This is a genomic window from Streptococcus sp. IsoGale021 (assembly GCF_031142795.1).
Classification (GTDB): domain Bacteria; phylum Bacillota; class Bacilli; order Lactobacillales; family Streptococcaceae; genus Streptococcus; species Streptococcus hominis.
Window position 1 is genome coordinate 57672 of sequence record NZ_JAKZJH010000005.1, and the last position, 57671, is coordinate 115342.

A 57671-nucleotide genomic window follows, 5' to 3' on the forward strand; every position below is an offset into this window, starting at 1 on the left:
CACGCGATTGGTAGAATTTATGCAGGATGAAGGCAAAATCTATGAGGGAGAAGTTACTTTAGGTTTTTCGACAACGACAGAGGATGCCAGTGGAGAACAGGTGGCTTTCAGCCCTGTGACAGAAGCGCTAGATGAAAAATTAGTGGATCAAGTCATTGCCAGTATGGTTGGAGAACAGACCCAAGTGCCACCTATGTACTCGGCTGTCAAGGTCAATGGACGAAAACTCTATGAGTATGCTCGAACTGGGGAGGTAGTAGAGCGACCAAAGCGTCAGGTAATAATTTACAACTTTGAGCGGACAGGAGCTATTGTCTATGAAAGTGACTTGGCACGTTTTCCGTTTCGAGTTAAATGCAGCAAGGGGACCTATGTGCGAACATTGGCAGTTGATTTAGGAGCGAAGTTGGGTTATGATTCCCACATGTCTAAACTGACTCGCACTGCTGCGGCTGGTATGGATTTGGAAGAAGCTTTGACTTTAGCAGAAATTGACGAGAAAATGAACAAAGGAGATTTTTCATTTTTGCAACCCATTGAATTCGGCATAGGAGATTTACCTAAGGTAAACCTTACGGAAGAGCAGGTTGAAGAAGTGCGATTTGGACGCTTTATTCATATAGATACCAAGGCAGGACAGGTGGCTGGTTTTTATCAAGGGAAATTACAAGCCATTTTAGAAAAGCGCGACAAAGAATATAAACCTAGAAAAGTATTTCTTTAAAATTTTGTGATAAAATAGTTAAGTGATGAAAACGATTAGAATAAAAAATGAAAAAGACATTCAGCAAATTGAACACACAGTATTAGTGCTAGGGTATTTTGACGGACTGCATAAAGGACATCAAGCCTTGTTTGCTGAAGCGAGAAAAATGGCAGCAGAGAAGCATCTGAAGATTGCAGTGCTGACATTTCCAGAATCTCCCAAATTAGCTTTTGTACGCTACCAGCCTTCATTGATGCTTCATTTGACTAGTCCAGAAGATCGCTTGCAGCAAATGGAAAATCTTGGTGTAGACTACCTTTATTTGATTGATTTTACCAGTCAGTTTGCTCGTAATACTGCGGAACAATTTTTTGAAAAATACATCTCGCGTTTGAAAGCAAAAGTTGTCATTGCGGGATTTGATTACCATTTTGGTTCAGATCGAGGCAATGCAGAGGATTTGGAGAAACTATTTGACGGACAAGTTATCATAGTTCCTTCTGTAAATTTCAATGGAGAAAAAGTTAGTTCAACTCGTATTCGAGAAACGGTACTAGCAGGAAATGTAGCCGAAAGCAATCAATTGCTAGGCTACTCGTTATCTACTAGAGGAATTGTCGTTCATGGCAATGCAAGAGGACGAACGATTGGCTATCCAACGGCAAATCTTGCTCCGCTGGATCGGGTTATTTTACCAGCAGATGGTGTCTATGTGGTCGATGTAGAGCATGACGGACAGATGTATCGCGGAATGGCTAGCGTCGGCAAAAATGTCACTTTTGAAGGAGATGAACTTCGTTTTGAAGCCAATATTTTTGAGTTTTCACAAGATATTTACGGTGATACTATTCGCATTTTTTGGTTGGATAAAATCCGAGATATGGTAAAATTCGATAATGTGGACAAACTAGTCAAACAACTGCAGGCTGATGAGGAAATCGCAAGATATTGGACACCTAAAAACGCAAACCACTAAATCATGTAGTAAGCTTCTTATTTTTCCTAAAAAAATAGGAGAAAATTTGTAAAAATACCTAGTAATCTTACATAAAATTTAGTATAATGATAACAGTTACAAATAATAAGAAGAGAAATGCATGGTTACACTATTTTTATCACCGAGTTGTACAAGTTGTCGCAAGGCGCGTGCATGGCTATCCAATCATGAAGTTCCTTTTGAGGAGCACAATATCATGACGAGCCCTTTATCTGCACCCGAATTACAACATATTCTTTCTCTGACGGAGAATGGAACAGACGACATTATTTCAACTCGTTCAAAAATTTTTCAAAAATTAAATTTGGATGTTGAAAATTTATCAATTTCTGAATTGCTTCGTTTAATTGAGGAAAATCCAAGCCTTTTGCGTCGCCCGATTATTCTGGAAGACAAGCGAATGCAAATTGGATTTAACGAAGATGAAATCCGTGCGTTTTTGCCTCGCGGATATCGAAAACAGGAATTGCGCGATGCAACTCTAAGAGCTGAGATTGAATAATATGAATAAAAACTATCGTTACCCACTAGACATATCGTGGAGCACTGAAGAGCTTGCTTCAGTGCTTTCTTTTTTGAATGATGTTGAGCAGGCTTATGAAGAAAAAATAACAGCAGAAGAAATACTGTCATCTTACAAACTCTTCAAAAAAATTGTTCCAAGCAAAGCTGAAGAAAAGCGGATTGGACGTGAATTTGAAATAGCAAGTGGCTATTCCTTATATCGAGCTGTTCAAGCTGCAAAACAAAAGGAGAAAGGAATGTTTTCTCTTGGAAAAGAAATTTAATTTTGCCAAACAAATTGTACTGAATGCGGCTTCTTATATCAAAGAGCATTTGAATGATCAGTTGCAAATTGAGACCAAGTCCAGTCCGACTGATTTAGTAACTCAAATGGACAAAGAAGTTCAAGATAATTTAGTAACCTGGATTTTAGAAGCTTATCCTGCGGATCACATTTTAGCTGAGGAGAATGGTTTACGACATTCTATTTCAGATGGCAATGTTTGGGTCATTGATCCTATTGACGGCACGAATAATTTTGTGGCACAAAAAGCAGATTTTGCTGTTGTTCTGGCTTATTTTGAAAATGGCATTGGTCAATTTGGTGTCATTTATGATGTGATAGGAGATAAGTTGTACCACGGTGGTGGGCAATTTGATGTCTATTGCAATGAGCAGAAATTGCCTCCTTACCAAGATCGCCCTTTAAATCAATTTTTAATAGCTTCAAATGCTGGGATTTTTGAGCGCAATGATTGGGGAATTGCTGATTTGGCGAAAGAAACTTTAGGAGTTCGAGTGTATGGAAGTGCTGCAATCAGCTTTAGTAAGGTTTTGTCGGGTCAACTATTGACTTATATTTCCTATATTTGGCCTTGGGATTATGCTGCTGCTTCCATTATGGGAGACAAGCTAGGATACACGACGCTAACATTTGAGGGTGAAGAGCCTGATTTTGAAAGTCATCAGGGGATTATGATGATTCCAACTATGAAATTAGATGAAATTAAAACATACATATATCGAAAGCGAGAGGGATTAGATGCATTTTCCAAAAGGATTTAAAGAAAAATATAACAATCTTTTGGGAGAGGAAGCTCCCTCTTTTTTTCTAACTTTCGATGAGGAGCCAGTTTCCGCTTTCCGGGTCAATCCATTAAAAGAGCAGCAAAAAACTTTTTCAAATCCTATTCCTGATACGAACTGGGGTTATTATGGCAAAGTTTCTGGAAAATCAATAGAGCATGTCACAGGATTAGTCTATTCACAAGAACCTGCTGCACAAATGGTTGCCCAAGCTGCAGCGCCACAACAGAATATGAAAGTACTTGATTTGGCAGCAGCGCCGGGTGGAAAATCCACTCACCTATTGTCATACTTGAATAATACAGGTATTCTTGTTTCCAATGAAATCAATCCAAAACGTTCTAAAGTGTTAGTAGAAAATATTGAGCGTTTTGGAGCGAGAAATATTGTGGTGACGAATGAATCGGCTGACAGATTAAGCCAGATCTTTCAGGGCTATTTTGATATGATTGTCTTAGATGCACCATGTTCTGGTGAAGGAATGTTTAGAAAGCAGCCAGAAGCAACGGAGTATTGGAGCGAGACTTATCCTGCTCAATGTGCACAGCTTCAACGTGAGATACTAGCGGATGCTTTGAAAATGTTGACAACTGGTGGTGAACTGATTTACTCTACTTGCACTTGGGCACCAGAAGAAAACGAGGAAATCGTTGACTGGTTGTTAGAAAATTATCCGCTTGAATTAGTCGAAATTCCTAAAATCAATGGGATGATTGCAGGTATTAACTTTCCAGAAACTGCACGTATGTATCCTCACCATTTCAAAGGTGAAGGTCAATTTGTTGCAAAATTTCGCCTTTGTAGTAAGCAGTCAGCAAAAAAATTAAAAGTAAAAAAGAGCTATCTGACATCTGAGCAGAAGATGTTGTGGCAGAAGTTTCAAAGAGAACATCTAGCTATAGATCTGACTGGAGAATTACAGACTTTTGGAGATCATTTATATCTATTGCCACTAGGTCTTCCAGATCTATCGAAACTCAAAATTGCCAGAAATGGCTTGCACCTAGGTGTTTTTAAGAAAAAACGATTTGAACCGAGTTTTGCTTTGGGACTGGCTTTAAAACCAAGTGAAGTAAAGCACATAATTGAAATTGATGAAGAGCAGTTTAAAAAGTACGTTGCTGGGGAGACAGTCAATCTCAATCAGAACCCTGCAAATGGTTGGTATCAAGTTGTTGTCCAAGGTAATGGTTTAGGGTTTGCAAAAGTGACTGGAAATATTCTGAAAAATTATTTTCCAAAAGGCCTGAGATTTCAATAAAGAATCTTTCCAAATATCTAAAGATATGTTATAGTGAGATTAGATGTGAAAAGAGTAGGGAAATCTTAGAATGAAAATGCTTTCACATCTGAAAAGGAGTTTCATGTGATTAAACACAAAAAAATACTTTGGGCAGTCACTCTCGTGATTTGCAGCATCGGTCTTTCAGCTTGTTCTTCCTGGATTAACCGCGGTGAGGCGATAACAGCAGTTGGCTCAACAGCTCTACAACCGTTGGTTGAAGCAGTCGTGGACAAATACACCGAAGAAAATCCGAAAAAAATTGTAAATGTGCAAGGTGGAGGATCGGGAACAGGATTATCACAAGTCCAATCTGGTGCAGTAGATATTGGAAATAGCGATTTATTTGCAGAAGAAAAAGACGGAATCAAGGCGAAAACTTTGGTGGATCACCAAGTTGCTGTAGCGGGTACTGCGATTATTGCAAATAAAGGTATTAAAGTAAACAACTTAACCACAGAGCAGCTACGTAAAATTTTTACTGGTGAATATACTAACTGGAAGCAAGTTGGTGGTCAAGATTTGGAAATTACCATCATCAACCGTGCCGTTGGTTCTGGTAGTCGAGCAGTTTTTGATAGTGTTATTATGAATGGCAAAGAAGCTAAGCAAGCGCAAGAGCAAGATTCTAACGGAATGGTCAAAACGATTGTTTCGCAAACTCCAGGTGCCATTTCTTATTTAGCTTTTTCTTATGTTGATACTAGTGTAAAAAGATTAAACTTGAATGGTTATAAGCCAACGAAGAAGAATGTGACGACGAACAACTGGCCTATTTGGTCTTATGAGCACATGTATACTAAGGGAGAACCTAACAAATTAGCTAAAAAATTTCTAGAGTACATGATGACAGCAGAAGTCCAAAATAATATTGTTGGTAAAATGGGCTACATTCCGATTAACGATATGAAGGTTACTCGTAGTCTTGACGAAACTATCAGCTCAAAGTAAAAGAAAGAATTTAGGAATAACATGAACGAAGTAGCAAAAAAAATGCTGACAAAGTCAAAAAACTCTCGTTTAGAAACATTTGGAAAAACCATTACTTTTCTTTGCATGAGTTTAATTGTTTTTGTCGTCGCAATGATTTTATTATTTGTAGCGGAGAAAGGACTTTCGACTTTTTTTGTTAATAAAGTAAATATCTTCAGTTTTCTTTTTGGAACAAGGTGGAATCCATCCGGTAAGGAATTCGGTGCTTTACCAATGATTCTGGGCTCTTTCCTCGTAACTCTCCTATCAGCTTTATTGGCAACACCATTTGCAATTGGAGCAGCTGTTTTTATGACGGAGGTTTCCCCTAAAGGCTCAAAAATTCTGCAACCAGCTATTGAACTTCTAGTCGGAATTCCATCAGTTGTGTATGGATTTATTGGATTACAGGTAGTTGTTCCCTTTGTTCGCAGTATCTTTGGTGGAACAGGTTTTGGAATCTTGTCAGGGATTTTTGTTCTCTTTGTCATGATTTTACCAACGGTGACCTTTATGACAACAGATAGCCTGCGTGCTGTACCGCGGCATTATCGAGAAGCTAGTATGGCAATGGGAGCGACTCGTTGGCAAACGATTTGGCGTGTGACGCTAAAAGCAGCTCGCTCAGGTATTTTTACAGCTATTGTCTTTGGAATGGCTCGTGCCTTTGGTGAAGCTTTGGCGATTCAAATGGTTGTCGGAAATTCAGCGGTTATCCCAACTTCTCTGACAACACCTGCTGCAACCTTGACTTCTATTTTAACAATGGGAATTGGAAATACCGTTATGGGAACTGTTAATAATAACGTTCTGTGGTCGCTTGCTCTGGTTCTGCTTTTGATGAGTTTAGCCTTCAATACTGTGATTAAATTGATTACAAAGGAAAGAGGTAAGAAGAACTATGCACGCTAAAAAAATGGATAAATTAGCAACAGGCGTCCTCTATACCATTGCAGGAATCATTGTTGCTATTCTTGCTTCCTTGATTTTGTATATCTTAGTAAGGGGGTTACCTCATGTTTCGTGGAAATTCTTGACTGGTCAATCGTCTTCGTATCAAGCGGGTGGTGGAATTGGGATTCAGCTTTATAACTCATTGTTTTTGTTAGTTATTACCTTGATTATTTCCATTCCTTTATCAATGGGAGCAGGAATTTACTTATCTGAATATGCGAAGAAAGGCCTGGTAACAGATTTTGTCAGAACTTGTATTGAAATTTTATCATCTTTGCCTTCCGTTGTTGTCGGTCTCTTTGGATATTTGATTTTTGTTATTCAATTCCAATATGGTTTTTCAATCATTTCTGGTGCTCTGGCTTTAACTGTATTTAATTTGCCACAGATGACACGTAGTGTAGAAGATAGCTTACAGCATGTGCATCACACACAGCGTGAAGCTGGACTTGCTCTTGGCATTTCTCGCTGGGAAACGATTGTCCATGTCGTCGTTCCAGAAGCATTACCAAGTATTGTGACGGGGATTGTCCTAGCTTCTGGTCGTATTTTTGGGGAAGCTGCTGCGCTTATCTATACAGCAGGTCAGTCTGCCCCAGCACTTGACTGGTCAAATTGGAATATTTTCAGTGTAACTAGTCCAATTTCTGTTTTTCGTCAAGCTGAAACTTTGGCTGTTCATATTTGGAAAGTCAATAGTGAAGGAACGATTCCCGATGCAGTAGAAGTGTCAGCTGGGTCAGCAGCAGTGCTTCTTATCTTTATTTTAATCTTTAACCTTGGAGCTCGTAAGCTCGGAAGTTACCTGCATAAGAAATTAACATCTGCCTAAAAGGAGAAGAAATGACAGAATATAACTGGAATGAAAAACATATTGTTACTTTTCCTGAGGAAGAGGTTGTTTTATCAACGAAGGATTTGCACGTTTACTATGGTAAAAACGAATCTATTAAAGGGGTTGATATGCAGTTCAAGAAAAATAAAATTACAGCTCTTATCGGGCCTTCAGGTTCTGGTAAGTCAACCTATCTTCGCAGCTTGAATCGGATGAATGATACGATTGACATTGCTAAGGTTACTGGTGAGATCTGGTATGAAGGTATTGACATTAACCGCCCAGATATCAATGTCTATGAAATGCGGAAGCATATCGGAATGGTCTTTCAAAGACCAAATCCTTTTGCCAAATCTGTTTACCGCAACATCACCTTTGCGCATGAACGTGCCGGTGTTAAGGATAAGAAAATCTTAGATGAAATTGTAGAAACATCTCTAAAACAAGCGGCTCTGTGGGAACAAGTAAAGGATGACCTTCATAAATCTGCTTTGATGTTATCAGGCGGTCAGCAGCAACGTCTCTGCATTGCCAGAGCCATTTCCGTGAAGCCAGAAATACTTCTAATGGATGAACCTGCTTCTGCGCTTGATCCAATTGCAACCGCGCAGTTAGAAGAAACGATGTTAGAGTTGAAGAAGAACTATACGATTATCATCGTGACCCACAGCATGCAGCAGGCGGCACGTGCTAGTGACTATACCGGTTTCTTCTATCTTGGTGATTTAATTGAATATGATAAAACAGCCAATGTTTTCCAAAATGCTAAGTTGCAGTCTACGAATGACTATGTTTCTGGTCATTTTGGCTAAGAAAATTGCTGATTAATTAGAATTTATTAAAGGACTATCAGAATGACAGAACCTATTTTACAAATCAAGGACTTGTCGGTTTATTATAATAAAAAGAAAGCTCTCAATAGTGTATCATTAGATATACTACCGCAGGAGATTACCGCTTTGATTGGTCCTTCTGGATCAGGAAAATCAACCCTTTTAAAGGCAATCAATCGCATGGGAGATTTAAATCCAGAGGTGACAACGACAGGCACTGTAATTTATAACGGGCACAATATTTACAGCCCACGGACAGATACGGTGGAGCTTCGCAAAGAAATTGGAATGGTTTTTCAACAGCCCAATCCATTTCCAATGACGATTTATGAAAATGTTGTTTATGGTTTGCGGATCAATGGTGTCAAGGACAAAGAAGTGTTAGATGAAGTTGTTGAAACTTCACTAAAGGGAGCATCCATTTGGGATGAAGTAAAAGATCGTTTACATGATTCAGCGATTGGCTTGTCAGGCGGTCAGCAACAACGTGTTTGTGTGGCTCGCGTTTTAGCAACGAGTCCGAAAATCATTCTTTTAGATGAGCCAACGTCGGCACTTGATCCCATTTCTGCAGGAAAAATTGAAGAAACACTTCATGGACTGAAAGATCAATATACAATGTTACTCGTGACCCGCTCAATGCAACAGGCTAGTCGTATTTCAGACAAGACTGCTTTCTTCCTAAATGGCGATTTGATTGAGTTTAATGCCACGAAAGAGATGTTCCTCAGTCCGATTCATAAGGAAACGGAAGATTATATCACAGGCAAGTTTGGTTAGAGATTGTAATTGGTCACTACAATATTATGGCTATTCCAATGTTTTGGCGACTACTAATTCTCTATATATTTATATATAAAATGCACATATACTTGTAGACAAGAATTATGTAAAAAGATGGATTTTCGTATAAAATTCTTTAGATCTTAGGAAAGGAAAATTTATGCTTAGAGTACAATTTGAAGAAGACTTAGCAAAACTTCATAACCAATTTTATGCAATGGGAAATGAAGTTTTGTCACAGATTAATCGCACAGTTCGTGCATTTGTGACCCACGATCGTGAATTAGCAAAAGAGGTTATCGAAGAAGACGCAGAAGTAAATGAATATGAAGTAAAGTTGGAGAAAAAATCTTTAGAAATCATTGCTTTGCAGCAGCCAGTTTCACAAGACTTACGAACCGTTATTACAGTTTTGAAGGCAAGTAGTGATGTGGAAAGGATGGGGGATCATGCCGTTTCCATTGCACAAGCGACGATCCGCATGAAAGGAGAAGTTCGCATCCAGTCTGTTGAGGAAGAAATCAGCAAAATGGGGCGTGATGTTAAGAACTTTGTGGAAGCAGCGCTTGATCTTTACCTTAATGGCGACGTGGATAAGGCCTATGAAGTAGCTGCTATGGATGAGAAAATCAATCAGTATTTTGATGATATTCGCGATTTAGCTACACAAGAAATTAAGGCAAATCCAGATTTAATTGTTACAGGCCGTGATTACTTCCAAGTTATTTCGTACTTAGAACGTATTGGTGATTACGCCAAAAATATCTGTGAATGGGTTGTTTACTTTGAAACAGGTAAAATTGTTGAAATGTAAATACTAACTTAAAAAATTTGAGAATCATTTCTCAGATTTTTTATTTTCCTCTTCTTTTTCCGAATAAGGATATGAGGAGGTTTTTTATGTATAGTATTTCATTTCAGGAAGATTCTTTGTTGCCAAGGGAACGTTTAGTTGCAGAAGGTGCAGAACAATTGAGCAATCAAGAATTGTTATCCATTCTTATCCGCACAGGAAATAAAAAAGAAACTGTTTTTCAAGTTTCTCAACGAATTTTATCAACTATTTCTAGTTTGAATGATTTGCGCAATATGACGCTACAAGAATTGCAATCAATCTCTGGAATTGGTCGTATCAAGGCTATTGAATTACAAGCTATGATTGAATTAGGCCAGCGAGTCAGTAAGGCAGAATTGATTACGCAAGAGCAAATTTTAGGTAGTCAAAAGCTGGCGAAAAAAATGCAACAAGAATTGGGGCATAAGAAGCAGGAACACCTTGTAGCTTTATATCTGAATACTCAAAACAAAATCATTCATCAGCAGACGATTTTTATCGGTAGTGTGTCACGCAGTATTGCAGAGCCACGAGAAATCCTGCATTATGCTGTAAAACACATGGCGACATCCATTATTTTGGTGCACAATCATCCGTCAGGAGCTGTACTGCCAAGCAAAAATGACGATGAAGTGACCAAACATGTAAAAGAAGCGTGTGAATTAATGGGCTTCATCTTACTGGATCATCTCATCGTCGCAGAGAAAGATTATTATAGTTATCGCGAAGAAACAGACTTGATTTAAAGTCTATTGACAACATAGTCAAATAACATTCGATCTTTAGGACGTGTTTCAAATAAGAATTCTGGATGCCACTGGACTCCCAGATAAGCGATTTCATCAGTTGTTGTAATCGCTTCAATGGTGTTGTCTTTCGGATCACGGGCAATGACTTCGACATTTTCTGCTAAATCTTTGATACTCTGATGATGGAAAGAGTTGATATGAGATACTTCGCCGTAAATTTTTTCCAAAACAGAACCGGATTTAGTGACTAGTTTTTGAGTAGTATATTCAGCAGAACTGTCTTGCCAATGGTGCTCAATATCTTGATAAAGAGTTCCACCCATTGCAACATTAAACAATTGCGTACCGCGGCAAACGGTAAAAATTGGTTTTTGTTGCTGGATAGCTTCATGGATTAAGGCTAATTCAAACAAATCACGCTCCAAATGGTAATCATCGCTGTCAATTGTTTTTTCTTCGCCATAGAATTGTGGTGATACATTTTGCCCACCCGTTAGGATAAGTTTATCAATCATCTGGATGTAGCGCTGTGCCATATCTGCATCTCCAATCGGCAATATGATAGGAGTTCCACCAACTTCTTTTACGCCTTCCACAAATCCTTTAGCAGCATAACTCATGATGGCAAATTCGTCTTCAGGGTTTGGTCTTTCATTTCCAGTAATGCCGATAATAGGTTTCTTCATAAATAAATGTCTGCTCTTTCTAATTGCTTAATGCTCTTTTTTCATAAAATAAAGGAGTGTTTGTAGCTCACTTGTCAAATCAACATATTGAACGACAACATCTTTTGGAACGGTTAAGTGAACAGGAGAAAAACTGAGAATACCTTTTACACCAGCTTCCACAAGCACGGTTGCAACCTCTTGAGCTTTTGCACTAGGAACTGTTAAAATAGCTGTTTTAACATCCACACCTTTTAATTTGTTATTGATTTGTGAAATGCCATAAATAGGAATCCCGTCATTTGTAGTAGTCCCAACTTCAGGATGATCATCTGTATCAAATGCCATAACAATCTTCATTTTGTTCCGTTCGTGGAAACGGTAGTGGAGCAAAGCATGTCCCATGTTACCGATACCAACTAACATCACATTGGTAATGGAATTGTCATGAAGTAAGTCAGCAAAAAAATTCATGAGTTTTTTTACATCATAACCATATCCACGACGACCTAATTCGCCAAAATAAGAAAAATCTCGACGGACAGTTGCAGAATCAATCCCGATCGCATCTGCGATTTGTTTTGAATTGGCTTTGTCAATTTTTTCGGAATTAAATCGTTTGAAAATCCGATAATACAGAGAGAGCCTTTTAGCAGTTGCGCGTGGAATGGTTGTATTATTTTCAGATTTCACAAAATCACATCCTTTCAAAGACTATTTTATAGAAAGTTTGTGAAAAAATCAACTTATTTGATAAAAATAGAAAAGGAGTAGGACAAAATCAAGAAAATCAAAGATTTTTGGCTTGTTTCCTACTCTTTATTGTTTTACTGATGATTTAAAAATGAGTTTTTAAGCTATTTGTTTATTGTTCTTGTTTAGTGAAAATACCACGTTCTACCAAGCTATCCATTAAGAAATAAAACTTTTCTTGAATGATGTGATTGTCTTCTGATTTAAAAATATTCACTAATCGAAGGCCAGATTTGTCTGTGATATTGATTTTCACACCTGAAAGGTCTTTATTGATAATGATTTTCAACAAAAAGCCGTCTCCACTATTGGGAACATTTTCTAATAAGCGTGTTAATTCGTAATTTCCGACTTTTGTTTCGGCAAATGTGTTATCACGCAAAGTAAATTTTTTTACATTTTCTCCAAGAGAGTAACTGTAGGGGCAGTCTTTTAAGTGAATAGTGGTCTGAAAAGCCATCTATTTTATCCTCCTAAAATTTCTTTTAATGTTGTAGTAAATTGTCGAACTTCTTCTGAAGTATTTTGCTCCGAGAAACTAATGCGAATAGATTCCCTTAAGCGTTCTGAATCGCTACCATAAAAAGCTTTAAGTACATGACTTGGCTCAACCGTTCCGGCCGTACAAGCAGAGCCAGTTGAGATAGAGATTCCAGCCAAGTCTAAACGCATGAGCAATAAATCGTTAGCCTGATTTAGAAAGCCAAGATTTACAACATAGGGAAGTAGATGTGAATCATTATTTATATAGTAATGGATTCCGTCAAGTTCAGAAAGAAGTTGCTGTTTCAAACTTTCAACATGTTCCATGTTTTCTTGGTAGCAATTGAGGCTCTCTTTTAGAGCCGCAACCATACCGGCAATAGCCGCTAAATTCTCAGTTCCTGCACGCCTTTTATCCTCTTGATCTCCACCATGTAAAAATTTGTCAAATTTTACATGATTGAAGTACAAGAAGCCGATGCCTTTTGGACCATGAAATTTATGAGCTGATGCACTCATAAAGTCAATTCCTAGCTCGTCAGGATAGACAGGTAATTTGCCTATAACTTGCACAGCATCCACATGATAAGTAGCGGGATGATGTTTCACAACGTCAGCAATTTCTTTGACTGGAAGCATATAGCCTGTTTCATTATTGGCATACATGGTTGAGACAAGTATTGTATCTTCTCGAAGGGCTTCTTTTATCTGTTGAGCCGTAATCTCTCCATTTTTAGGTTGGATATAAGTAGCTTCAAAGCCAAATTTATCCACCAGATATTCAATCGTTTCAAGAACCGAATGATGCTCAATAGCAGTAGTAATAATGTGTTTTCCTTGATCTTGATGGGCTAAGGCATACCCTTTTATGGCTGTATTGTTACTTTCTGTCCCACCAGATGTAAAGATGATATGTTGACTATTAGTATGAAGCAGTTCAGCAAGCTCTTGTCGGGCTTCGCGAAGAATTTTGCTAGCAACTCTTCCGTGACTATGAATGCTAGATGGATTGCCGAAGGTATTTTCCATAACCTGTGTCATAGCAGTAATAGCAGCTTTTGACATGGGAGTTGTTGCTGCATTATCGAAATAAATCAAGATTTCTCCTTATTTCTTTTTATTGTAAGCAAAGAGAGGACTAACTGGTTTTCTTTTATGAATACGAACAATTGCATCTCCGATTAGCTCACTTGCAGTAATGTATTGAACATTTTTCGGAGTTTTTTCTTTGGTTGCAACTGAGTCGGTTACTAGAATTTCTTTGATTGGGGCATTGTCTAACTTTTCAGCAGCTCCCTCAACAAATAAACCATGACTAGAAACTGCATAAATCTCTGTTGCACCTTCACGTTCAACGATTTTTGAAGCTTCCGCAAAGGTACGTCCGGTATTTAAAATATCATCAATGAGAATAGCTTTTTTGCCAGCAACATCTCCGATAATGTAGCCTTCGTTACGATGAGAATCGTCTTGTGCATAGTCAATAATCGCAATTGGAGCATCTAAATGTTCTGCTAAGCTTCTAGCACGTTTAACACCAGAGTTTTTGGGACTGACCACAACTACGTCCTCGCCAGACAAGCCTTTTTCGCAGTAATGTTTGGCAAAAAGAGGAACGGTGTAAAGGTTATCAACAGGGATATCAAAGAAGCCTTGAACTTGGACAGCATGCAAATCTAGGGTTAGAACACGATCAACTCCTGCCTTTACTAGCATGTTCGCTACGAGCTTGGCTGTAATTGGTTCGCGAGGAGCGGCTGTACGGTCTTGACGAGCATAGCCAAAATATGGCATCACAACATTGACAGAATTAGCGCTGGCGCGATTGCAAGCATCCACCATGATGAGAAGTTCCATCAAATGATTATTGACAGGAAAACTTGTTGATTGAATGATAAATACATCAAAGCCACGCACACTTTCCTCGATGTTTACTTGAATTTCTCCGTCCGAAAATTGACGTGATGAAAGTTTGCCAAGAGGCACACCAGCAGCTTTAGCGATTTTTTCGGCAATATCGTGATTGGAATTTAGTGCAAACAACTTCATCTGTGCTTTATCCGTCAGTATATCCATGATAACTTATTAAGACTCCTTTTGATTTCTACACTCCATTTTATCAAAAAATAAGTAAAATTTCAGCTTTTTATTCATAAGTTTTGAGCAAATCTTGCAACTTTAGGTTTTGCATATTTATAATGGATATGATGAGCTTGTAAAAAGTAGTCAAATTGTTCTTTACCCATTTCAGCATCTGTCGCTTCTAGCTCTAATTCGTAGTCTGTTTTGTCAAAATAATGATTCTCATCAAGTGCCATTAAGCCAATAGTGGTTTCTTTTTCATAGCGAATAGTTGTTAAGCTCCCCAGCACCTTTAGTTCATCGAGATTGATAGCAGCGTGAGTCAGCAGTATGCGTATTTCTCCTTCAGGTAGCACACATGTATTGATGAGTGTGTGACACTCTTCTAAAGTGAGAGATTGATTGTATTCCATATTACCGACCTGCTGCGGAATTTTTAAAGTTAATTCGGCACGATTTTCAAAAGCACGGACGCGTAGTGCCATTTTTGCATCTCGGATCGAAAAGTCTGCTGTGTCAATATAGTAGTTTGTCTGTTTGGTAGCTGTTATATCTGAAAACAGCGGTAACAGCTGTTGGTACTCATTTTTTGTCAGAAGTGTTTTGTATTCAATTTCCAGGTGATTCATTTCCCAATCCTTTTCTTTTGTTTGAAAGCGATTTATGTTATAATAAGTATTGTGTTTATTTTATAAAAAAATAAGTAAAATGACAAGGTGATAGTATGGAAGTAGAATGGGAAGAGTTCCTGGATCCTTATATTCAAGCGGTTGGTGAGTTGAAAATCAAACTGCGCGGGATTCGCAAACAATACCGAAAACAAAAACAGCATTCTCCGATTGAATTTGTAACGGGGCGTGTAAAACCAATAGAAAGCATCAAAGAAAAAATGGCTTTGCGTGGGATTAAAGAAGAAAATCTGGCGCAAGATATGCAAGATATAGCTGGTTTGCGCGTAATGGTCCAATTTGTGGATGATGTAGAAGAAGTTTTGGATGTTTTGCGAAAACGTCATGATATGCGGATTATTCAAGAGAGAGACTATATTAAAAATCGTAAAGCTAGTGGTTATCGCAGTTACCATGTTATTATTGAATACCCCGTTGATACCATCAATGGGAGCAAAACGATTTTAGCAGAAATTCAAATTCGTACTCTGTCCATGAATTTTTGGGCAACAATTGAACATTCGCTGAATTATAAATACAAAGGTGAGTTTCCAGATGAAATTAAGAAACGTTTGGAGATTACAGCAAAAATCGCCTATCAATTAGACGAAGAAATGGGAAAAATTCGCGATGATATTCAAGAGGCACAAGCTTTATTTGACCCAATTAGTCGTAAATTAAATGATGGCGTAGGAAATAGTGACGATACAGATGAAGAATACAGGTAAAAGAATAGGGATTATCAGTAATCGCAGACGGCAAAGTCAAGAAATTTGTCGCCAATTGAAACAGAAACTAAAACAAAATCACTTTATTTTGAATGATAATAATCCTGATATTGTCATTTCCATTGGTGGCGATGGGATGCTTTTGTCAGCATTTCACAAATATGAAGATCAGCTAGACAAAGTTCGCTTTGTTGGCGTTCACACAGGACATTTGGGCTTTTATACAGATTATCGAGATTTTGAGTTGGACAAACTAATCGATAATTTAAAATTAGACACAGGCGCAAAGGTGTCTTATCCGATTTTGAATGTGAAAATTTTCCATGGGAATAATGAAGTTTGTATAAAACGTGCATTGAACGAGGCGACAGTCAAGCGTTCTGGACGAACAATGGTCGCTGATATCATTATCAATCAGGTGCATTTTGAGCGCTTTCGTGGTGACGGCATTTCAGTATCAACTCCGACAGGAAGCACAGCTTACAATAAATCGTTGGGTGGAGCTGTTCTGCACCCAACCATCGAAGCTCTTCAGATTGCAGAAGTTGCAAGCTTGAACAATCGTGTGTTTCGGACTTTGGGCTCCTCAATTATCGTCCCTAAGAAAGATAAAATTGAAATTGTGCCGACTTGGAATGATCGACATGCGATTTCGATTGACAATCAAAATTTTATGATAAATAATATTTCTAAAATTGAATTTCAAATTGATCAACATAAGATTAACTTTCTTGCTACACCGAGTCATACGAGCTTCTGGAATCGTGTCAAAGATGCCTTTATTGGCGAGGTGGAGGAATGAGGTTTGAATTTATCGCAGATGAGCATGTGAAAGTCAAAACATTTCTAAAAAAACATGAAATTTCCAAAAGTTTGCTTGCAAAAATAAAGTTTTCTGGTGGGGATATTCAGGTAAACGGTAAAAAGCAAAATGCCATTTATTTGTTAGATATTGGCGACAAAGTTGCCGTCGATATTCCTGCAGAAGAAGGTTTTGGAAGTTTGCAAGCTGTAGAGAAAGATTTAGAAATTGTCTACGAAGATGAACATTTTCTGATTTTGAACAAGCCGGCAGGCGTAGCCAGTATTCCTAGCGTGAATCATTCCAATACAATGGCTAATTTTGTGAAGGCTTATTACATTGCGAATCATTATGAAAATCAGCAGATTCATATTGTGACTCGTTTAGACCGTGATACGAGTGGTCTGATGTTGTTTGCAAAGCACGGTTATGCTCATGCAAGATTGGACAAGCAGTTGCAAAAGAAAGTCATTGAGAAGCATTATTATGCTTTGGTCAAGGGTTCGGCACCGCTAAAGCCAGAAGGAGATATTATTGCTCCCATAGCGCGTGAAGATAGTAGTATCATTACTCGGTGTGTGGCAAGAAATGGAAAATATGCTCATACGAGTTATAAAGTTTTAGCGCAGTATGATGACATTTATCTCGTGGATATTCACCTTCATACAGGACGGACACACCAGATTAGGGTTCATTTTTCTTATATTGGTTTTCCGCTCTTGGGAGATGATTTATATGGTGGGAGCATGACTGACGGAATAACGCGGCAAGCACTTCATTGTCATTCATTGCGTTTTTACAATCCATTCCATGAGGAAGTTGTGAATAAATCAAGTCCTCTTCCGAAAGATTTTCAAACAGTCATTCAAAAATTAAGCAATAAGTAAGGAGTAAAACATGAAAATTTTTGAAACAATTCGTGAAACATTGCAAGGCAAAGAAGTGAAGATTGTCTTACCAGAAGGTGAAGAACCACGTATTCTTCAAGCTACTAAACGTTTGGTAAGGGAAACAAGTATCACACCTGTTTTATTGGGGAATCCTGAAAAAATTCGTATTTATCTTGAAATTGAAGGTGTGACAGAAGGTTATGAAGTCATTGATCCTCAAAATTGTTCATGCTTTGAAGAAATGGTTGCAGCTTTTGTAGAACGCCGTAAAGGAAAAATCACAGAAGACGAAGCGCGTAAATTATTGAAAGAGGACGTCAATTATTTTGGTGTCATGCTTGTTTATCTTGGTAAAGTACAAGGTATGGTTTCTGGTGCGATTCATTCTACAGCAAGCACGGTTCGTCCAGCTCTTCAAATTATCAAAACACTTCCTTGGGTTTCTCGCACATCTGGTGCCTTTCTCATGGTTCGCGGTGATGAACGCTATGTTTTCAGTGATTGTGCAATCAATATTGACCCAGATGCTAAAACATTAGCAGAAATTGCTATTAACTCTGCCTTGACCGCGCAAATCTTTGACATTGACCCTAAAGTGGCGATGCTGAGCTATTCAACTAAAGGTTCTGGATTTGGTGAAAAGGTTGATAAAGTCGTCGAAGCAACGAAACTTGCGCAAGAAATGCGACCAGATTTGGCTATTGACGGAGAATTACAATTTGATGCAGCTTTTGTGCCTAAAACGGCAGAGTTAAAAGCTCCTGGAAGCAATGTAGCTGGTCAAGCGACTGTCTTTGTATTTCCTGGTATTGAAGCTGGAAATATCAGTTATAAAATGGCAGAGCGCCTCGGTGGCTTTTCAGCAGTCGGTCCTATTTTGCAAGGATTGAACCACCCAGTAAACGACCTTTCCCGTGGATGCAATGCTGATGATGTTTATAAATTAACATTGATTACTGCCAGCCAAGCAGTTGGTCATTATTAGAAAGCCAAGACAGAATCCAGAATTCAAGTTCTGGGTTCTCTTTTTATTTTGTGTTATACTAAAGCTATGTTAGATTTGAAAAAATATGGGATTGAGATGTGGGAGGATGAAAAGATTATCTCTTTTCGCCAAAAATTATTAGCTTGGTATGATGAAAATAAGCGCGATTTACCTTGGCGGAGAAGCAGCAATCCTTATCATATCTGGATTTCAGAAATTATGCTTCAGCAAACACGGGTAGATACGGTTATTCCTTACTATGAGCGTTTTTTAGCCTGGTTTCCGACAATTAAAGATTTAGCAATGGCTTCAGAAGAACGTTTGCTTAAAGCTTGGGAGGGGCTAGGTTACTATTCGCGAGTACGCAATATGCAACAGGCTGCTCAGCAGATTATGACAGATTTTAGTGGCGAGTTTCCTCACACTTACGAGGAGATTTCTAGTCTGAAAGGAATTGGTCCTTATACAGCAGGAGCTATTGCAAGTATTGCTTTTGGCTTGCCTGAGCCAGCGGTTGATGGGAATGTTATGCGGGTCCTGAGCCGTTTATTTGAGGTGAGTTTGGATATTGGTGTCCCTGCTAACCGAAAGGTTTTTCAAGCGATGATGGAAATTCTGATTGACCCCCAAAGACCGGGAGATTTCAACCAAGCTTTGATGGATTTGGGCTCAGATATTGAAGCGCCTGTCAACCCTAGACCTGAGGACAGTCCAGTAAGGGAATTTAGTGCTGCTTACTTACATGGAACAATGGATAGATACCCTATCAAAGCTCCTAAGAAAAAACCTATTCCAGTTTATTTGTATGGTTTGATTATCCAGAATAATCAAGGAGAATTTCTTTTAGAGAAAAATGAAGCAAGCAGTCTTTTATCAGGATTTTGGCACTTTCCTTTGATTGAAGTAGACGAATTTTCGGATGATGAACAGTTATCCCTTTTTGAAGTAGCAGAAAATCAAGTTGCAATTGAATTATCTCCGCAAGAAAGCTTTGAGCAGGATTATGATGTGGTAGTGAATTGGCAGGAGCAAGCTTTTCCGACAATTCAACATGTGTTCAGTCATCGCAAGTGGCAGATTCGTTTGCTTTACGGTCAGGTGGTAAATGCTACGGAAATGCCTAAACAGGAACAAGTTTTGTGGCTGCATCCTGATGACTTTACCGACTATCCGTTTGCGAAACCTCAGCAGAAAATGTGGCAAACTTTTCAAAAAGGAAAATTAAAAGGAAATTAAATATTAAGAGACAGGGACGATATGATCCCTGCCTCGTTTGGTGATAGTAAAAAGTTACTGCTTAGTTAGTTTATAATATACTTTGAAGCTGGAAATTTTAATTCCAGCTTCATTTTTATAAGTTAGCGAATGTCTTGATTTCGTCAGCCGTCATAGAAGAGTCACAACGGACAGTCACATGACCATTCTCTGTGTGTAAAAATCCTGGCACAGTTGGGATTCCATATTCGGAACGAAAAGCTTGGAGTTCTTCCAGTTCACTAGGTTCCTCACTGTTGATAAAGAAAATGTATGCTTGGGTTTCAGCGACAACACTAGCTAGCGTAGTGGCGAATTTACGACAGTAAGGGCACGTTTTACGCCCAATGAAAAAAGTTGCGTTTTCTTTATTTTCAATGGCTTGTCGGGCACGTTCTACAGTCGTGACTTCTAAATCTTTGATATCTTGCGTAAAATTATCCATAAAATAACCTCATTTCTTTTGCTCATTCTAGTATGCCACAAATAGGAAAATAATGCAGAGATTTGAAATGAAATGTAAAATATTGAAAGAGAAGTGAAACAGAACTAGAAACTGAAAATTTTAATTGTCATCCTCTTATCTCAAGACTCCGCTATAAAATGTTTCCCAGCTATTTTGTATAGTCTCCCCTGTAACGTTGAGCAAATGTTAAAAAGCGAAAAGACTTTGAGACCTACTTCGAAAGCTCTGTCCGCCATCTTAAAGCAGCGTTTGAGCAATTATCTGTCATTTGTTACAAGACAATTTCGAGTCTGAGACACTCTTGTCCCAGACTCGAAGTTTGAATATTGTAGAAGTTAGACTGAGAAATCAAAGCCTTCTTACTTTTTGCTTATTTTACAAAATCATTGATTTCTGCTTCAATTTTTGCAATTTTTGCTTGAGCGTCTTGGCTGGAATTTCCGACAACAGCAATGTAGAATTTGATTTTTGGTTCAGTTCCTGAAGGACGTACAGCAATCCATGAACCATCAGTAAGTGTGTATTTTAATACATCGCTTGGTGGAGTTGTTAATTTCGTTACATCGCCGTCAGAATCAGTAGCAGTTTGTGCTTTGAAATCTTCTGTGACTGCAACAGCAGTAGCGTTAAATTCTTTTGGTGCATTGTCACGGAACTTGCTCATAATAGCTTTGATTTGTTCCGCGCCATCAACACCAGACAGAGTAACTGAAATCGTCTTTTCAGCATAATAACCATATTCTTTGTAGATTTCTTCAATTCCGTCTGCAAGAGTTAAGCCGCGAGAACGGTAGTAGGCAGCTAATTCTGCAACAACTAATACAGCTTGGATAGCATCTTTGTCACGCACAAATGGTTTAATCAAGTAGCCAAAGCTTTCTTCAAAGCCCATCATGTAAGTGTGATTGTGTTTTTCTTCAAATTCTTGAATCTTTTCGGCGATAAATTTGAAACCAGTTAAGACATTGAACATGGTTGCGCCGTAGCTTTCAGCAATCTTGGTTACAAGATCGGTAGACACAATGGATTTGCAAAGTGCTGCATTGGCAGGAAGTGTTCCAGCAGTCTTATGCGCTTCAAGGATGTACTTAGCCATAATTGCACCGATTTGATTTCCTGAAAGATTGCGGTAGCTGCCGTCTTTTTGGAGAACTTCAACGCCCACACGGTCAGCATCTGGGTCTGTTGCGACAAGGACATCCGCACCAACTTTACGCCCTAATTCTTCAGCGAGAGCGAAAGCAGCTTGGTTTTCTGGATTTGGTGATTTGACAGTGGAGAAGTCTGGATCTGGCACACATTGAGCTTCAACGACTTGAACAGAGTCAAAACCAGCTTGAGCAAATGCTCGGCGTGCTAACATTTCACCTGTACCGTGAAGCGGAGTGTAGACGATTTTCATGTCTTTGCCATATTCGTCAATCAATTGTTGATTGATATTCACGTCTTTTACTTCTTTTAGGTATTCAATATCGACATTTTCACCGATGATTTCAATCAATCCAGATGCTTTTTCTGCTTCAACATCAGCAACTTCAATGGCAAATGGATTTTCAATAGCACGAATATAAGCTGTTAGAGCATCAGCATCATGAGGCGGCATTTGACCACCATCTTCGCCATAAACTTTATAGCCATTAAATGGAGCAGGGTTGTGGCTAGCAGTAATCATAATTCCAGCAAAAGTTCCTAAATGGCGAACTGCAAATGAAAGTTCTGGTGTTGGACGGAGACTCTCAAATACATAAGATTTAATGCCATGTTTTGCTAAAACAGCAGCAGATTCAAAGGCGAATTCTGGTGAGAAGTGGCGAGAGTCGTAAGCAATAGCGACACCGCGTTTTTTGAAATCTTCGCCTTTTTCGTCAATCAAACGTGCTAAACCTTCAGTTGCCTGACGAACGACATAAATATTGATACGATTCGTACCAGCACCTATCAGACCACGCATACCAGCAGTACCAAATTCAAGATTGGTATAAAAAGCATCTTCTTTTGTTTTTTCATCCATTGAATCCAATTCTTTACGAAGATAGTCTGGAAGTTCTGCAAAATCAAGCCATTTTTTGAAATTTTCTTGGTAAGTCATTACGAAATCTCCTTTTTAAAATAGGAAAGCTTATGAAAAATCAGTGAAAACAGGAAATATCATTGCTTATTTAATAAAGGAACGAGCATATCCATTTTTCTCAATTTTTCAGCTTTCTGCATTTGTTTAACCGTTTTCATTATAGCATTTTTTCATAAAAAAATCACGTTTTCACGTGATTATTTTCTAACTTTTTCAAGTGCTGGGATAATGGTAACTGTCAGAACCGCAGAAATAATCATTTCAGCAATAGAATTGGTTGAAATGACAGAGGCAAGCAGCAACTGAATGTTTCCATTATACACTTTGGAGAATAGCAGGAAAATCCCTCCTAAAACAAATATGGTATTTGTCAACGAACCGACTGTTCCAGCTAAGATAAGTCCGGTCTTATTTTTAAGATATTTATAAACAAAATAAGGAGTGACTCCGATTAAGATTCGTGGAACGAGGGCAATGAGGAGCGAATAAATATTCCCATTAGGTACAAACGGGCTAAACAAGTAACTGGTTGGCAAGAGAACAAGTGTGTTCGTAACCAGACTAATGATACCCATTAGCGCCCCTAAAATAGCACCTACTTTTGGTCCATATAAAATACTTGCAATAATAATGGGAATGTGGACAATCGTTGGTTTGATCGGAACAGGGAATAGGTTAAATATTACTGAACTCAATAGATGAATGACGAGCATAATCGCAAAAAAGATAGCAATTTGAGCAATATTAGATTGTTTCTTCATAAATCATTTCCTTTACTTTTTTTATAATTGTTTCTATATCAGCAAGTGCGCCGATTCCTTTGTCACCACAAGCGAGGACGGTTTCTCTAGGCTGAATGATTTGCCAGCCATATTTTTCTAATTTAGATAGATTTTCTTGAGTGATTGGATTTTCATACATTTTTGTATTCATAGCGGGAGCCAGCACTTTTTTAGCTATTGATGGCAGAGCAAGTGCGGTACTGGTTATCATATTGTCTGCAAAGCCATTGGCTAATTTAGCGATTGTATTGACAGAAGCAGGTGCAACTAAGAAAAGATCCGTTTGCTTGGCAATTTCAATATGATTAACTTTGTTTGGCGCAGGCTCGTCCATGACGTCTGTATGTACTAAATTTTTCGACAATACCTGTAAAGTCAACGGTGTAATGAAATTTGTAGCTACTTGAGACATCAGAACAGTTACATTTAGATCGTCTTTTGTCAATTGACTGACCAAGTCGGCAGCTTTATATGCAGCGATACTTCCTGTAACAGCTAAAGTAATATGTTTCATAGATTGTCCTTTGCGTGAATGTGTGTTACGAGTTGTTGAGCGATTTCCTCTTTGGTGCTGGCTTCTATGACAGAATTTTCTTTGACCAAGTAAGCATGATGTTGATTGCTTGAAATATCATACAAGTCATTTGCTACAATTATTTCAGCTTGATTTTTAGCAAGACTGGCACGAGCAACTGTCAGTAATTCTTCCTTAGAAACATCAACTAAGAGTTTAAAACCAATTAGACGGATATCGGGATTCCATTTTTTGACTTGGCTGATAATTTTTGGAGTTTGCTTGAGAAAGAGTACTTGGTATTCATCTTTTGATGAAATCTTGCCTTGATCATTGGTCTTATTCAAAAATTCTGTTAAATCCTGTGAAGCAGTAATTTGATCAAAACCTGTCATGTAAATAGGCGTGTAGTCAGAGACGGCCATTGAATGAATCAAAACATCATGAATTTTGACCAAAGACTGCATTGTTTCTAGCAAATCCTGAACATTTTCAATGATTTGAATGGTTAAATTTGGATGAGCAGCAGGTTTGACAGCACTCTGTGTAGTGATTAAGGTGACCTGATCACCTTGTGTTAAAAAACTCTCTGCAATAAGAGCACCAAGTCTTCCTGTTGAGTGATTCGTAATAGAACGAACTTGATCAATTTTTTCGCTTGTTCCGCCAGAAGTAATCAATAGTTTCATAACTAAATTTTACACAAAAAAACTTAATTCGTAAATAGAAAAGACTTTCCCGAACGTTTTTGAGAAGTTTAGCTTTGAAAGTGTTTGTTTTCTTTATTTTTTGGTATAATAATCCTATCAAAACTGGAGGATTCCAAATGAAAACGGATATAGAAATTGCTCAGAGCGTTGACTTACAGCCGATTGCTGATGTAGTGAAGAAAGTTGGAATTGATTACGACGATTTGGAGCTTTACGGTAAATACAAGGCTAAATTGTCTTTTAATAAGATTCAGGAATTACAAAAGAATCCAGTTGGTAAGCTGATTCTGGTAACAGCAATCAATCCAACACCGGCTGGCGAAGGGAAATCGACTATTACTATTGGTTTAGCAGACGCTCTCAACAAAATAGGCAAGAAAACCATGATTGCGATTCGTGAACCATCTCTTGGACCAGTAATGGGAATCAAAGGCGGAGCCGCTGGAGGTGGTTATGCACAGGTTCTACCAATGGAAGACATCAATTTGCATTTCACAGGAGATATGCATGCGATCACCACTGCCAACAATGCCCTTTCTGCTTTGATTGATAATCATTTACATCAAGGAAATGCTCTAGGAATTGACCAACGTCGCATTATCTGGAAGCGCGTGGTAGATCTGAATGACCGTGCTTTGCGGCATGTGACAGTCGGTCTAGGCAGTCCGGTTAATGGAATTCCGCGGGAAGATGGTTTTGATATTACGGTTGCATCTGAAATCATGGCTATTCTCTGTTTAGCGACAGGTATTGAAGACTTGAAAGAACGTCTAGCTAATATCGTTATTGGTTATCGTTATGATCGGACGCCTGTTTATGTTCGAGATTTGGAAATAAAAGGTGCTCTTGCTCTCATCTTGAAAGATGCTATAAAGCCCAATCTAGTACAGACTATTTATGGAACCCCTGCCTTCGTTCACGGTGGACCGTTTGCCAATATTGCTCACGGCTGTAATTCCGTTTTGGCAACGACAACAGCTTTGCATTTGGCGGACTACACGGTGACTGAAGCTGGATTTGGTGCGGATCTAGGGGCTGAAAAATTCCTAGATATCAAAACACCCAATCTTCCGACTGCTCCAGATGTAGTGGTTATTGTTGCAACTCTCAGAGCATTGAAAATGAACGGTGGTGTTGCTAAAGAAGATCTGACAACTGAGAATGTTGAAGCGGTTAAAGCAGGTTTTGCCAACCTCAAACGCCATGTGGGAAATATCCGTAAATTTGGTGTTCCGGTTGTGGTGGCTATCAATGAATTTGTCTCTGATACTGAGGCTGAAATTGCCGTTCTCAAGGAACTTTGCACGGAGATTGATGTCCCTGTGGAATTGGCTAGTGTCTGGGCAGACGGAGCTGACGGTGGTCTAGCTCTTGCTGAAACTGTGGTTAAAACGATTGAAGAGACTCCTGCTCACTACAGCCGACTCTATGACAACAATCTGTCTATCGAAGAAAAAATCGAGAAAATTGTCAAGGAAATCTATCGTGGAACAAAAGTCAATTTTGAAAAGAAAGCCAAAATTCAAATTTCTCAAATTGTCAAGAACGGTTGGGATAAGCTACCAATTTGTATGGCCAAGACCCAATATAGTTTTTCAGACAATCCAGCCCTGCTTGGAGCACCAGAAGATTTTGAAATCACTATCCGTGAAGTCGTTCCAAAACTAGGTGCAGGCTTTATTGTAGCCTTGACTGGTGATGTTATGACTATGCCCGGTCTGCCAAAACGCCCAGCAGCCCTCAATATGGACGTAGCAGCAGACGGAACTGCTATTGGACTATTTTAAAACGAAAAAGGTTCGAGAGAGCCTTTTCTTTTTGAATTTGGTAAAATATACATGGTGATATACTTCATTTTGATGAAAATAATAAGAAGAAAGGAAGGTTCGGATGAATATCAGATTAGCAAATAAAAACGATGCCACTGCTCTTGTAGCTATTTACGCGCCTTATGTGGAGAAAACAGCCATTACTTTTGAGTACGATATTCCGTCGGTGGAGGAATTTTCTGATCGGATTGAGAAGACCTTGGAAAGGTATCCTTATCTGGTGGCAGAAGAAGATGGAGCAATTCTAGGTTATGCTTATGCTTCGACTTATTATGGTCGAGAGGCATACAACTGGGCTGTTGAACTGTCGGTCTATGTAGCTGATGAGAATCGCGGTAGAGGGATTGGGAAGCAGCTTTATGACAAATTGGAAGAAATTCTTGAACAGCAAGGTTTTGTCCAGTTTCTAGCTTGTATTGCTCTTCCGAATGACGCCAGTATTTCTTTCCATAAAAAACGTGGTTATCAGCAAGTAGCGCATTTCCCAAAAATCGGCTATAAATTTGGCTGCTGGCATGATACAGTTTGGTTGCAGAAGAGTTTAGATAAACCAGCAAGACCAATCAAATTAATCAAAAATATAGGTATTAAAAATGAATGATGATATGAATGCAGAAGATATTTTTCAGAATTTAAAAGAAGTAGCTAACTCCGATGACGCTGTTCATATGAGAGCATATATGAAAAATCAATTTGAATTTTTAGGAGTTAAAACACCTGTTAGACGCCAAGTTTCTAAGATATTTTTTAAGAAAAATCACAAGTCTACGATAGATTGGAAATTTATCCATCAGGCTTGGGAGAACCCCTATCGTGAAATGCAATATGTGGTGCTGGATTATTTGCAATTGAAACAAAAAGCTTTGACACCAAGCGATTTGCCAAAGATAAAGAAATTAGCACAAACAAAGCCATGGTGGGACACGGTTGACTTTTTGTGCCGTTCAGTAGGCTTTATTTGCCTGCACTATCCTGAGACAAAGAAATTTGTGTTGGAGTGGAGCAGAGATGAAGATTTTTGGCTACGGCGCCTTGCTATCGAGCATCAATTGCTTCAAAAAGAAGAAACGGATGTCCAGCTCCTGGAGCAGATCCTAATCAACAATCTGGACCAGACTGAGTTTTTCATCAATAAGGCTATTGGCTGGGCGCTACGAGACTACTCCAAAACTAATCCCGACTGGGTGCGGGAGTTTATCGAAAAATACAAAGATAGACTGAGTAAACTCAGCATTAAAGAAGGAAGCAAGTATTTGTGAGATTGATAGATGAGGAAGTTTTTCCATCAGTAGTTAAAAACTGATGAAGAGGATTGATAAATGAAATATCGCAGGCAAGTATTGATGAACTAGCAAAAACCGAACCAATTCTCTTTGTGAGCATTACCCAAGAGGATTGGTTCGGTTTTTTGTCTTATTTAGTTTCTAGTTTGCTTTTCGATTTTCATTGAGTGTTAGATATTTTTTTGCTTTAAGTGATGTATATGATTGTATCTGGTATAATGAATGATAATAATCGTCAAAATAGTGGTGACTGTCCAGATAGCGTATTGGTGAATGAAGCGTGTGAGAAAACCAGTAAAAACAGCACCGCCGATGAAACTAGCGACAATCATAGAGTAATTAGCCGCTTGCCTTCTAATAATATGTCTACGGTCTTTAAAACGAATATACTCATACCAAGCAGTGACCATTCTCCGATAGTTTCCTGAAGTCATCATAATCATATAGGGATAAGACTCGATTTTTGAGCCTGTATAAGTTAGCATGACCATTCCGGTAGAGGTTGCAAGCAATATCACCCAGATAAAATAATGAGAATGAAAGAAAGGAAAGAGGAAAGTCGTGAGAGTCAATGGTAAGACCCCCCAAGTACGCCAATGTGAACTTTGCGCCCGTTCCTTAAGTAGAATACCGAAGACAAAGCCACAGGTAAAAAAGATAAGCGAAAGGATACGGTAAGCAGTCTTTACGGTTGGTCCATCCCAATCGGCTACGATTAAAAGAATATTCCCTGTTTGGGTTGCGATTAGCGTACTAAATTGCATATGCGAGAAAACATCAAGGCAGCCACCTACAGCACCAAGTAAGAGGGCCATTGTTCGCCTATCTTGAGGCATGGGGACAGGCTGTTTCATAGTATCCATAACTTCATCCTCCTAAAGACTATTTTACTCTTTTAAGGCACCAATTTCAAATATGGATAAGCTAAAAAATCTCTCATAAAAAATAGTTTGACTTTTAGGATTTTCTATAGTAGAATGCTAGATATGCGATGAGTCGATAAGTGGCGCAAGCCACATATTGAGCATGGGAGGTCATATACGCAGGAGCGGACCTTGATGAGTTGTGTGAACCTGCTCATCACACGAAAGTGCCCTCAATCCCTACTTTTTAGTGGGGATTTTTTTCTTATAAGTCTTTTCAATTCTTTAGAAAAGTAGTATAATACCAGCAATACACAAATTTTTTGAAAATTCAGAGAGGTATGTTATGGGATATACAGTTGCTGTGGTTGGTGCTACAGGTGCCGTTGGAGCTCAAATGATTAAAATGCTGGAAGAATCAAGTCTTCCAATTGAGAAAGTACGCTACTTGGCTTCAGCTCGTTCTGCTGGGAAAGTTTTGAAATTCAAAGACCAAGACATCACAATTGAAGAAACAACGGAAACTGCCTTTGAAGGTGTAGATATCGCTCTCTTTTCAGCAGGTGGCTCAACGTCTGCCAAGTATGCTCCTTACGCTGTTAAGGCAGGAGCTGTTGTCGTTGACAATACCTCTCATTTCCGTCAGAATCCTGATGTGCCTCTGGTGGTACCGGAAGTGAATTCTCATGCACTTGATGCTCATAACGGGATTATTGCTTGCCCTAACTGTTCCACCATCCAGATGATGGTGGCGCTGGAACCTGTTCGTCAGAAATGGGGCTTGGAGCGTATTATCGTATCGACCTATCAAGCTGTGTCCGGTGCTGGTATGGGAGCTATTCTTGAGACTCAACGCGAACTGCGTGAGGTCTTAAATGACGGAGTCAATCCGTGTGATGTCAAGGCTGAGATTTTGCCTTCCGGCGGTGACAAGAAACACTATCCGATTGCTTTTAATGCTCTTCCTCAAATCGATGTCTTTACGGACAATGACTACACCTACGAAGAGATGAAGATGACCAATGAAACCAAGAAGATCATGGAAGATGACACGATTGCGGTTTCTGCTACTTGTGTTCGTATCCCTGTTCTTTCAGCGCACTCAGAGTCTGTCTACATCGAGACAAAAGAAGTGGCACCCATCGCAGAGGTCAAAGCAGCTATTGCGAACTTCCCAGGAGCAGTATTAGAGGATGATGTTGCTCATCAAGTCTACCCTCAAGCTGTCAATGCTGTCGGAAAACGCGAGACATTCGTGGGACGAATTCGCAAGGATTTGGACGCTGAAAAAGGCATCCATATGTGGGTGGTTTCAGACAATCTGCTTAAAGGTGCTGCTTGGAATTCTGTTCAAATCGCTGAGACTTTGCATGAACGTGGCTTGGTCCATCCAACAGCAGAGGTCATTTTCAAATTGAAGTAAAATGTGAGATAATATTCGTATAGTTGTATTTTGCAGGCTAGGAGGACGATAGTTATGTCTATAGAAGATTTAAAAAAAGCAAGAATCATAACAGCACTTGTAACACCGTTTAAAGAGGACGGTAGCATTAACTTTGAGGCTCTTCCTAAGCTGATTGAACACCTTCTAGCGCATCATACAGAAGGATTGATTATCGCAGGAACGACAGGCGAAAGCCCAACTCTGACGCATGAAGAGGAGCTGGAATTATTTGCAGTAGTTCAAAAGATTGTAAAAGGGCGAGTTCCGCTGATAGCCGGAATTGGTACAAATGATACTCGAGATTCAGTTGAATTCGCGCGTGAAGTTGACAAATTTGGTGGTTTTGCTGCCGGACTTGCAGTGACTCCTTATTATAACAAACCGACTCAAGAAGGTCTATATCAGCATTATAAAGCGATTGCGGAAGCTTCAAATCTGCCAGTCATCGTTTATAATGTTCCTAGCCGAACGGTTGCTGGTTTGACAGTAGAAACTTCCTTGCGCTTGGCGCAGTTGCCAAATATTATTGCTATCAAAGACTGTACGGGTATAGATACTCTTACTCATTTGGTTGAAAACGCGCCACAGGACTTTCTAATTTATACTGGGGAAGACGGACAAGCTTTTCATGCAAAGGCAATTGGAGCACAGGGTGTTATATCTGTTGCGGCTCATACCAATGGTGATGATTTTTATGAAATGTTTTCAGCCTTAGATGAGGGCAATCTGAAAAAAGCTGCTCAGATTCAACGTCAGCTGTTACCAAAAATAGAAGCTCTCTTTTCTGTGACAAGCCCAGCACCACTTAAAGCTGTGCTAAATTCTCAAGGATTTGAAGTCGGACCACTCCGCCTCCCGCTTGTTGCCTGTACAGAGAAAGAAAAAGCCTCTATTCTTCCATTTTTTGAAGATTGAAATAAGCATTTTAGATTTCTAAAAAGTCGTAAAGATATTATCAAAATTTATTGTGAAGTAGTTAATTTTTTCATTACGGAGGACTTTGGCATCTAATGCCTTTGATGAGGATGATTGCTGTTATTTGTATTCCTGTAAAGGCTTATTTACCAGTGATTCTGTTGAGATTTCAGTTGGATGTCTCCATTAATTATGTTTTTCATCACCAGATATTACGAGAAAATATTAAATAAAGGGCTTGACCTGTTTGTTAGGGTCTGGTATATCATTTAATTGAGGAGGTGGTGCATCATGTTGAGAAATGAAATTCAAAATAAAACTGGTTTGACCAGAAAAGCAATTGAGTACTACGAGGAAAAAGGATTGATTAAGCCTTTGAAATCAGAAAATGGTTATCGAGATTATAGCGAATAAGACATGAAAATCTTGAGTAAGATATCTTTATTTAGAAAAGTTGGGCTTAGTATATCTGAGATAAAAGAATGTTTATCTTCAAACGGAAATTCATTATCTTCCATACTTAGAAGAAAACAACATCAGCTGGATATTGAACAAAAGAGGAAAGAGATTATTAAGCCAATCGTTAAGAAAGAAAGCTAGACTCTTATTGATGATAAGATAGCTTTGATTGAAGCAGAAGAAAGTATTTATGAGAGATTAGAAAAAAACATTTCCAGGATATTTTGGGCAATTAATTTTTTCTGCATGCCAGTCATTTTTGAATGAACATTTAAGAGAGGATGGAAAAGAAGCTTATAAAAAATTTGTTAACTATCTAGATAGCCTTCCTTCTTTTAACCTTAGTAAAGAATAACAAGATTATATTGAAGAAGTAAGCTCTGCTTTTGATATGAAAGTATTAAAAGAAGTTAATGCGTCAAAAATTGAAGCAATAGAAAATGCCGAAAAGTGGCTAACAGAAAATAAGAATATTATAGCTCAATATCAAGATTATAAAAATAGCGACAATTATAAAAATAGTCCTATGAAAACAATTCAAGATAAATTACAAACGTTTATGTTAGACAATAAATATTATGAAATAGCAATTCCACTAATAAGGAAATTTAGTAAGAGTTATAATCAGTATTACAAAAAAACGCTTATTACAAACGAGCAATATTTGAAGGCTAGAGATTTATAAGAGTATAAGGCATCTACTCCGAGTGAGCTGGTGCTTTTTTCAAAAATTTAATGTATCTGCTTACCCCAAAGGATAGACTTTCACTTTATTATAAAAAGATTATCAAAAACTCTTGCAATCTTTTTTTTCTTATGTTACAATAATTATTGGTTTGAAAAAACTGCCTAAGACAGTAGGGGAGCTCGACTCATAAAGATCCTACCGAGGACAAAACGGATCATGTAAAAGAAACGTATTGTACTTTCGTGTCTAGGTTTGGGCGCGTTTTTCTTTTGGAAAAATTCCCCAAGCAAAATAATTACGGAGGTGAAACACTAAATGAGTGAAGCAAGTATTGCTAAAAAAGCGGAACTAGTTGATGTAGTTGCTGAAAAAATGAAAGCAGCTGCAAGTATCGTTGTTGTGGATGCTCGTGGTCTTACAGTTGAACAAGACACAGTTCTTCGTCGTAATCTTCGTGGAAGCGAAGTTGAGTATAAAGTCATTAAAAACTCAATCTTACGTCGTGCAGCTGAAAAAGCTGGACTTGAAGGTCTTGCTGATGCGTTTGTTGGACCATCTGCTGTTGCATTTTCAAATGAAGATGTTGTAGCACCAGCAAAAATCATCAATGATTTTACTAAAGAAGCTGATGCACTTGAAATTAAAGGTGGAGCTATTGAAGGTGCGGTTGCATCTAAAGAAGAAATTGTTGCTCTTGCAACTCTTCCAAACCGCGAAGGACTTCTATCTATGCTACTATCTGTACTTCAAGCGCCAGTTCGCAACGTTGCTCTTGCAGTCAAAGCGGTTGCAGACAACAAAGAAGAAGCGGCTTAATGTTAAGTTGCGCGTAGCCTATGCTACAAACTAATTTTAAACTAATGAAATATATTTGGAGGAAATAACAATGGCATTGAACATTGAAAATATTATTGCTGAAATTAAAGAAGCTTCAATCCTTGAATTGAACGACCTTGTAAAAGCTATCGAAGAAGAATTTGGTGTAACTGCAGCTGCTCCTGTAGCTGTAGCTGCTGCTGGTGCTGGTGAAGCTGCCGCTGCAAAAGATTCATTTGACGTTGAGTTGACTGCAGCAGGCGACAAGAAAGTCGGCGTTATCAAAGCTGTTCGTGAAATCACAGGTCTTGGTCTTAAAGAAGCTAAAGAACTTGTTGACGGAGCACCAACTGTTGTTAAAGAAGGTGTTGCAACTGCAGAAGCTGAAGAAATCAAAACTAAATTGGAAGAAGCTGGAGCTTCTGTTACTCTTAAATAATCGTTTAGTGATTACTTAGGACTGAAAGCCTAATATAAAAGCCTTTTCGTTGAGTTAAGGCGATTATAAATTGGGAAGTCTCATTTGACCCCCCACAAACACCCCCATAAATTGCTGTGGGGGTGTTTGTGTGTTCTGTTAGAGATTTATTGTTTTATCCCAAAATGATATAATTGTTTTAGATAAAAATTCTATTGATAGATGTATCTAGAATTTCAAAATATAATTTTAATAAATAATTTTATGGCAAAGGGGAGGACTCTCTTTAGTGTATTGTGTGAGCAATGCATTAAATAACTATTAGTTTTCTTTTGCTACTGAATGTGAGGTATATGATGTCAGTCAAGGAAATTAGTAATTACTCTGGGAAGACAGTGATGACAATTGAAAATCAACTAGTGTCTAAATTATTTAAATTAGGAAACTTATTTTTTCTTATTCTAGGTGTCCTATGGCTTTTTAGTTCTATCTACTTTATTCATTATTATTTAAAAATCGATTTCACTAATTTATCAAGTCGCCAAACTTTATTTTTAGTTTGCCTTATGGCTATTTTAGTATTCCTACTTTGGTTTAGAAAAGTTATTGTGAAAGTTTTTAAAGACTTATTTCATTTTTTTAATTGTAGAAAAAAATTGGTACTATTTGTTATTGTCGTTATTCAGTTTGTTGTGACAATTACAAGTATTCGTTTAGCAAGTGCTGATTCAACAATTATCTACAACATTGCTACCAATCAAGACTTTGCTTTATCAACAAATTATATTTCTATTAACCCTAACAATTATTTTTTATTGTTGTGGATGAAATTAATTTATCTGATGTTTGGAAATCAAACAATTTTAATGCTAGGTATTTGGAATATATTTTTTATTGATGCTAGTATTTGTTTAATCTATTTTACCAATAAGAAATGTTTAGATAAGTCGGTTTCAGATTTAAGTTATTTTCTTCTTGTTCTTATATTAGGGTTATCACCTCAATATATTTATACTTATTCTGACCCAATTGCACTATTTTTTCTTTCTCTAAGCTTATTTTTATTTGTAACGGCTGTCAAGAGAAATTACTCTGCTGTTCACATGTCATTAGCAGGGGTTGTTTTTGCAGTGGCGAACGGATTTCGACCGACACTATTGATTTTTGCTATTGCAGGTGTTATTGTGCTTTTTAAAGGTTTGGTTGATAAGAAATACCATTCAAATATTAAATTAATCCTTAGGAGCGTTTTGCTATTTTTAGTGAGTTTTTTATGCGTAACTCAACTCCAATCATTTTCACTTAGAACTCAGCACTTTGTCCAATTTGAAGAAGACAGAAGTAGAACTTTGTTGTATTATATTGATTTAGGTTTAACTCATGGTGGAAATGAGCATGCAGATCTTCCGAATGATGTTGTCTCGGCAATTGGTAATGAAAGAAATATCTCAGCTTTATCAGATATACATAGACGATTAAAGAACCACGATATAAGTAGTTTTACTAATCATCTCCTTTATAAGTATTATTGGATGACAAATGAGGGGATGTTTGGCTGGATACAAGAGAAAGTATTGAATGAAGATAGTCATTTAGATAATCAAGCACTTTTGAAATTTCAACAAAATACTTTCTCTAGATTTATTCGCAGTATTGTGTACACTCAAGGAACTAGATATGCTTATTATGCTGCGTCTATTCAAATTGTTTGGATTGTTATTTCCTTTAGCATTTGTATCTATCCGTTTTTTTATAGTGAAAAAGAATATAAACTTTGGATGCAGATAGCTATTTTTGGAGGATTGTTATACCTGCTAGTTTTTGAAGCTGGAAGGACAAGGTATTTGATTCAATTCTTACCAGCAGTCATTACAATTAGTGCTTGTGGATTGCAAAATAGTTTAAATTTTTTAAAGAGAAATTCATTATTAAATAAGTTTTGAATACTAATTTTTTAATTTATAGGGTGATATATGATTGATTTTGAAGAAGCGGAAATTTTATCTCAGATAGACTTTTAGGTGATTATGCTGATTATTTTAATGAGAGTAAGGAACATTTGATTTTTGAAAATCAGAAGGAATGTTGTGATATAACATAGTTGTAACAGTTCGACCTATAAGATATAATCTTAGGAAGAAACGGGGTATGTTACAAATGAGTCAATACTACGAACTGGAATTCAAGAAGATTGTCTGAATCAGTTACACTAAACTAGACAGTCTTATAAAGTGTTCTACACTAAAAAAACAGGAGAAAAGATATGTCTAGAAAAATCCGCCGTCATTTTACCGATGACTTTAAACAACAATCGTGGACCTCCACAATGTGGGAATGAAACGCAGTGAGCTGATCAAAGAATATGATTTAACACCCTTGACCTTTGATAAGTGGGTTCGACAGGCAAAAACGACTGGCTCATTTAAAACCGTTGATAATCTGATCAATGAAGAGCATGAGTTAATTGCCCTCAGGAAGCGCAATAAAGAGCTGGAAATGCAGGTAGAGATTAGCAGTGATGTTGGCGCGAAAAGACAAGTGATTACTGCTAACAAGGACAAATACAGTATTTCAGTCATGTGTCGTCTCTTGAATATTCCTCGTTCTAGCTATTACTACAAAGCTGTGGCCCCCATATCTGAAGCCGAACTTGAAGAAAGGGTTAAGCGTATTTTTCTTGATAGTAAGTCCAGATACGGTGCTAGAAAAATCAAGAAATATCTGGAAACGGAAGGTATGATACTGTCTCGCCATCGGATTCGTCGCATCATGAAGAGACTGAATCGAGTGTCAGTTTATCAGAAAGTCACCTTCAAACCTCACTCCAAAGGGAAGAATGAAGCAATAATTCCCAATCTCTTAGACAGACAGTTTAACCAATAAAAGCCATTAAGCCCTTGTGACAGACTTGACTTATGTCCGGGTTGGGAATCGTTGTGCTTATGTTTACATGATCATTGACCTCTTTAATCGTGAAATTATTGGCCTATCCCTTGGTTGGCACAAGACCGCTGACTTGGTCAAAGAAGTCATTCAAAGCATCCCTTACGCTCTTACCAAAGTCAGACTCTTCTATTCTGAACGTGGTAAGGAGTTTGATGATACACTGATTGATGGGATGTTAGAGGTATTTGGCCACCCGTTCACTTAGTCAAGATGGTTGTCATTATGACAATGCCGTAGCTGATAGTACCTATCGCTCTTTCAAAATGGAGTTTATCCAACAAGAAACCTTCCACTCTTTGGAAGAATTAACCCTGAAAACTAAGGATTATGTCCACTGGTGGAATCACCACCGTATCCATGGTAGTCTCGATTACCAAACACCCATGACTAGGAGAATCATCGCTTAACAAAAACACTTTATAAAATTTATACAGAAAAGTGTTGCCTTTTCAACTAGAAAAAGAGGGTGTAAATGCAGACACCCAGTCAGACACCCCACAACCAACTAACTAAACTGAAAATCGCTTTATATCAACGATTTCAAGGGATAACGCCTATGTTACTCTTAAATAATAGAGTACCGCAATTTGATTGCGGAAGCCTAATAAATCAAGGTTTTAAGGTTGCTTAAGGCGATTTAAAATTAGAGGAATGATGTCATTCCCCAATGACCCTACTAAGGATTTATCTTGGTGGGGTTTTTGTTTTCTTGAGAATTCCCTTTATTCATGATAAAATAAATAGGAGAATGCTAGTACTTGGAGAGAAAATGAACTATTATAATGTTGGAAAAATTGTAAATACGCAAGGTTTGCAAGGTGAAATGCGTGTACTATCGGTGACGGATTTTGCAGAGGAACGTTTTAAAAAGGGAAGTATGTTGGCCCTTTTTGATAAGAAAGATAATTTTGTCATGAATGTGGAAATTGCTAGTCATCGTAAGATGAAAAATTTTGATATTATCAAATTCAAAGGAATGTACCATATCAATGACATTGAGAAATATCGTGATTTTACTTTGAAAGTGGCTGAAGAAGATTTATCGGATTTAGATGAGGGCGAATTTTATTATCATGAAATTATTGGCTTAAATGTTTATGAACAGGATATTTTGATTGGAACAATTAAAGAAATTTTGCAGCCCGGTGCCAATGATGTCTGGGTGGTAAAGCGCAAAGGCAAGCGTGATTTACTGTTGCCTTATATTCCGCCTGTTGTATTGAATATTGATCTTGAAAATAGTCGAGTAGATGTGGAAATTCCGGAAGGACTGGATGATGAAGATTAACATTTTAACATTATTTCCGGAGATGTTTGCCCCGCTGGAGCATTCAATAGTTGGTAAGGCACGTGAAAAAGGATTGCTAGAGATTCACTATCATAACTTTCGGGAAAATGCAGAGAAATCACGACATGTTGATGATGAGCCTTATGGAGGCGGTCAAGGAATGTTGCTTAGAGCGCAACCGATTTTTGATGCTTATGATGCGATTGAAAAAAGGCAACCACGGGTTATTTTGTTAGATCCCGCTGGTCGTACTTTTGATCAAGCCTATGCGGAAGAGCTTTCCCAAGAAGAAGAATTGATTTTTATTTGTGGGCATTATGAAGGCTACGATGAGCGGATTAAAAGGTTGGTGACGGACGAAGTTTCGCTTGGAGACTATGTCTTAACAGGTGGAGAATTGGCTGCTATGACGATAATCGATGCGACAGTACGGCTGATTCCTGAAGTTCTTGGTAAGGAAGCCAGTCATACTGATGATAGTTTTTCATCAGGGCTTTTAGAATATCCTCAATATACTCGCCCGTATGATTTTCGTGGAATGGTTGTGCCAGATATTTTGATGAGTGGTCATCATGAAAATATCCGAAAATGGCGTCTGTATGAGAGTTTGAAAAAGACTTATGAACGTCGTCCAGATTTGCTAGAAAAATATGAGTTCACAGTAGAAGAAGCTGAAATGTTGGAAGAGATTCGTAAAGAAAAGAATAATTGATGTATAAGACTAAAAGTTTTCTAATGTGGTTTAGGAAGCTTTTTTATTATTGTTAAAAAAACAGATAAAAAATTCTTGACAGCTAATTTCTATCATGGTATCATATTAACCAGTTAATGAACTGGTTAAATACTAGTTAAGGAGTGATATATGAAATTAAGGAAATATTTATTTTCTATTTTTGTGGCAGGACTGGTTTTGATTTTGACGGCGTGCGGTGCAGGTAGCAAAAAGCAGAGCAAGGGAATGAAAATTGTAACAAGTTTTTATCCGATTTATGCTATGGTCAAAGAAGTATCAGGCGATTTGAATGATGTTCGGATGATTCAGTCAAGCACGGGAATTCATTCTTTTGAGCCATCGGCGAATGATGTAGCTGCTATCTATGATGCGGATGTCTTTGTTTACCATTCTCATACACTAGAGTCATGGGCAGGAAAATTGGATCCAAATCTAAAAAAATCCAAAGTGAAGGTGCTTGAAGCTTCAGAAGGGATGAAGCTGGAGCGCGTACCGGGATTAGAAGATGTAGCTACTGGTGAGGGAGTGGATGAAAAGACTCTATACGATCCGCATACATGGTTAGACCCAGAAAAAGTAGCAGAAGAAGCGCAAATCATCGCTGATAAACTTTCGAAGATTGATAGTAAAAATAAAGAAACCTATCAAAAAAATGCGAAAGAGCTGGCAGCTAAGGCAAAAGAGTTGACTAAAAAATATCAGCCGATTTTCAAAGCAGCGAAACAAAAAACATTTGTGACGCAGCATACGGCCTTTTCTTACTTGGCAAAGCGATTTGGATTGACCCAATTGGGGATTGCTGGGATTTCACCAGAACAAGAACCAAGTCCGCGCCAATTGACGGAAATTGAAGAATTTGTCAAAACTTATAAAGTTAAAATCATTTTTGTGGAAAGTAATGCTTCATCAAAAGTTGCGAAAACTTTGGTCAAATCTACAGGCGTTAAACTAAAACAATTAAATCCTTTGGAAGCTGATCCGCAAAATAATCATACTTATCTTGAAAATCTAGAAGCCAATCTAGCGACATTGGCAAAAGAATTGAAAAAATGAGGAGAATCATGAAGAAAAAATATCTTATCGGTTCTGTTGCAGTTGTTGTCCTAAGTTTATGTAGCTATGAGCTGGGGCGTCATCAGACAGTATCTAGCAAGGAAAATAACCGTGTTGCTTATGTAAATGGAAAATCTAAAGCAAACAAGGGCAAGCAAGCAGAGAATTTGTCGCCTGATGAAGTGAGTGCGAAAGAAGGGATCAATGCAGAGCAGATTGTTGTCAAAATTACAGACCAAGGTTACGTAACTTCTCACGGTGATCATTATCATTATTATAATGGGAAAGTCCCTTATGATGCGATTATCAGTGAAGAGCTGATTATGCGGGATCCAAACTATACCTTGCAGCAGTCTGATATTATCAACGAAGTGAAAGATGGCTACATTATCAAGGTAAATGGGAAATATTATCTTTACTTGAAAGATCCAAATCATACCAGTAATGTTCGGACAAAAGAAGAAATTGCTCGCCAAAGGGCAGAATACAGTGGCAAAGGCCATAAGGGAGCGAAAGGTGGTGCTGTAACAACCGCTGTCAAAGAAGCTCGTGCGCAAGGTCGTTATACGACGGATGACGGCTATGTTTTCAATCCAACTGATGTCATTGAGGATACAGGTGACGCCTTTATCGTTCCGCATGGCAATCATTTCCACTACGTTCCAAAGAGCGATTTGTCTCCTAGCGAGTTAGCAGCAGCTCAAAACTATTGGGACAATAAAACAGGCAAAAGTCGTCCACAATATCCGTCCAATTCAGGTCAAATTCCTCAGTCAAACGGAGGAATGAACCATCCGTTGTTGGACTATCGTCCTGCTAATCCGGGAACGCCTAATCATACAGGAAATCAGCAAACTCAGCCTTCTCAACCAGCTCCAAAACAAACTGAACCGAAGCGTGGAAATAAAGCTGAAATCATTAAATTGCTGCGGCAATTGTATGCGACTCCTTTGAGTCAACGGCATGTAGAATCAGACGGTTTGATATTTGACCCAGCACAGATTACAAAGCGGACTTCTAACGGAGTGGCTGTTCCGCACGGCAATCATTATCATTTTATCTATTACAATGAAATGTCTGATTTGGAACGAAAGATTGCGCAGATGATAACGCCGGGTGAGGATTATTCGGAAGCTAAGCAATCGGATCAAGCGCAACAAGATCATCAAGCAACACCAGATAAAAATCAGCAAGATACTGGCAAAACTTCTGATAAAAACGAGAAGAAAGAAGAACCTGCTGAAACAGAAGTTAGTGATGAGCAGATTAAAACCTTTATTAGTAAGGCAGAAGCTTTGTTAGAGAAAGTTTCAGATGTGCGTCAAAAAGCAAACTTTGAAGAGCAAATAAATGGTCTTCAGTCAAATCTGTTATTAGGTATAGAAGAGAAAGAGAGCCTGCTTGCGAAAGCAAAAGCTTTGTTAGCCGAAATGGTGAAAGCAACTGGTTCAGATAATGATTCTGCTAGTCAAAACACAGAATTTGCAAAGAAAGCGAAAGTTCTGTTGATGTCTATCCGAAAAGCACTGGAAGAAAAAGGAAATGCAAGTGACAAACTGGCTCAAGTGAATGATTTGCTCCAAAAGGTGGCAGACAAGAATGCGGATAAATTAGCTTTGCTAGACCAAGTCTTGAAACTCTCCGCCGAGGTGCACCCTGACCGCGCAGGCAAAGCAAATTCTCAAATTGCTTATACGGCTGATGAAGTTGCGCTAGCTAAAGCTGCAGGTCGTTATGCAACATCGGACGGTTATATCTTTGATCCACATGATGTGATTAAAGATGAAGGAGATGGCTATACTGCTCCACACATGACACACAGCCACTATATTCCTAAGAATGATTTGTCAGAATCTGAGCGTAAAGCGACGGAAGAGTATCTGAAAACCAAAGCGCCGAGTGAAAAGAAAGAAGACAAGCCTAAAACTGATCCAAAGCAACCTCAAAAAGAAAGTGCGCAATCAATCTATGAACGCGTGACACCAGCTAAAAAAGTGCCGGTTGAGGCAATGCCATATCATACAGCTTATGTTGTGGATTACAAGAATGGGCAATTGATTATTCCGCACCATGATCACTATCACAATATCTCTCTTTCTTGGTTTGATCAAGGACTTTACAAAGCACCTGACGGCTACAGCATGGAAGATTTCCTTGCTACGGTGAAATATTATGTGCAAAATCCAAACGATCGTCCTCACTCTGATGATGGTTTTGGTAATTCTAGTCAGCATGGTAAGAAAAATCAATCGGATAACGGAAAGAACTATGCACCAAATGAAGAGCCAGAGGATAAGAAAGACGACTCTGCAAGTAAAGAGGTAGATGATGAAAAGGAAAATTCAGAAGGGACTGAAAAACCAACAGTTAATGCTGAAGAAGAAGCTGAAAAGGCACGCGCAGCAAGCTATGGATTGTCTCTGCAAGATTTCCGAAAAAAACTGATTAACATTGCTTTTAAATATGGTTTGAGCTTAGAAAACTTTACCTATCATCCTGAAAACAAGACAGTCAGCTATACTGATTCGACAGGAACTGTCAAGTCTATCAATGTACTCACAGGAGAATTGGTTTCTTAATAATGCACCCCTCAAGAGTTGGAAATTGACTTTCCAGCTCTTTTGTTATTCTATGTTTATAGAGGGAGATTTTATCTTGTCCGCCTGGCGGACAAGATAAATTAAAAGAGATTCACACCGTCCGCCGGGCGGATAAGACAAACCAAAATGATTTCACTTCGTCCGCCGGGCGGATAAGATAAACTAAAAGAGATTCACACCGTCCGCCGAGCGGACAAGACAAACCAAAAGGAATTCATTCTGTCCGCCGAGCGGATAGAACAAACCAAAACTAATTTATCCTGTCCGAGGGTCGGATTGTCTCAATTAAAACTAATTCACTTCGCCCGACCCTCGGACGCCCCTTTATAAACTGACAAATCTACCATTTTTGAGGAATGACTTTATTGGTGGTATAATAGGTTATGAAAAAGAGGGAAGGGAAACACATCATGTGGGATAGACCGGATTTTACAACGATAAAGACTTATCAAGAGTTTTCTCAATATTATTGGTATCGTGCAGAATTGGCAGACATTTGCAAACGATTGGGGAAGGAGCATTCAGGGGTCAAAAAAGAGCTAGAAGCACAAATCAAACAATATTTTGCAGGGAATGTTGCTCAAAAGAAAGTCCGTTTAAAGACTAAGAAAGAGAAAGATGTAGAGCTTACTTTAGACACGCCCTTACTTACTTGTGGTTTTGCCTTTAATACCCGATTTCGGGAGTTTTTCGCTCAGCAGATGGGTAGCAGTTCATTCAAGTTTACAGCGGACATGGCGGCAGCTTGGCGAAAGGTAAAAGCAGAAAAAGATGTTGAATTCACACTGCGAGATATGATAGCGATTTATCAAGGACAATCAAGCTATGCTCAATATGATACTTCTAGCTGTCAGTGGAATCAATTTGTCAAAGATTTCTGCGCTGACACAAGCAATGCTTCTTTTCAGCCTAAACTAAAAGTTGCCGCTATTCTTTGGCAGAAAGTAAAACATTCAACCGCTCCTAAAGTCTATCACCAGCAGCTAGTAAAGAACTTTTGGGATGATATTTCTATGTATTGGAAAAGGAAATAAGAAGAATGATTTGCCCACTTGCGAAAAAACAGTCACGAGGCTGTTTTTTTTGATATAATAGAAAGTATGAATCAATCAGAAAAAATTTCAAATTATCAATTACTTTTAGCACAACTTGAAGCATTACTAGAAGGCGAAAGCAATGCGTTGGCGAATCTCTCAAACAGCTCTGCTCTGCTAAACCAAGCCTTGCCTCATTCTGTCTTTACTGGCTTTTATCTTTATGACGGAAACGAGTTGGTGTTAGGTCCTTTTCAAGGGGGCGTTTCCTGCGTGCACATTGCTTTAGGAAAAGGGGTCTGCGGTGAAGCAGCAGCCAAACGGCAGACGATGATTGTAGAAGATGTGACCCAACATGGCAATTACATTTCCTGTGATAGCAGAGCTCGCAGCGAGATTGTAGTACCAATGGTCAAAAACGACAGCCTAGTAGGGGTGTTGGATTTGGATTCTCATCTGGTGGCAGATTATGATGAGATTGACCGAGAATATCTGGAAAATTTTGTGGCTCTTTTACTAGAGAAAACAAGTTGGAATTTTGAAATGTTTGGAGACAAAGCCTAATGTATCAAGCTTTATATCGAAAATACAGAAGCCAAACCTTCGGTCAGCTAGTTGGGCAGGAGGTTGTGGCGACAACCTTGCGGCAGGCAGTTGAACAGGATAAAATCAGTCATGCCTATCTCTTTTCAGGTCCCAGAGGGACAGGAAAGACCAGCGTAGCCAAGATTTTTGCTAAGGCAATGAATTGCCCCAACCAAAAGGATGGAGAGCCTTGCAATGACTGTTATATTTGCCAAGCCATTACCGAAGGAAGCCTAGAAGATGTCATTGAGATTGACGCGGCTTCTAATAATGGTGTGGATGAAATCCGAGATATTCGTGACAAATCTACTTATGCTCCCAGTCTAGCGAAGCACAAGGTTTATATCATTGATGAGGTTCACATGCTCTCAACAGGCGCTTTTAATGCGCTTCTTAAGACTTTGGAAGAGCCGACAGAGAATGTTGTCTTTATTTTAGCAACGACAGAGCTGCATAAAATACCAGCAACCATTCTCTCGCGTGTTCAGCGCTTTGAGTTCAAGTCGATTAAGACCAAAGATATTGTAGAACACATTGAGTGGATTTTGCAGCAAGAAAATATTGACTTTGAAAATGAAGCGGTGCAGATTATCGCAAGACGAGCAGAAGGTGGGATGCGGGATGCCTTATCTATCTTGGACCAAGCCCTCAGCTTGACTCAAGACAATCAGCTGACAACGGCTATTTCTGAAGAAATCACGGGTTCTATCAGTTTAGGAGCATTAGACGCGTATGTAGCAGCTGTATTAGCGCATGATACGTCAGTGGCATTAAAAAATCTTGATGTCATATTCGACAGCGGCAAAAATATGGCTCGCTTTGTCACAGACCTGCTGCAATATTTTAGAGATTTGCTCATCGTTAAAACGGGTGGAGAAAATACGCATACGAGTGAAAGCTTTTTAGAAAACCTCAAGACTCCGCAAGAAAGATTGTTTGAGTTGATTGAGATTGCAACGAAGAGCCTTGCGGAAATCAAGAACAGCTTACAACCCAAGATTTATACAGAAATGATGACCATTCGACTGGCAGAAGGGCAAGATAAAGCAGAATTACCCTCCAATATAGCAGGCGAGATAGAAACGCTCAAAGAAGAAATCAGCCAGCTTAAAAATCAATTGGCAAGTTTGCAGTCAAGTTCCGCACCTAGTAAGCCAGTACAGGCAACACGCTCAGCCAAAACAAGCAAGGGTTATCGAGTAGACCGCCATAAAGTGAATGCCATTCTGCAAGAAGCAGTTGAAAATCCTAGCCTGGCTCGCAGTAATTTAACCAAGTTGCAGAATGCTTGGGGAGAAATTATTGAAAGTTTAGCCGGAGCAGATAAGGCACTTTTAGTCGGCTCACAACCCGTCGCAGCTAACGAAAACCACGCTATTCTTGCATTTGAGTCAAGCTTTAATGCAGAACAGACCATGAAACGGGAAAATCTCAACACCATGTTTGGGAATTTATTAAGCAATGCTGCTGGATTTTCACCAGACATCTTAGCGGTTTCTATGACAGATTGGACAGAGATTCGGGCTGAATTTTCGGCTAAAGCGCGTGGAGAAAATGCACCACAAGCTGAAGAAAAAGAGAATACGGTCATTCCAGAAGGATTTGATTTCTTAGCGGAAAAAATTACCGTTCAAGAGGACTGAATTTAGATTTTTCTGCTGTTTCGTGCTATAATAGAATCATGACAAGACAACAATTTCTTACAACAGCTTTTTTCACAGCAATTGAAACGTATTTTTTTAACGAAGCAATGATGTCAGGACACTATTTATTTGCCGTTTTCTGGGCACTTCTAGTGATTCGCAATTTACAGGTGAGCTATGTCATGGGTAAAATAGTGGACGAAATTGACAAACATATCAAACGTAAAAAATAACAAGAAAGGTTGGGGCGAAAATCCTCAACCTTTTCTTTTCAATTTGAAAAAATATTCTGCTTGCTGTAAAATAAAAGTGCAAAGATAAAAACACAGTTTCGGTTGGTAGTCCGAACATATTCGTGACAGGCTAGATTTGTTTTTCTAATGACAATTGAAGTAGGTCACGACTATCAGTAACCCTCCTCCTTGGTTGTCCCTTCTTTGTAATGTATTTAAGGAGGATGCTGTATGGAACATGTTTCATTAGAATTGACCATATACTTTGAAAATGGCTTTTATTATGGCCTATTTGAGCAAGAAAATGCTCAAGGTTTGTCCGTTTGTCGGGTGACATTTGGAGTTGAGCCCCAAATGAACGAGGTTTTGGAATTTGTTAATCAGAAGTTTTCACAACTACAATTTAGCCCGGCTGTTGCACTAAAGAAAAAAAGACATTGTGCAAATCCCAAACGCTTGCAGCGATTAGCAAAAAAAGAAATGAAGCGTGAAAAACGCTCAACGAAATCACAAGATGCACTAAAACTGCAACAAGAGTTAGATAAACAAGCTAAACGTTCCAGATTGAAAGCTCAAAAAGAATATATGCAAAATAGAAAATTCCAATTAAAACAGCAAAAACGCAAAGAAAAGCACAAAGGTCATTGATTTTGTGCCGAAAAAAGAAGGAGACAAGTTGATGTTTATTCAATTTATCTCCTTCTTTTATTTACCAACTTGTTAAAGAAACTTCACCGCTGTTTAGCCACATTTCTTGTCCGGTATCTAATTGGATCAATAGCTGCCCGGTATCTGATATTTCCTTGGCAACTCCTTTGTAGTCTTTGTCATTTTGGCAAAAAGTGACCGTCCGACCTAAGACAAGGGAGTGTTGTTTGTAAAGGTAAATCAGCTCGTCTGGATCACATTCATAAAAATCTTTCCAAATCTCAGCAATAAGTTCATTGCGTGTGATAGGTTGCTTTTCGTGGAAGAGAGAGGCAGCCCTATTTTTTAACTCTTTCGGAAAATCAGAGATTGCGAAATTGATGCCCACTCCAATAATCACATCAGTGACTAAGCCCGTCTCGACAGAAGTAATAGCTTCGGTTAAAATGCCGGCTATTTTCTTGCCCTTGTAGTAAATGTCATTGACCCATTTAATGTCCATTTCCATTAAAGTGAGGTCTTTAATAGCCTTATAAATGGCTCCAGCAGTCAGGATAGTATAGGCGGGAATTTGTTGAAAAGGGAGATTGGGTTTCAGATGAAGGGACATATAAATCCCGCCTTGATCTGGAGCAAAATAATTTCTGCCAAAGCGTCCACGACCAGCTGATTGATAGGAAGCAAGATAGAGCGTATTGGCAGGCTTACCAGCTTCAATACCAGCTTTGGCATCTAACTGAGTGGATTGGCAGTTTGGATTGAAGGAAACGTGGATGGGAGCAGCTTCTTCTATTTTTTTAGTAATCAGCAAGTCACCAGAGATGAGTTTATAACCTTTATTTTTTATGGATTCAATACGAATCCCTTCTTTTTCCAAACGCTGAATAGCTTTCCAGATAGAAGTGCGTGAAATTCCTAACTCCTGTGCTAATTTTTCACCGCTGATATAGTCAGATTCTCGACTTAAAATGTCAAATAAAATTTCGTATGTTTTCATTTCTATAAGCTGCTCTTTCTAAGGGTTAGGGTGGTAGCAAGTGTTACCATACGAGGAATGGTTAGTTCAGCATGTTGAAATTCCTCGTGCAGCAGTTGCAAGCCTTGTCTGCCCATTTCTTCTGTAAAGACAGTAACCGTGCTGAGTGGTGGATAGACGTACTTGGCGATAGATGTATCGTTAAAAGCAATCAAACTAACACGATCTGGTACAGGGATGTCAGCTTCTTGAAGCGCTCGAAGAGCACCAACAGCTAAGGCGTCGCTTGCCATGAAAAATGCAGTTGGAAGTTGTTCACCTAAATTTTCAATCAATTCTTTCATCATAGAATAACCTGATTCAGATGAAAAGTTTCCTATTTTGACGTATTTTTCCTGATAGAGTTGCTTTTCAGTTAGATAATTTTTAAAGGTTACTAAGCGTGGGTCAGATAAGGTAGTGGTTTTGTCAGAAGTTTGTTCTTGCCCCACTAGCAGTCCAATTTGCCGGTGCCCATTTTCTAAAAAGTGATTAAGAACAGCTATAACAGAATTTTCAAAGTCTGTTGTGACGCAGCTATGGCCATAGGCAAGCGTATTGCTATCAATAAAAACAAGCTGCTCTGTGTGGAGTTCCAACTCCTTTATCTTTTGAGGGCTGAATTTTCCAATCGCAACGATACCGTCAACTTGAACGAGCTGTTCTAATTCTTCATTATTGAAAAAGCGCATAACATCATAACCCCACTCTTGGGCTTTTTTCTCTACGCCGATTCGGATAGCATAGTAGTAGAGGTCGTCTAGTTCCTCCTCTTCTGTGTACCATTCCACAATCGCAATTCTGCGGTTTTGAGAATTGCGATTGCTTCCTCTTTTTGTTTTTTTGTATTCTAATTCTTCTGCAATGTCAAATATTTTTTGGCGAGTCTCGTCACTCACAGACATAGATTGGTCGTGATTTAAAACGCGCGATACAGTTGCTGGAGAGACACCAGCACTTTTTGCAATATCTTTAATCGTTGCCATGATTGTTTCCTAATTTCTTTAAAGAATATGTCTATTATATCTTAAAAATTAGTAAAATACAAAAATATTTAGTAAAAAATTTAAACCTTTTGCTATCAGGTTTTATCTTTAAAAATCTTTAAATTTTAGTAATTAAATTTGGTAAAACTTTACTAAAATACTTGAAATTTTACTAATGATATTTTATAATAAAGATAATAAAACGGTTACAAGACCTAACAAAATAAAAGGAGACTTTTTATGTCAACAACTCTTTCAACTCAACAATTGCGTTCAAACTTTGCAACAATTTTTGGAACAGAAGCAGATCATACATTCTTCTCACCAGGTCGCATTAACCTGATTGGTGAGCATACCGATTACAACGGCGGGCATGTCTTTCCTGCAGCTATTTCATTAGGAGCTTATGGGGCAGCGCGCAAGCGTGACGATAATTTACTTCGTTTTTACTCAGCAAATTTTGAAGACAAGGGAATTATTGAGGTGCCGCTAGAAGATCTTCGTTTTGAAAAAGCGCATAATTGGACGAATTATCCAAAAGGTGTGCTTCATTTCTTGCAAAAAGCAGGACATGTTATTGATAAAGGGATGGATGTCTATGTTTTTGGAAATATCCCAAATGGTTCGGGTCTCTCTTCATCTGCTTCTTTAGAGCTACTGACAGGAATTATTGCAGAGAAACTGTTTGATTTAAAATTAGACCGTTTAGATTTAGTAAAAATCGGTAAACAAACAGAGAACGAATTTATCGGTGTTAATTCTGGAATCATGGATCAGTTTGCCATTGGCATGGGAGCAGATCAACGGGCAATTTACTTAGATACGAACACGCTCGAATACGAGTTAGTGCCGCTTGATCTTAAAGACAATGTGGTTGTCATCATGAATACAAACAAGCGTCGTGAACTAGCAGACTCCAAATACAATGAACGCCGTGCAGAGTGTGAAAAAGCAGTAGAGGAATTAAAGCAAAAACTCTCTATTGCAACCTTGGGTGAATTAAATGAGTGGGATTTTGATGAATACAGCTACTTAATTCAAGATGAAAATCGACTCAAACGCGCTCGTCACGCTGTGTTGGAAAATCAACGGACACTTCAAGCTCAAGCTGCATTGCAAGCTGGCGATTTGGAAAAATTCGGTCGCTTAATGAATGCATCTCATGTCTCACTTGAACATGATTATGAAGTCACAGGATTAGAGTTGGATACCTTGGCTCATACTGCATGGGAGCAAGAAGGAGTGCTGGGCGCTCGCATGACAGGAGCAGGATTTGGCGGTTGTGCCATTGCTTTGGTTCGTAAAGACGCAGTGGAAGCTTTTCAAAAAAATGTTGGTCAAAAATATGAAGAAGTCGTAGGTTATGCATCGAGCTTCTATATTGCTGAAATTGCTGGTGGCAGTCGCGTATTGGATTAAGCAAGCGTTTTACATAATAGTAATGAGGGCTGACGAGAATTTCAGCCCTTTCTATAAAAGAAAGGAAAATCAATGGCACGAAATTTACTGAATGCCTTTGTAACGGAGGTCATAGCAAATAGCTCTTTTACAGAAATCGACCGGATTTATCTAGCAAATCGCGTCATGAGTCTGGTTGGAGAAGAAGCTGCAAAGCAAGAGACAGCAGCAACCAGCTTAATTGATCTCAAAGATGATTTACTAGAAGTTGCTTTAGCAGTTGGAAAAATCGGCTCAACTCTCGCAGAACAGGATATTCTTGGGGCAGAGTTGATGAATTTAGTCACGCCAGCACCCAGTCAGCTCAATCAGCAATTTTGGAAGACTTATGAACAAGATCCCAAGCGGGCTATTGCTGATTTTTATGAGCTTAGTAAGCGTAATGATTATATCAAGGTCAAAGCCATTTCTAAAAACATTGCCTATCAAACACCGACTGAATATGGTGATTTGGAGATTACAATCAATCTTTCTAAGCCAGAAAAAGATCCCAAGGAAATTGCAGCAGTTAAGAAAGCCAAGACGAGCCACTATCCAGCCTGCCAGCTTTGTTTTGAAAATGAAGGGTATCAAGGGCGACTAGATCATCCAGCGCGAGTGAATCATCGAATTATCCGCTTTGATTTAGCCGGGCGAGAATGGGGCTTTCAGTATTCGCCCTATGCATATTTTAATGAGCATTGTATCTTTTTAGATAGCAAGCATACTCCTATGACTATCAGTCGTGCTACTTTTGAGCGTCTTTTGGACATTGTAGAGACTTTTCCGGGTTATTTTGCAGGCTCCAATGCGGATCTTCCTATCGTAGGAGGCTCCATTCTCACTCACGACCATTATCAAGGTGGACGACATACTTTTCCTATGGAAAAGGCAGAGCTGGACAAAACTTTCATCTTTGCCGGTTTTGAAAATGTAGAAGCCGGTATTGTCAATTGGCCTATGTCGGTTTTAAGGTTGCAATCAACTGATAAATCCACATTGATAGATTTGGCGGATAAAATTTTACAGAAATGGCGCAGTTACTCCGATCCGACTGTTCAGATTGTAGCTGAGTCAAATGGTGAACTACATCATACGGTTACTCCAATCGCACGTCAAAAAAATGGTAAGTTTGAGTTAGATTTGGTTCTTCGGGACAATCAAACGTCAAAAGAATATCCAGATGGTATTTATCATCCGCATAAAGATGTTCAACACATCAAGAAAGAAAATATCGGCTTGATTGAGGTCATGGGCTTGGCAATTCTCCCACCTCGTTTGAAAAATGAGATAAAAGAAGTTGAAGAATTTCTTTTGGGACAAAGAAAAGAAGTGGCTCCTTATCATCAAGTGTGGGCTGAGCAGTTAAAAGATAGCCATTCAGATATAACAGCAGAATCAGTCCAGACAATCGTGCGTGCTTCGGTCGGTCAGATTTTCAAACGTGTCTTGGAAGATGCAGGTGTTTACAAGCGCACAAAAGAAGGTCAAATCGCCTTTATGCGTTTCGTTGAATCAGTTGGTCTTAAGAAATAGCGCCCTTTTTATGGTATAATCTAAAAAATAGGAAGGAATGGTTATGGCAATTTTAGCATTAGGAGGAGTTGGTTATATCGGCTCCCACATAGTTGATTGATTGGTTGAAGCCGGACGAAAGGTGACAAGGCACCCCATTCCACTTGAAATCGCAGATCGTCGTCCAGGAAATCCGGATACACTTGTCGCATCGTCTGACAAGGCACGTCAGGTCTTGGGTTGGCAACCGAAATTTGACAATATTGAGATGATTATCGAAACAGCTTGGAAATGGCATTCGACACATCCAAACAGTTACGCTGATTGACATTGAAATCCAGCAGGAAGCCTGTTGGATTTTTACTTTTTAGTAATTTTCAGTTGTAATCTTTTTATTTCAGCTATCATTTGAAAAACTCTCACCTTCATGTTACAATTAAGAGAACAAATTAAATATATAGAGGTAATATCGTGGCTTTTGGTGATAATGGACAACGGAAAAAAACAGGATTTGAAAAATTGACTTTGATTGTCGTTGTTATCATGTTATTGGTAACAGTCGGAGCAATCTTTGCAAGTGCACTTGGTGCTTTGAGTAATTTCTAATCCTCAAACGCTTGAAAGAGCGTTTTTTTAGAGTGAAAAACGAGAGAAGAGAAAAATATGAGTATGTTTTTAGATACAGCCAAGATTAAAGTCAAGGCTGGTAATGGCGGTGATGGCATGGTAGCTTTCCGCCGTGAAAAGTATGTCCCCAATGGCGGACCTTGGGGCGGTGATGGTGGTCGTGGTGGCAATGTTGTTTTTGTCGTAGATGAAGGACTTCGTACCCTGATGGATTTTCGTTACAATCGTCATTTTAAGGCTCAATCTGGTGAGAAGGGAATGACTAAGGGAATGCACGGTCGTGGAGCAGAAGACCTCATAGTTCATGTACCACAAGGAACAACTGTTCGTGATGCTGAAACAGGGAAAATCCTGACAGACTTGATTGAAAATGGGCAAAGGTTCGTCGTAGCTCACGGCGGTCGTGGAGGTCGTGGCAATATTCGCTTTGCGACGCCTAAAAATCCAGCTCCAGAAATTTCTGAAAATGGTGAACCGGGACAAGAACGTGAACTTCAGTTGGAGCTGAAAATTTTGGCAGATGTTGGTTTGGTCGGCTTTCCGTCTGTTGGAAAATCCACTCTTTTGAGTGTTATCACTTCTGCTAAGCCGAAAATTGGCGCTTATCATTTCACGACCATTGTACCTAATCTTGGAATGGTTCGGACGCAGTCCGGTGAATCTTTTGCTGTGGCAGACCTGCCTGGCTTGATTGAAGGAGCCAGCCAAGGTGTAGGACTTGGAACACAATTTCTTCGCCATATTGAGCGAACTCGTGTCATCTTGCATGTCATTGATATGTCAGCTAGCGAAGGACGTGATCCTTACGAAGATTATCTTGCTATCAATAAGGAATTGGAATCCTACAATCTTCGCTTAATGGAACGTCCACAGATTATTGTTGCTAATAAAATGGACATGCCTGAAAGTGCAGAGAATCTAAAAGTCTTTAAAGAAAAATTAGCAGCAAATTATGATGAATTTGATGAACTGCCACAGATTTTTCCAATTTCAAGTCTGACAAAACAAGGCTTGTCAACGCTTTTGGATGCAACTGCAGAATTACTAGATAAAACGCCCGAATTTCTGCTTTACGATGAGTCAGAAATGGAAGAAGAAGCCTACTATGGCTTTGATGAAGATGCTCCAGCATTTGAAATCTCACGCGATGATGACGCTGCCTGGGTTTTATCTGGTGATAAGTTGGAAAAACTCTTTACCATGACGAACTTTGACCGTGAGGAAGCTGTCATGAAATTTGCACGGCAATTACGTGGTATGGGGGTAGACGAAGCCTTGCGGGCGCGTGGTGCTAAGGATGGTGACTTAGTTCGCATCGGCAAGTTTGAATTTGAATTTGTAGACTAAAAAGGAGTGATATCATGGGTGATAAACCAATATCCTTTCGCGATGAAAATGGCAATTTCGTTTCTGCAGCTGACGTTTGGAATGAAAAAAAGCTTGAAAAACTTTTTAACAAACTCAATCCCAACCGAAAGCTTCGCTTGGAACGTGAGAAATTAGCACAAAAGAAAAAAGAATAGGACTTGCTCGTTTTTGAGCTAAGTCCTATTTTTCAGTTTGTAGCAATTTCATTTAATAAATCTTGTGCAGTTGTTGTTGGGTTGACACGGATACGATTGAGGGTTAAAAGCCCGTCATTAAGAGAAGCTAGTCCGTTGTTGGTTGTCAATCCCATTTTATAGCCGAGGCTTTCAGCAATCTGTGTCGTCGTTGTATTATAACGTCCCGAAGGATAGGCAACCGTCGTTGTATTTTGTGATAGGTTGCTGTCTAGATATTGCTTAGAAGCTTGCAATTCTGTCGTTTGTGTTTCAGCGCTGGCAAGGGATAAATCTGGATGATTAACGGTATGATCTTCAAAAGACATTCCCTTTTGCTTCATTTCCTTGATTTGCTCAAGTGTCAGCATATCCTCGCGCCCATTTTCGACAAAGCCAGTAATGACATTATTAGTTGCCCGCATTTGGTATTTTTGAAGAAGCGGGAAAGCATTGGTGTAGAAATCTCTCAAGCTATCATCAAAGGTCAACCATACGACTTTTTTATTTTCTGGAAGAACATTTTCGGTTAAGACTTTATAGGCTTCTTCTGGTGTGAGAGTATAATATCCAGCGTCTTTCAGAGCTTTCAAATGACTTTCAAACGTTTCTGGTGAAACAATCAAACCAGCATTTGCTGCTTCAGAAGGATCCATATTATGAATCGCATGGTACATCAAAATAGGGAATTTAACTGGTTGATTTTGCTTTATCCATTTCACTTTGCTTACTTTTTCACTAGATCCAGATGTTTCTTTAGAAGTTGCTTGAGAAGTAGAAGATTTCTTTACTGTTGAAATGGTAGTTCTTGTATGGTTATTAGCCAGATTTGTTCCAGAACGTCTCCACATGAATGTCCCTGCAATCACCAGAACAACCAATAAGATGAAGCTTATAATAGCACGCCGTTGTCTCCTCTTACGAATACGATTTCGTACAGAACGATTACCAGAATGTTTTCCCATTATGTGGAACTCCTTTTACTTTTAAATCACTATGTTTATTTTACCATATTTCTGACTAACCGTTCACAATTTTTTAAAATAGATTTCTATTATTTTTATAAAAATCCTGAAGTCTGCTTACTAGAAAAAAACAAGTTTATTTGCTATAATAAAAAGCATAAAATCTCAAGGAGTAGTCATGTCTATTAAAATTGCTTTACTTGGTTTTGGGACAGTTGCTAGTGGTGTTCCATTTTTATTGAAAGAAAATAGTGAAAAGATTGTGCAAGCAGCTCATTCAGAAATTGAAATTGCGAAAGTATTGGTAAAAGATGATGCTGAAAAAGAGCGTTTGTTAGCAGCGGGAAATCATTTTAATTTTGTCACGACGATTGATGAAATTGTAAATGATAATGAAGTAACGATTGTCGTTGAATTGATGGGGCGTATTGAACCTGCAAAAACTTTCATCACTCAAGCGCTAGAGGCAGGTAAGCATGTTGTCACTGCAAATAAAGACTTGCTGGCAGTTCATGGCGCTGAGTTGCTTGAGATTGCTGCAAAACATAAAGTAGCTCTTTACTATGAAGCGGCAGTAGCGGGAGGAATTCCGATTTTACGCACGCTTGTTAATTCCCTAGCTTCTGATAAAATTACACGTATTCTCGGTGTGGTCAATGGGACATCCAACTTCATGATGACCAAAATGGTAGAAGAGGGCTGGTCTTATGAGGCGGCACTTGCTGAAGCACAACGACTTGGATTTGCAGAAAGTGATCCAACCAATGATGTAGACGGAATTGATGCTGCATATAAAATGGTTATTTTAAGTCAATTTGCCTTTGGAATGACGGTTAAATTTGAAGATGTCGCCCATCAAGGCATTCGCAATATTACACCAGAAGATGTAGCAGTTGCGCAGCAATTAGGCTATGTTGTCAAATTAGTTGGTTCCATTGAAGAAACGGAATCAGGTCTCGCTGCAGAAGTCACACCGACCTTTTTACCAAAATCTCATCCTCTTGCTAGTGTGAATGGCGTGATGAATGCAGTCTTTGTGGAATCTATAGGTATTGGTGAGTCGATGTATTACGGTCCAGGTGCTGGACAAAAACCCACTGCAACAAGCGTTGTCGCAGATATTATTCGGATTGTTCGACGGATAAACGAAGGAACCGTTGGAAAAGCCTTTAATGAGTTCCAGCGTGAATTAGTTCTGGCTAAACCAGAAGATCGTAAGAGCCTGTACTACTTTTCGATATTAGCACCTGATGCGAAAGGACAAGTTTTACGCTTAGCAGAAATTTTTAATGCTGAAAATATCTCCTTTAAACAAATTCTGCAACAAGGAACAGACGGAAATACCGCACGTGTTGTGATTATTACCCATGCTGTCAACAAAACGCAGCTAGAAAATGTCACTCGAAAATTGCAGGCAACTTCTGATTTTAAATTATTGAACACCTTCAAAGTATTAGGAGAATAAAATGAAAATTATTGTACCTGCAACGAGTGCGAATATTGGTCCGGGATTTGACTCGGTTGGTGTAGCTGTCAGTAAATATCTAACCATTGAAGTTTTGGGAGAAAGCGACCATTGGCTGATTGAGCATGATTTGGAGCGGCGTATTCCTTCTAACGAACGGAATTTATTGATTAAAGTGGCGCGCAGAATTGCTCCAGCTATTCAACCTCATCATTTAAAAATGACAAGTGATATTCCTTTAGCGCGTGGTTTGGGTTCTTCTAGTTCTGTTATTGTTGCAGGAATCGAACTTGCAAATCAATTGGCAAATTTGCAGTTGTCAAATGCTGAAAAATTGAATTTTGCGACGAAAATTGAGGGACATCCAGATAATGTAGCACCTGCTATTTATGGTAATTTGACGATTTCTAGTTATTTAAACGAGAAAGTTTCAACTGTAGTGACGGAATTTCCAGAAGTAAGCTTTATTGCCTATGTTCCAAATTATGAATTGCGTACTAAAGATAGCCGTGGCGTTCTTCCAAAGGGTTTATCTTATCGTGAAGCTGTCACTGCAAGCTCTGTAGCGAATGTGGCTATTGCCGCTTTAATGAAGGGCGATATGGTAACAGCAGGGCGTGCTATTGAGTCCGACCGTTTCCATGAGCATTATCGCCAAGGCTTAATTAAGGAATTTCCAAAAATCAAGATGTTGGCAAAGAAAAATGGTGCGTATGCGACTTATCTATCAGGAGCAGGACCTACTGTGATGGTTCTAGCACCAAAAGAACAGTCGAATATGCTAAAAGATAAAATAGAAGAGCAACAATTTAAAGGACAAGTTTTTGAACTTCAGGTTGATTGCCAAGGCGTTCGAGTAGAAAAATGAGAAGAGTAAAGAGGAGGAGAACAGAACTAAATGAAACGAAAATTTAGTTCGTAATCCTACCTTCGTAAGGTTGCTCAATAGTCTGAGCAACTATTGAGGTGGCAGATAAGGAAAACGAAGTTTTCGCCAAAAGTGGCTCTTCCGAGCTTGAAAAGTGAACCCGCTTGGAAAGCTCTATCTGCCACCTCAAGGCAGTACTTTGAGCAATCAGTCGCTGCGTCGTTGATTTATTACATAGTATACTTTTTAGGTTGGGAATTTTTGTCCTAACCTCTTTTAATATTCTTACAAAAAATTCCCTCTTGTCTATTTATTCAAATGTATGCTATAATAAATAAAGAATATATAAAGGAGTCTGGCTATGAATAAACTTGATTTGCAGGCGCTTGCGGATGAGTTAGGGTTGCAGTTTGATGAGACTTCATCTGTTATTTTTGGTCAAAAAGATGGTTATACTTTCTATATTGAACAAACGAATCAAAAAAATCAATACTGTATTTGTTGTTCGGTAAAAAATGGTGAAGCATTACCGTCTTTGGAAGAATTTAAAGAGTTGACGAAATCTTCTAAGGCTTTGAAAACTTATCAGGTTAATTTATATAAAGCAACTTTTTATATTAAAACTGGTATGACTAAAGGAAAAACACGTGAACATATTCGTCAAGGATTACAAGACATTATCGTGTTCTTGAAAGAAAAAAATCTTACGAATGTTTGTGAGCAGACCGGAAAAGCAGGGCAAGTAGATCTTTATCAAGTCGGAGGGAACCTTTTACTGCTTTCACCAGAAGCATTTCAAGAATTAAGCTCAAACTTGTCAATTGAAAACCAAGTTTATGACCACCAAAAGGAAAGTATCTTAGCAGGGACGGTAGGAGCCTTTCTAGGGAGCTTGATAGGGGGAATTGTTACCTTGGTGATTGCTCAACTTGGATATGTAGCTGTTGTTGCAGGGATTGTCATGGGAGTTTGTACGATTAAAGGATACGAACTGTTAGGCAAAAAGTTATCCAAAGTTGGAATTGCAATTAGTGTGCTTTTCATGCTGGTGATGATGTTGGTTGCACATCAGTTTGACTATGCTATTCAGCTTGCAAAAGCAGAAGGAGTGGATGTTTTTACAGCCTTTACTTATCTAACAGAGTATATTTTTAATGGCAATGAAGTGCATATCTCTTATTGGACAAATCTTGGTTTGCTATTATTATTCACAGGTGCCGGTGCTGTGGGAACGATTATTAGCGTTTTGTCTGCACAGTCACAAAAATATGTTACAAGAAAATTAGGGTAAAAGAATTCAAAGGTTTAGATTTTTATCTGAGCCTTTTTAGATCTGATCAAAAACATTAAAGAATAGCTATTCAAAACATTTAGCATTTAATTTT

The 57671-nt window shown here is 38.7% G+C and carries 60 protein-coding genes, 2 pseudogenes and 1 other annotated feature (1 of these 63 only partly in view); of the genes and pseudogenes, 47 read left to right on the forward strand and 15 right to left on the reverse strand.

What is annotated here, in order from left to right:
- The 13 genes from truB to radC all read left to right on the forward strand — a co-directional run.
- Positions 1–724, forward strand: partial view of a tRNA pseudouridine(55) synthase TruB gene (gene truB / locus RG565_RS05165; RefSeq protein ID WP_247937147.1) — the 3' portion only. The gene continues 155 nt to the left of window position 1, outside the view; the window shows 724 of its 879 coding nt (coding positions 156–879); its start codon lies beyond the left edge, outside the window; its stop codon occupies positions 722–724.
- A gap of 25 nt (positions 725–749) precedes the next feature.
- Positions 750–1682 (forward strand): bifunctional riboflavin kinase/FAD synthetase, encoded by a 933-nt coding sequence (locus RG565_RS05170; protein WP_247937148.1) that lies wholly within the window; start codon positions 750–752, stop codon positions 1680–1682.
- A gap of 121 nt (positions 1683–1803) precedes the next feature.
- On the forward strand, positions 1804–2205 hold the full coding sequence (locus tag RG565_RS05175; RefSeq protein WP_003042028.1) for a Spx/MgsR family RNA polymerase-binding regulatory protein: 402 nt from the start codon (positions 1804–1806) through the stop codon (positions 2203–2205).
- Position 2206: 1 nt separating this feature from the next.
- A complete protein-coding gene (locus RG565_RS05180; RefSeq protein ID WP_003029307.1) occupies positions 2207–2491 on the forward strand; it encodes a UPF0223 family protein in 285 nt (94 codons plus the stop codon).
- Positions 2475–3272, forward strand: a complete 798-nt coding sequence (locus RG565_RS05185; protein WP_247937149.1) for an inositol monophosphatase family protein — start codon at positions 2475–2477, stop codon at positions 3270–3272. Before RG565_RS05180 ends, RG565_RS05185 begins: the two co-directional genes overlap by 17 nt.
- Positions 3250–4554 carry an RsmF rRNA methyltransferase first C-terminal domain-containing protein gene (locus RG565_RS05190; protein WP_247937150.1) on the forward strand — a complete coding sequence of 435 codons (1305 nt, stop codon included), beginning with the start codon at positions 3250–3252 and terminating at the stop codon, positions 4552–4554. The genes RG565_RS05185 and RG565_RS05190 overlap by 23 nt, the downstream gene beginning before the upstream one ends.
- Positions 4555–4659: 105 nt before the next feature.
- Positions 4660–5526, forward strand: coding sequence for a phosphate ABC transporter substrate-binding protein PstS family protein (locus RG565_RS05195; RefSeq protein WP_308937455.1), 867 nt, complete (start codon positions 4660–4662; stop codon positions 5524–5526).
- A gap of 21 nt (positions 5527–5547) precedes the next feature.
- Positions 5548–6459 carry a phosphate ABC transporter permease subunit PstC gene (pstC, locus tag RG565_RS05200; RefSeq protein WP_003024154.1) on the forward strand — a complete coding sequence of 304 codons (912 nt, stop codon included), beginning with the start codon at positions 5548–5550 and terminating at the stop codon, positions 6457–6459.
- A complete protein-coding gene (gene pstA, locus RG565_RS05205) occupies positions 6449–7333 on the forward strand; it encodes a phosphate ABC transporter permease PstA (protein ID WP_059220808.1) in 885 nt (294 codons plus the stop codon). Before pstC ends, pstA begins: the two co-directional genes overlap by 11 nt.
- Before the next feature lie 11 nt (positions 7334–7344).
- A complete protein-coding gene (gene pstB, locus RG565_RS05210) occupies positions 7345–8148 on the forward strand; it encodes a phosphate ABC transporter ATP-binding protein PstB (protein ID WP_268732221.1) in 804 nt (267 codons plus the stop codon).
- 42 nt (positions 8149–8190) lie between these two features.
- A complete protein-coding gene (gene pstB, locus RG565_RS05215; protein WP_003029320.1) occupies positions 8191–8949 on the forward strand; it encodes a phosphate ABC transporter ATP-binding protein PstB in 759 nt (252 codons plus the stop codon).
- A 163-nt stretch (positions 8950–9112) separates the two neighbouring features.
- Positions 9113–9766: a phosphate signaling complex protein PhoU gene (phoU, locus tag RG565_RS05220; protein ID WP_247937152.1), complete on the forward strand. Its 654-nt coding sequence runs from the start codon at positions 9113–9115 to the stop codon at positions 9764–9766.
- A gap of 86 nt (positions 9767–9852) precedes the next feature.
- Positions 9853–10533, forward strand: coding sequence for a DNA repair protein RadC (gene radC, locus RG565_RS05225; protein WP_003024167.1), 681 nt, complete (start codon positions 9853–9855; stop codon positions 10531–10533).
- Here the strand turns inward: radC and RG565_RS05230 are convergent.
- From RG565_RS05230 to RG565_RS05255, 6 genes are all read right to left on the reverse strand, one after another.
- Complete coding sequence (locus tag RG565_RS05230) at positions 10530–11222, reverse strand: gamma-glutamyl-gamma-aminobutyrate hydrolase family protein (protein WP_003042762.1); 693 nt, start codon at positions 11220–11222, stop codon at positions 10530–10532. The genes radC and RG565_RS05230 overlap by 4 nt on opposite strands.
- A 27-nt stretch (positions 11223–11249) precedes the next feature.
- Entirely contained in the window at positions 11250–11894 is a 645-nt protein-coding gene (locus tag RG565_RS05235) for a redox-sensing transcriptional repressor Rex (protein WP_003029327.1), read from the reverse strand.
- Between the two features lie 172 nt (positions 11895–12066).
- Positions 12067–12414 (reverse strand): DUF1831 domain-containing protein, encoded by a 348-nt coding sequence (locus tag RG565_RS05240; RefSeq protein WP_003029329.1) that lies wholly within the window; start codon positions 12412–12414, stop codon positions 12067–12069.
- 5 nt (positions 12415–12419) lie between these two features.
- Positions 12420–13535, reverse strand: coding sequence for a cysteine desulfurase family protein (locus RG565_RS05245; protein ID WP_247937153.1), 1116 nt, complete (start codon positions 13533–13535; stop codon positions 12420–12422).
- Between the two features lie 9 nt (positions 13536–13544).
- Positions 13545–14504: a ribose-phosphate diphosphokinase gene (locus RG565_RS05250; protein WP_049533856.1), complete on the reverse strand. Its 960-nt coding sequence runs from the start codon at positions 14502–14504 to the stop codon at positions 13545–13547.
- An 83-nt stretch (positions 14505–14587) separates the two neighbouring features.
- The gene (locus tag RG565_RS05255; RefSeq protein ID WP_247937154.1) at positions 14588–15148 is read right to left on the reverse strand and encodes a CYTH domain-containing protein; all 561 of its coding nucleotides are present in this window, start codon (positions 15146–15148) and stop codon (positions 14588–14590) included.
- A gap of 95 nt (positions 15149–15243) precedes the next feature.
- On the opposite strand from RG565_RS05255, the gene RG565_RS05260 reads away from it, so the two are divergent.
- The 5 genes from RG565_RS05260 (at position 15244) to mutY (ending at position 19828) form a co-directional block, all read left to right on the forward strand.
- Entirely contained in the window at positions 15244–15915 is a 672-nt protein-coding gene (locus RG565_RS05260) for a GTP pyrophosphokinase family protein (protein ID WP_106083416.1), read from the forward strand.
- Positions 15899–16717: an NAD kinase gene (locus tag RG565_RS05265; protein WP_003042997.1), complete on the forward strand. Its 819-nt coding sequence runs from the start codon at positions 15899–15901 to the stop codon at positions 16715–16717. The genes RG565_RS05260 and RG565_RS05265 overlap by 17 nt, the downstream gene beginning before the upstream one ends.
- Positions 16714–17604, forward strand: a complete 891-nt coding sequence (locus RG565_RS05270) for an RluA family pseudouridine synthase (protein WP_247937155.1) — start codon at positions 16714–16716, stop codon at positions 17602–17604. Before RG565_RS05265 ends, RG565_RS05270 begins: the two co-directional genes overlap by 4 nt.
- Positions 17605–17614: 10 nt before the next feature.
- Positions 17615–18592 carry a phosphate acetyltransferase gene (gene pta, locus RG565_RS05275; protein ID WP_049533763.1) on the forward strand — a complete coding sequence of 326 codons (978 nt, stop codon included), beginning with the start codon at positions 17615–17617 and terminating at the stop codon, positions 18590–18592.
- Positions 18593–18658: 66 nt separating this feature from the next.
- Positions 18659–19828, forward strand: a complete 1170-nt coding sequence (gene mutY / locus RG565_RS05280; protein WP_247937156.1) for an A/G-specific adenine glycosylase — start codon at positions 18659–18661, stop codon at positions 19826–19828.
- Between the two features lie 115 nt (positions 19829–19943).
- Here the strand turns inward: mutY and RG565_RS05285 are convergent, their stop codons facing one another.
- The 5 genes from RG565_RS05285 to RG565_RS05305 all read right to left on the reverse strand — a co-directional run bounded on the left by RG565_RS05285 (position 19944) and on the right by RG565_RS05305 (position 24368).
- Positions 19944–20291 (reverse strand): PedC/BrcD family bacteriocin maturation disulfide isomerase, encoded by a 348-nt coding sequence (locus RG565_RS05285; protein WP_126467081.1) that lies wholly within the window; start codon positions 20289–20291, stop codon positions 19944–19946.
- Between the two features lie 391 nt (positions 20292–20682).
- Complete coding sequence (locus tag RG565_RS05290; protein ID WP_049533769.1) at positions 20683–22401, reverse strand: phospho-sugar mutase; 1719 nt, start codon at positions 22399–22401, stop codon at positions 20683–20685.
- A gap of 179 nt (positions 22402–22580) precedes the next feature.
- Entirely contained in the window at positions 22581–23144 is a 564-nt protein-coding gene (locus RG565_RS05295; RefSeq protein ID WP_247937157.1) for an ECF transporter S component, read from the reverse strand.
- Positions 23128–23679 (reverse strand): phosphopantothenoylcysteine decarboxylase, encoded by a 552-nt coding sequence (gene coaC / locus RG565_RS05300; protein ID WP_247937158.1) that lies wholly within the window; start codon positions 23677–23679, stop codon positions 23128–23130. The genes RG565_RS05295 and coaC overlap by 17 nt, the downstream gene beginning before the upstream one ends.
- On the reverse strand, positions 23676–24368 hold the full coding sequence (locus RG565_RS05305) for a phosphopantothenate--cysteine ligase (protein WP_247937159.1): 693 nt from the start codon (positions 24366–24368) through the stop codon (positions 23676–23678). Before RG565_RS05305 ends, coaC begins: the two co-directional genes overlap by 4 nt.
- A gap of 137 nt (positions 24369–24505) precedes the next feature.
- Between RG565_RS05305 and RG565_RS05310 the strand changes: the two genes are divergently transcribed.
- The 3 genes from RG565_RS05310 (at position 24506) to RG565_RS05320 (ending at position 27477) form a co-directional block, all read left to right on the forward strand.
- Positions 24506–26176 carry a formate--tetrahydrofolate ligase gene (locus tag RG565_RS05310; RefSeq protein WP_247937160.1) on the forward strand — a complete coding sequence of 557 codons (1671 nt, stop codon included), beginning with the start codon at positions 24506–24508 and terminating at the stop codon, positions 26174–26176.
- A 103-nt stretch (positions 26177–26279) separates the two neighbouring features.
- A complete protein-coding gene (locus tag RG565_RS05315) occupies positions 26280–26819 on the forward strand; it encodes a GNAT family N-acetyltransferase (protein ID WP_247937161.1) in 540 nt (179 codons plus the stop codon).
- 4 nt (positions 26820–26823) lie between these two features.
- Positions 26824–27477 carry a DNA alkylation repair protein gene (locus RG565_RS05320; RefSeq protein ID WP_247937180.1) on the forward strand — a complete coding sequence of 218 codons (654 nt, stop codon included), beginning with the start codon at positions 26824–26826 and terminating at the stop codon, positions 27475–27477.
- 194 nt (positions 27478–27671) lie between these two features.
- On the opposite strand, the gene RG565_RS05325 is transcribed toward RG565_RS05320, so the two are convergent.
- Positions 27672–28364: a YoaK family protein gene (locus tag RG565_RS05325; RefSeq protein WP_247937162.1), complete on the reverse strand. Its 693-nt coding sequence runs from the start codon at positions 28362–28364 to the stop codon at positions 27672–27674.
- Between the two features lie 346 nt (positions 28365–28710).
- On the opposite strand from RG565_RS05325, the gene RG565_RS05330 reads away from it, so the two are divergent.
- The 17 genes and pseudogenes from RG565_RS05330 to RG565_RS05410 all read left to right on the forward strand — a co-directional run bounded on the left by RG565_RS05330 (position 28711) and on the right by RG565_RS05410 (position 45867).
- Complete coding sequence (locus RG565_RS05330; RefSeq protein WP_247937163.1) at positions 28711–29787, forward strand: aspartate-semialdehyde dehydrogenase; 1077 nt, start codon at positions 28711–28713, stop codon at positions 29785–29787.
- A gap of 54 nt (positions 29788–29841) precedes the next feature.
- Positions 29842–30723: a 4-hydroxy-tetrahydrodipicolinate synthase gene (gene dapA, locus RG565_RS05335; RefSeq protein ID WP_195322970.1), complete on the forward strand. Its 882-nt coding sequence runs from the start codon at positions 29842–29844 to the stop codon at positions 30721–30723.
- Positions 30724–31014: 291 nt separating this feature from the next.
- Complete coding sequence (locus RG565_RS05340; RefSeq protein ID WP_003042987.1) at positions 31015–31137, forward strand: MerR family DNA-binding transcriptional regulator; 123 nt, start codon at positions 31015–31017, stop codon at positions 31135–31137.
- A 436-nt stretch (positions 31138–31573) separates the two neighbouring features.
- Entirely contained in the window at positions 31574–31867 is a 294-nt protein-coding gene (locus RG565_RS05345) for a hypothetical protein (protein ID WP_247937164.1), read from the forward strand.
- A 145-nt stretch (positions 31868–32012) separates the two neighbouring features.
- Positions 32013–32147 (forward strand) — a sequence feature (ribosomal protein L10 leader region).
- A gap of 38 nt (positions 32148–32185) precedes the next feature.
- The gene (gene rplJ, locus RG565_RS05350; protein ID WP_003029380.1) at positions 32186–32686 is read left to right on the forward strand and encodes a 50S ribosomal protein L10; all 501 of its coding nucleotides are present in this window, start codon (positions 32186–32188) and stop codon (positions 32684–32686) included.
- Positions 32687–32756: 70 nt separating this feature from the next.
- On the forward strand, positions 32757–33125 hold the full coding sequence (gene rplL / locus RG565_RS05355; protein WP_003024225.1) for a 50S ribosomal protein L7/L12: 369 nt from the start codon (positions 32757–32759) through the stop codon (positions 33123–33125).
- A 377-nt stretch (positions 33126–33502) separates the two neighbouring features.
- Entirely contained in the window at positions 33503–35047 is a 1545-nt protein-coding gene (locus RG565_RS05360) for a hypothetical protein (protein ID WP_247937165.1), read from the forward strand.
- A 320-nt stretch (positions 35048–35367) separates the two neighbouring features.
- Positions 35368–36457, forward strand: a pseudogene (locus RG565_RS05365) (IS3 family transposase).
- 362 nt (positions 36458–36819) lie between these two features.
- Entirely contained in the window at positions 36820–37338 is a 519-nt protein-coding gene (rimM, locus tag RG565_RS05370; RefSeq protein WP_009568768.1) for a ribosome maturation factor RimM, read from the forward strand.
- Positions 37328–38050, forward strand: a complete 723-nt coding sequence (trmD, locus tag RG565_RS05375; RefSeq protein ID WP_247937181.1) for a tRNA (guanosine(37)-N1)-methyltransferase TrmD — start codon at positions 37328–37330, stop codon at positions 38048–38050. Before rimM ends, trmD begins: the two co-directional genes overlap by 11 nt.
- Before the next feature lie 150 nt (positions 38051–38200).
- Positions 38201–39124, forward strand: coding sequence for a metal ABC transporter solute-binding protein, Zn/Mn family (locus RG565_RS05380; protein ID WP_247937166.1), 924 nt, complete (start codon positions 38201–38203; stop codon positions 39122–39124).
- Positions 39125–39132: 8 nt separating this feature from the next.
- On the forward strand, positions 39133–41703 hold the full coding sequence (locus RG565_RS05385; protein ID WP_247937167.1) for a pneumococcal-type histidine triad protein: 2571 nt from the start codon (positions 39133–39135) through the stop codon (positions 41701–41703).
- 431 nt (positions 41704–42134) lie between these two features.
- Entirely contained in the window at positions 42135–42758 is a 624-nt protein-coding gene (locus tag RG565_RS05390; RefSeq protein WP_049533870.1) for an SAP domain-containing protein, read from the forward strand.
- A gap of 66 nt (positions 42759–42824) precedes the next feature.
- Positions 42825–43322: a GAF domain-containing protein gene (locus RG565_RS05395; protein WP_049514024.1), complete on the forward strand. Its 498-nt coding sequence runs from the start codon at positions 42825–42827 to the stop codon at positions 43320–43322.
- Positions 43322–44986, forward strand: a complete 1665-nt coding sequence (gene dnaX / locus RG565_RS05400; protein ID WP_221739032.1) for a DNA polymerase III subunit gamma/tau — start codon at positions 43322–43324, stop codon at positions 44984–44986. Before RG565_RS05395 ends, dnaX begins: the two co-directional genes overlap by 1 nt.
- Before the next feature lie 38 nt (positions 44987–45024).
- A complete protein-coding gene (locus tag RG565_RS05405) occupies positions 45025–45219 on the forward strand; it encodes a DUF3272 family protein (RefSeq protein ID WP_003024260.1) in 195 nt (64 codons plus the stop codon).
- Between the two features lie 231 nt (positions 45220–45450).
- A complete protein-coding gene (locus RG565_RS05410) occupies positions 45451–45867 on the forward strand; it encodes a YjdF family protein (RefSeq protein WP_003036787.1) in 417 nt (138 codons plus the stop codon).
- Between the two features lie 61 nt (positions 45868–45928).
- Here RG565_RS05410 and birA read toward each other — a convergent pair whose 3' ends face one another.
- Complete coding sequence (gene birA / locus RG565_RS05415; protein WP_174720627.1) at positions 45929–46864, reverse strand: bifunctional biotin--[acetyl-CoA-carboxylase] ligase/biotin operon repressor BirA; 936 nt, start codon at positions 46862–46864, stop codon at positions 45929–45931.
- 2 nt (positions 46865–46866) lie between these two features.
- A complete protein-coding gene (locus RG565_RS05420) occupies positions 46867–47868 on the reverse strand; it encodes a LacI family DNA-binding transcriptional regulator (protein WP_268732222.1) in 1002 nt (333 codons plus the stop codon).
- A gap of 240 nt (positions 47869–48108) precedes the next feature.
- On the opposite strand from RG565_RS05420, the gene RG565_RS05425 reads away from it, so the two are divergent.
- From RG565_RS05425 to RG565_RS05450, 6 genes and pseudogenes are all read left to right on the forward strand, one after another.
- Positions 48109–49287, forward strand: coding sequence for a galactokinase (locus RG565_RS05425; protein ID WP_247937169.1), 1179 nt, complete (start codon positions 48109–48111; stop codon positions 49285–49287).
- Positions 49288–49359: 72 nt separating this feature from the next.
- On the forward strand, positions 49360–50841 hold the full coding sequence (galT, locus tag RG565_RS05430; protein ID WP_247937170.1) for a UDP-glucose--hexose-1-phosphate uridylyltransferase: 1482 nt from the start codon (positions 49360–49362) through the stop codon (positions 50839–50841).
- Between the two features lie 100 nt (positions 50842–50941).
- Positions 50942–51148, forward strand: a pseudogene (locus tag RG565_RS05435) (hypothetical protein); the annotation flags it as partial.
- 143 nt (positions 51149–51291) lie between these two features.
- Positions 51292–51426 carry a DUF4044 domain-containing protein gene (locus RG565_RS05440; RefSeq protein ID WP_003024272.1) on the forward strand — a complete coding sequence of 45 codons (135 nt, stop codon included), beginning with the start codon at positions 51292–51294 and terminating at the stop codon, positions 51424–51426.
- Positions 51427–51483: 57 nt separating this feature from the next.
- Complete coding sequence (gene obgE / locus RG565_RS05445) at positions 51484–52794, forward strand: GTPase ObgE (protein ID WP_247937171.1); 1311 nt, start codon at positions 51484–51486, stop codon at positions 52792–52794.
- Between the two features lie 14 nt (positions 52795–52808).
- Complete coding sequence (locus RG565_RS05450; RefSeq protein ID WP_003024275.1) at positions 52809–52970, forward strand: hypothetical protein; 162 nt, start codon at positions 52809–52811, stop codon at positions 52968–52970.
- A gap of 32 nt (positions 52971–53002) precedes the next feature.
- Here RG565_RS05450 and RG565_RS05455 read toward each other — a convergent pair whose 3' ends face one another.
- Positions 53003–53953 carry a polysaccharide deacetylase family protein gene (locus RG565_RS05455; protein WP_247937172.1) on the reverse strand — a complete coding sequence of 317 codons (951 nt, stop codon included), beginning with the start codon at positions 53951–53953 and terminating at the stop codon, positions 53003–53005.
- 178 nt (positions 53954–54131) lie between these two features.
- Here RG565_RS05455 and RG565_RS05460 point away from each other — a divergent pair, with 178 nt between their 5' ends.
- From RG565_RS05460 to RG565_RS05470, 3 genes are all read left to right on the forward strand, one after another.
- Positions 54132–55418 (forward strand): homoserine dehydrogenase, encoded by a 1287-nt coding sequence (locus RG565_RS05460; protein ID WP_126407181.1) that lies wholly within the window; start codon positions 54132–54134, stop codon positions 55416–55418.
- A 1-nt stretch (position 55419) separates the two neighbouring features.
- Positions 55420–56286, forward strand: coding sequence for a homoserine kinase (gene thrB / locus RG565_RS05465; RefSeq protein WP_049533836.1), 867 nt, complete (start codon positions 55420–55422; stop codon positions 56284–56286).
- Between the two features lie 361 nt (positions 56287–56647).
- Positions 56648–57577 carry a hypothetical protein gene (locus RG565_RS05470; RefSeq protein WP_049533840.1) on the forward strand — a complete coding sequence of 310 codons (930 nt, stop codon included), beginning with the start codon at positions 56648–56650 and terminating at the stop codon, positions 57575–57577.
- Positions 57578–57671: the final 94 nt, after the last annotated feature.

Coding starts and splice junctions, on each gene's coding strand:
- RG565_RS05170 (WP_247937148.1), top strand. CDS start 750: ATGAAAACGATTAGAATAAAAAATGAAAAAGACATTCAGCAAATTGAA.
- RG565_RS05175 (WP_003042028.1), top strand. CDS start 1,804: ATGGTTACACTATTTTTATCACCGAGTTGTACAAGTTGTCGCAAGGCG.
- RG565_RS05180 (WP_003029307.1), top strand. CDS start 2,207: ATGAATAAAAACTATCGTTACCCACTAGACATATCGTGGAGCACTGAA.
- RG565_RS05190 (WP_247937150.1), top strand. CDS start 3,250: ATGCATTTTCCAAAAGGATTTAAAGAAAAATATAACAATCTTTTGGGA.
- pstC (WP_003024154.1), top strand. CDS start 5,548: ATGAACGAAGTAGCAAAAAAAATGCTGACAAAGTCAAAAAACTCTCGT.
- pstA (WP_059220808.1), top strand. CDS start 6,449: ATGCACGCTAAAAAAATGGATAAATTAGCAACAGGCGTCCTCTATACC.
- pstB (WP_268732221.1), top strand. CDS start 7,345: ATGACAGAATATAACTGGAATGAAAAACATATTGTTACTTTTCCTGAG.
- pstB (WP_003029320.1), top strand. CDS start 8,191: ATGACAGAACCTATTTTACAAATCAAGGACTTGTCGGTTTATTATAAT.
- phoU (WP_247937152.1), top strand. CDS start 9,113: ATGCTTAGAGTACAATTTGAAGAAGACTTAGCAAAACTTCATAACCAA.
- radC (WP_003024167.1), top strand. CDS start 9,853: ATGTATAGTATTTCATTTCAGGAAGATTCTTTGTTGCCAAGGGAACGT.
- RG565_RS05230 (WP_003042762.1), bottom strand. CDS start 11,222: ATGAAGAAACCTATTATCGGCATTACTGGAAATGAAAGACCAAACCCT.
- RG565_RS05240 (WP_003029329.1), bottom strand. CDS start 12,414: ATGGCTTTTCAGACCACTATTCACTTAAAAGACTGCCCCTACAGTTAC.
- RG565_RS05255 (WP_247937154.1), bottom strand. CDS start 15,148: ATGAATCACCTGGAAATTGAATACAAAACACTTCTGACAAAAAATGAG.
- RG565_RS05260 (WP_106083416.1), top strand. CDS start 15,244: ATGGAAGTAGAATGGGAAGAGTTCCTGGATCCTTATATTCAAGCGGTT.
- RG565_RS05265 (WP_003042997.1), top strand. CDS start 15,899: ATGAAGAATACAGGTAAAAGAATAGGGATTATCAGTAATCGCAGACGG.
- RG565_RS05270 (WP_247937155.1), top strand. CDS start 16,714: ATGAGGTTTGAATTTATCGCAGATGAGCATGTGAAAGTCAAAACATTT.
- pta (WP_049533763.1), top strand. CDS start 17,615: ATGAAAATTTTTGAAACAATTCGTGAAACATTGCAAGGCAAAGAAGTG.
- mutY (WP_247937156.1), top strand. CDS start 18,659: ATGTTAGATTTGAAAAAATATGGGATTGAGATGTGGGAGGATGAAAAG.
- RG565_RS05285 (WP_126467081.1), bottom strand. CDS start 20,291: ATGGATAATTTTACGCAAGATATCAAAGATTTAGAAGTCACGACTGTA.
- RG565_RS05290 (WP_049533769.1), bottom strand. CDS start 22,401: ATGACTTACCAAGAAAATTTCAAAAAATGGCTTGATTTTGCAGAACTT.
- RG565_RS05295 (WP_247937157.1), bottom strand. CDS start 23,144: ATGAAGAAACAATCTAATATTGCTCAAATTGCTATCTTTTTTGCGATT.
- coaC (WP_247937158.1), bottom strand. CDS start 23,679: ATGAAACATATTACTTTAGCTGTTACAGGAAGTATCGCTGCATATAAA.
- RG565_RS05305 (WP_247937159.1), bottom strand. CDS start 24,368: ATGAAACTATTGATTACTTCTGGCGGAACAAGCGAAAAAATTGATCAA.
- RG565_RS05310 (WP_247937160.1), top strand. CDS start 24,506: ATGAAAACGGATATAGAAATTGCTCAGAGCGTTGACTTACAGCCGATT.
- RG565_RS05315 (WP_247937161.1), top strand. CDS start 26,280: ATGAATATCAGATTAGCAAATAAAAACGATGCCACTGCTCTTGTAGCT.
- RG565_RS05320 (WP_247937180.1), top strand. CDS start 26,824: ATGAATGCAGAAGATATTTTTCAGAATTTAAAAGAAGTAGCTAACTCC.
- RG565_RS05325 (WP_247937162.1), bottom strand. CDS start 28,364: ATGGATACTATGAAACAGCCTGTCCCCATGCCTCAAGATAGGCGAACA.
- RG565_RS05330 (WP_247937163.1), top strand. CDS start 28,711: ATGGGATATACAGTTGCTGTGGTTGGTGCTACAGGTGCCGTTGGAGCT.
- dapA (WP_195322970.1), top strand. CDS start 29,842: ATGTCTATAGAAGATTTAAAAAAAGCAAGAATCATAACAGCACTTGTA.
- RG565_RS05340 (WP_003042987.1), top strand. CDS start 31,015: ATGTTGAGAAATGAAATTCAAAATAAAACTGGTTTGACCAGAAAAGCA.
- RG565_RS05345 (WP_247937164.1), top strand. CDS start 31,574: ATGAAAGTATTAAAAGAAGTTAATGCGTCAAAAATTGAAGCAATAGAA.
- rplJ (WP_003029380.1), top strand. CDS start 32,186: ATGAGTGAAGCAAGTATTGCTAAAAAAGCGGAACTAGTTGATGTAGTT.
- rplL (WP_003024225.1), top strand. CDS start 32,757: ATGGCATTGAACATTGAAAATATTATTGCTGAAATTAAAGAAGCTTCA.
- RG565_RS05360 (WP_247937165.1), top strand. CDS start 33,503: ATGACAATTGAAAATCAACTAGTGTCTAAATTATTTAAATTAGGAAAC.
- rimM (WP_009568768.1), top strand. CDS start 36,820: ATGAACTATTATAATGTTGGAAAAATTGTAAATACGCAAGGTTTGCAA.
- trmD (WP_247937181.1), top strand. CDS start 37,328: ATGAAGATTAACATTTTAACATTATTTCCGGAGATGTTTGCCCCGCTG.
- RG565_RS05380 (WP_247937166.1), top strand. CDS start 38,201: ATGAAATTAAGGAAATATTTATTTTCTATTTTTGTGGCAGGACTGGTT.
- RG565_RS05385 (WP_247937167.1), top strand. CDS start 39,133: ATGAAGAAAAAATATCTTATCGGTTCTGTTGCAGTTGTTGTCCTAAGT.
- RG565_RS05390 (WP_049533870.1), top strand. CDS start 42,135: ATGTGGGATAGACCGGATTTTACAACGATAAAGACTTATCAAGAGTTT.
- RG565_RS05395 (WP_049514024.1), top strand. CDS start 42,825: ATGAATCAATCAGAAAAAATTTCAAATTATCAATTACTTTTAGCACAA.
- dnaX (WP_221739032.1), top strand. CDS start 43,322: ATGTATCAAGCTTTATATCGAAAATACAGAAGCCAAACCTTCGGTCAG.
- RG565_RS05405 (WP_003024260.1), top strand. CDS start 45,025: ATGACAAGACAACAATTTCTTACAACAGCTTTTTTCACAGCAATTGAA.
- RG565_RS05410 (WP_003036787.1), top strand. CDS start 45,451: ATGGAACATGTTTCATTAGAATTGACCATATACTTTGAAAATGGCTTT.
- birA (WP_174720627.1), bottom strand. CDS start 46,864: ATGAAAACATACGAAATTTTATTTGACATTTTAAGTCGAGAATCTGAC.
- RG565_RS05420 (WP_268732222.1), bottom strand. CDS start 47,868: ATGGCAACGATTAAAGATATTGCAAAAAGTGCTGGTGTCTCTCCAGCA.
- RG565_RS05425 (WP_247937169.1), top strand. CDS start 48,109: ATGTCAACAACTCTTTCAACTCAACAATTGCGTTCAAACTTTGCAACA.
- galT (WP_247937170.1), top strand. CDS start 49,360: ATGGCACGAAATTTACTGAATGCCTTTGTAACGGAGGTCATAGCAAAT.
- obgE (WP_247937171.1), top strand. CDS start 51,484: ATGAGTATGTTTTTAGATACAGCCAAGATTAAAGTCAAGGCTGGTAAT.
- RG565_RS05450 (WP_003024275.1), top strand. CDS start 52,809: ATGGGTGATAAACCAATATCCTTTCGCGATGAAAATGGCAATTTCGTT.
- RG565_RS05455 (WP_247937172.1), bottom strand. CDS start 53,953: ATGGGAAAACATTCTGGTAATCGTTCTGTACGAAATCGTATTCGTAAG.
- RG565_RS05460 (WP_126407181.1), top strand. CDS start 54,132: ATGTCTATTAAAATTGCTTTACTTGGTTTTGGGACAGTTGCTAGTGGT.
- thrB (WP_049533836.1), top strand. CDS start 55,420: ATGAAAATTATTGTACCTGCAACGAGTGCGAATATTGGTCCGGGATTT.
- RG565_RS05470 (WP_049533840.1), top strand. CDS start 56,648: ATGAATAAACTTGATTTGCAGGCGCTTGCGGATGAGTTAGGGTTGCAG.